Below are 57,671 nucleotides of genomic sequence, written 5' to 3'. Positions count from 1 at the left end.
GGAGTTGTTAAAAGATGACCGTTAAATCATTAAGCGTCTTTGATGAATACGACAACGATTTTTTATACTGTGAGGCCATCATAAAAAAGCATTCGAAAAATTTTCATACCGCCTTTTCTCAATTGCCAAAAGACAAAGCCCGCGCCGTCTATGCCGTCTACGCCTTTTGCCGACGTGCCGATGATGCCGTCGATGAAAAGCAAGACCCATTGTTGATCGAAGCCATGAAAAAACGCTTGGAAGAAATGCAAAAACAAGTATCAGACGATACGATCGACTTGCCGCAAGCCGTCAAGGAAGAAGATCCTGATGAAGCCATTTGGCGGGCATTGACCCTTTCTTTCCAACAGTTTGATCTGCAATTTCAACCCTTTTTCGACCTATTGGTGGGGCAAAAACAAGACCTTGACTTCCAGCAGCCCACCTCTGAAAAAGAGCTTTCTGACTATAGTTACTACGTAGCTGGCAGTGTAGGTCTGATGCTCTTGCCGATTCTCTCGCAAGCAGCCGCTGCGATTCAAGAGCCTGCCATCAAATTGGGTGAAGCGATGCAGCGCACCAATATTTTACGTGATATTGGCGAGGATCTGCGGATGGGCCGCATCTATTTGCCGCAAACGGTCTTGGCGCAATACAACCTTTCGCGAGAGGCTTTAGCAGCTGGCAATCAAAACCCGCAGTTTATCGAGATGTGGGAACACGAGGCGCAACTGGCAGAGACGCTTTATCAAGAATCTTTTGTCATGATGCCGCAAATCGATGAAGATTGCCGTGAAGCTCTATTAGCAGCTGCTTTGATCTATCGGGAAATCTTGACTGTGATTCGCAAAAACAACTATCAAGTATTTGCTGAAAAAACAGCGGTACCGAAACAACGGAAAATCCAACTTTTGTTTACCGCGAAAAAAATGCTTCGTCAGGAACGTTGGGAGGGCTGACTTTGAACTTGCGAGAAAAAATATTACGAGTGGCAGAGAACCTGTTTATGCAGCAGGGGTATCAAGCAACTTCTACTAGACAGATCGCAGAAGCCGTCGGCATCACCCAACCCAATCTTTATTATCACTTCAAAGGCAAAGAAGCCATCTATTATGAAGTGATGGTCTCTTTGGCACAAGAGGTTTCTGGAAAGCTAAATCAGACCGTTGAAGATACTTCCTTGACGATCTCTGAAAAAATCTTGAACATGTTTCTTTTTTTAAGAAGTCGGCATCGGATCAATTTTTATATGATGATGCACGACATTCAGCATACCGTTTCTGAGGACACTTCTAAAAAACTGTACTTGCTTTGGCGGAAAAATTACAAAGAACCGTTTCTTGACTTGTTTCGTCGCAGTGATTCCAATCTCCGTTCGGATGTCGACCCAGAATTTGTCACCAGTCAATTGTTAGTACTGATGGCGGCTCATTTGGACTCACCAGAAAAAGAAGACAAGATGCCAGAAGCGATCAATTTGTTTTTATTCGGTGCACTAGGCAATGGGCCAATTGCGAAATAGCTGGAACGTTGGCTTTTGTCCCGAGAATAATCATTCGACGAATTTCTGACAATCGCGTACACTGATCCAGTAAACAGAAACTTAAAAGGATGGATGTACATGTCAAAAAATCGAATCGAAGCCTTTACGGATGCGGTCATTGCGATCGTAATGACCTTATTAGTATTGGAATTGCACCAGCCCGAAGGCGATACCTTTGCTTCTTTTTTAGGAGTGGAACAGCAATTTATTATTTATTTGATCAGCTTTGTGATGTTAGCGATCTACTGGAACAATCACCATCATCTATTTCAAGTAGTGTCTAAAATCGACGGTTGGACCTTGTGGGCGAATCATTTGTTGATTCTGGCACTGACCCTCTTTCCTTTTGTAACGTCATGGGTCAGTCGTTATCCAGTCGCTCTTGCCCCACAGCTGCTATACGGGGCTGTCATTTTATTGACGGATTTCAGCTATTTCCTAGTTGGAAAATCCTTGGTTCGTGCCAATCCTGACAATCAAGCCATCGTGGAACTGTTTCGCGGATACAAGAAACTCTACTTTACGTTGTTTATCAACGTGCTGGCATTGCTCCTGGGCTGGCTGATCCATCCCCTATTTATCATCACACTGGATAGTCTTGTACTATTGTTGTGGGTGATCCCTGAGAAAAAAGTAGAAACCTTTTTAAAACAATAAAAACACTTGCGTCCTTCTCCTAAAAGCGGTGAATGATTGCGCACAAGCAGCCGATTGGTCTACTTTTGCACAGTCATCCATCAAGAGAAGGACGCAAGTGTTTTTTCTAGCGAATCAAGTCTTTCCCAGGTGCCTGCAAGACTTGTTCAACTTGTTCTTTGGTGGTTAAGGGGACATCTCCCAGCATTGTATGAGCCAAAACTGCATTCGTGATAGCAAAATCAGCGGTGCGTTGGAGCGACCATTTTTCGGCATAGCCTAATAATACGCCAGCAGCATAGGCATCCCCTGCCCCGATCCGATCCAACACTTGCAGCAGCTGCGGTGCCGTTTCATAGGTATCTTGTGCCGTAATGATCCTTCCGCTGATAAACTGCTTGTCTTCCACGGCTAGACGCCGTGTCCCGCAGAACCATTCTAGTTGATACTGGTCAATAAAGGATTGGATCAATGCAAGCTCGGCGCCTTCTGTTTCCTCTAAGGGATAAGCCAAGAGCTCCTCCAAGTCACGGACAGAGCCGAAAACTAGGTCACAATAGGGTAGGATCGTTTCATACCGTTGTTTCAGTACCTCCCGATTTAATTCTTCATTCAAGCTTGGACGAAAGTTGAAATCAAAGCAGACGCGAATCTGCTTGGCATGGGCCTGTTTGGCCAAAGCCAAAGCTGTTTGCCAGGTTTTCTCAGTCAAACTAAGAGAGATCCCGCAAATATGAATGAGATCGACCGTTTCTAAAAACCCATCGATAGCATATTCTTCTGGACCTGAAACGCCAAAGGAACTATGATGTCGATTTTGATACGTCACATAGGTCGGACGAGCGCCGTAGCCGATCTCGGCGAAATAACTGCCGATATGACTATATTTTTTGCCAACAAATGCCGTTTGAATCCCATAGGAACGCAAGCTGGCTTTTGCCGTATCTCCTAATCGGTTGGCTGGCACCTGCGTCAGCATCGACGTCGTCAAGCCGAAATGCGCCAAATTGCCTAACAGATTGACCCCTGTTCCCGTAAAATCCATTCGCAAAGAGTGGGTCTGTTCCAACGTTCGATATTCTGGTGGCGTCAACCGCATCATTACCTCACCGTAAGCACCGATCCGCATCATTGATCCCCCCTATTTGGCTGCTGCCAACACCTTTTTCGTCATTTCTGCTAATGTCTGTACATCTCCAGGGCGTGTGTCCCCTGTTTCTCCATCGATGATCGAGCTGTAAATATGTGGAATGATTTTTTTCACTCCTGCATCAACAGCGATCTGCAAGATTTCTTCAAAGTTTTCTAAATCGATACCGCCGGTCGGTTCCAAATAAAAATCATTCGCGGCACAAGCCTTGGCTACCGCTTGATATTCTGCTTTATGAGCCAACCCTTTCATTGGAAAATACTTGATAGAACTAGCGCCCATGTCTTTTAATAAAGCGATCGCTGTTTCAACTGGGACTTCTGCAGCTGGAGTTTGTGAACTCAATGGACCAGTCGCAATATTGACATAGCCGACTTTTCCCGTTGGTGAAACAAGGGCATTGACGATCGTTTCAGATTGTCCTAGCAAAGCTCGTGAGGTCCCCGCTCCCGTGAACACTTGGTTAACATGCTGTGGTTGAAGAACAGCGGAAATTCGGGAGACCATTTCACTTTGATTGGGGTCGCCAGCACCAAGCCCTACAGAAAGGGCATTATTTGTTGCCACTTGATAGTTCTTCATGTCAGCGATAGCCGCCTCGTCACTATCATAGTTTTTTGATAAAACACCTAGGACGATGTTGCCCTCTGCTGCTTCGTAACAAGCTTTCGCATTGTCGATGGAGTTTGCTAACACATTTAGACAGACACGGTCAGCGAAATAATTGGGTGAAGTTTTCATTTTTGGGTTGCTCCTAACATAATTTCTTGTAAGCGATCAGTGATCACTGCCATTTCTTGTTCATTGACTGCTCGGATATCAAATTCAATAATGCCGTTATTGGCTTGGTACTCACGGGTATAAATCGCTGGTTCTCCTGCTTTTAGCGCGTCGATCACTGCTTTGGCACTTGGTTCTTTCACTTTAACACTCGCCCGATAAATGTCTCTGCCAGCGCTGTCTTGAACGATTTTTGCTTCGAAACCAGTGATTTCATTGATTGCCGCAATAAATGGTTGCAGACGCTCTTGCATCGAAGCGCCAGATTCTGTTCCCTCCACTAGATAATCCGTCACGGCTTGGGTAAATCCGAGAATATTGTCTTTACCGATTTTCATTGCTCGACCTATCCCTTTGGATTGCAGGCGCACCCAAGAGACATAGGGCTGCTTGCCGATCACTAAGCCAGCACTCGGTCCTGAAAATGCTTTGGCACCTGAATAGATCACTAAATCAGCACCAGCTTGGGTATAGGCAAACAAATCTTCCTCAGCAGCCGCATCAACGATCAATGGAAGATCGTGTGCCTTGGCAACTTGGGCCGTTTCTGCTACCGTCAACATACTTTTTTGAACGGTGTGATGACTCTTTATGTAGAGGATCGCTGCCGTTTCGGGTGTGATCATCTGTTCAATGTGCTCGGGTGTACACATATTGGCATAGCCTGCTTCCACGACCTTCCCACCACCTTGTGTCACCATCACTTCCACTGGTGTGCCATAATCTACGTTGTGGCCTTTGGGCAAAATGATCTCCCGCTTACTGATTTTCTCACTATATGGATGATACAAATGATAGCTGTCGCCTTGACCGATGAGTGCCGCCACTGATTGGGCGATCCCCGCTGAAGCGGAAGAAACGATCTGTGCATCTTCCGTTTTCAACAATTCTGCTAAATAGGCTCCGGTTTTTTCTGCTAGATCTGCCATTTCAAAGAAATGCTCCCCGCCGTAGCGCTGGGCTGCAAGCACACTTTCGCTGACTTTCGAGACACCTAGAATCGTCATTTTGCCAGAAGCATTGATGACTTCTTTCAAGCCTAATTCTTCAATATTCAGTGTCAAAAAGTTCCCCTCCTATCACCGCTTTTTGCGGCACGATCTGTTGTGTCGTGATTCGGCGATTGCCGTTAGAATCCGTCAATTCCTTTTCGCCCGCTTCAAAGCGGAAAATCGTAAAATCAGCATCATATCCCAATGCGATCTCGCCTTTGTTCTGTAAATGAAATTGCTTCGCAGGGGCACTGGTCACCTTCTCGATGATCTCACGCCAATCATACCCTACGACCGCTAATTTTTCCATAGTCGTCGCTAAATCAAAGACTGGTCCATTGGTACGATTGCGAATGTAGATATCTGTACTAATGGAAGAAGCCTTCAGCTGATTGGCAAAGGCTGTCTCCGCCACGTCAAAATTGAAACTGTCTGTCCCATGACCAATATCGAAGACCAAGCCTTTTTTATAGGCAGCAAAGACGAAAGGCTTGATGGTTTGGTTTGTCTGATCCAAAATCCCATTGGCTTTGCCGTTAAAGCAATGGGTCACCACATCGCCTGTTTCCAATTCAGCGAGAATCTCTGCTAAATTCGGTGGTGCTGAACCAATATGGACCATCAAAGGCAGCGGTTGATTTTCAGCTTGGATCGTTTTCGCTAATTTCAACGGCGTGATGCCATTTTCGCCGATCACCGTTTTGCTCATTCGGGCTTTGATCCCGACGATAAAGTCAGGAAACTTCTGCAGTGCTTCTTTGACCAATTCTTTTTTGACTTTTGACAGATCCGCAAGTTCATCCTGCTCTACGATCCCCCATTTGGAAATGTTGACTAAAGCAAAGACATTGGTTTTGGCTTCTTTGGCTAAATCATAAAACCGATGGATATTTTCAGCGCCCGTCGTCCCCGCATCGATAACGGTCGTGACGCCTTGTTTGACACCGATCTCGTCTGGATAATCATAATAGAGCGTCATTTCCTCGAAACAATGGACATGGTCATCGATCCAACCCGCTGACAAGAACTCCCCTTCTGCTAAGGTCAGCTCTTGTTTCGCCTGCTCCTGCAACGTGGGTGCCAGAGCAGTGATTTTGCCGTCTTGAATCCCAATATCAAATACTTCTTCATCGATCGTGCGGGCTTGACGAATAATCAAATCAAACATTTCGTTACACCTTCCTCTCTGTGAAAGTGAATTTCGACCAAGGATGGATAAAGGGCAGCAGAACTAACTCTTGTTCGACGATCGAACCGATTTTATTTTTTCGTGGATCTGAGTGAGGCTCTAGCACGACTTGCAGCTCGTTTTTGTACTTGCCAAAACGATCGTTGCCGATCACAACGTCCCCTCGTTGAAAGACGCCTTCGTGGTCATGGACAGGATTGTCATGGTTCTTATACTTTTTACGAACTTCTGTGGAACGGATCATCCGATCGGTGATGTCGCCTCGACGGTAATGCTGCTCGTCCAGGGCGATTTGGCGTTCAACTTCATTGATTTCAGGCACAAATTCAATAGCAAATGCGGTCTGGTAGCGATCAATCGCTCCTAGCGCTGCCAATTCTGCTTCAGAAGCATAAGCATTTCCGATAATGACATCGTCGATCAGGCCTGTGGCAAACAAATGCTTTGCGGCAGTTTCTACAGGCATTCTTCGGTGCATTTCTAAGGTCGGTAAGCCATCATTGATATCCCAAGGTCCGATCGTTCCTGTTTGAGAAGAGATAAATGCGGCGGTTCGAATGCCTTTTTCCTTGAAACGACGACTGCATTTTTCAAAGAAATCATAGGGCAAGGCAGTCCCTTCTTGCGGATAGAAATTGTGGCAGCCATATAAGTAAGGAATGTTGGCTTGATAGGTCAAAATATTGTCTAAATACGCCACATCATTGCTCATATTCAATTCAACAGCTAAGCCAAAGGGATTGTAGGTCAACATCGCTTCTTTATTGCCGTCAAAGCCTAAATCTAAACGAATCCCATCGGCACCTAGTTCATGGAAAAAGGTCAAGTCATCATAGGAGATGCCTAGTTCCGAAAAGATGGCTGGTGCCACGTCTAAAATCGTTTCATAGCCTAATCCTTTGGCAAAATCAATCAACGCTTTAAATTTTTTCTGCACGTTTTCTTTGCCGTCACTCACTTCCAGCATACTCATAAAAATGCGGCTAAAGCCATAATCATGGGCTAATTGCAGATAGGCTTTGTCTGTTTCAAAATCACTGTGATCGGGATACACCGATACTCCTAGTTGTCTTTTCAACTTATCTCATCCTCATTTCTTCATAAAAAGCAGTAAAACGTGTCAGTAAAAGCGAACTGCAAACAATCGTCGCCGTTATCGTCAAAAATGGTCCCCACGGAAACTGACGGCTCAGTAGGATCGCTGCAGCAACGCCAAGAATCCCGAACAAAAGCATCCGCCAAAACGGCACTTCTTGAATTTTTTTCCCTTGTGCTGATTTTGTTAACCAAATTTGACAACCAAAAAATAAACAAATGGCATAAATCCCCATGTTTGCACCTCACTCTTTTTTGTCTTGCTTAAGCGGCTGTTTCTTCTTCTTGTTCGCGGGCAATCTGCTGTTTCTCAAAGACTTTAAAGAATGGGTAGTAGATTGCGAGTGTGATAAAGAAGTTGACGATTACTAAAATCGCGGCTGCGATACTCCAGTCCGTACTCATCCAGGCGGCGATTGGTGCTGGAATGGCAAACCCAAGTCTGGCAGCCATCATCGGTACGACACCCGTAATAGTCGCGAAGTAAGAAATCGTTGTCGTAATCAATGGTGCCACCAAGAACGGAATGCCTAAGATTGGGTTCATTACGATCGGTGCACCGAAAATCACTGGTTCATTGATATTGAATAAGCCTGGCAAGATGGATAAACGGCCCAATTGTTTCAAGTATTTTGATTTGGAGAAGAAGAACAAAACGACCAACGCTAAGGTCGTACCGGCTCCACCGATCCAGACGAACCATTGTAAAAATTGTTCCGTAAAAATATTAGGCAATTCATGCGCATTGCCAGATGCTTGGAACGCTTCCATATTTTCAGCGATGGAAATATCCCAGAATGGACGAATGACAGGACCCATGATGGCTGGTCCATGAATCCCCAGTACCCAGAAGAAACAGATCAAGAAGACAGTCAATAAGCCACCAAACAAGCTGTTACCAGCTAGCACGTCTTTTAACGGCATCAACAAGTTACTTAAAAAGCCATTGATATCAAAGCCTAACATATGACGGATCACCCAGAACAAAATCAGGATCGCTCCTCCAGGAATCAACGCCATAAATGAATTCGTTACTTCTGGTGGCACACCATCTGGCATTTTGATGGTAATGTTTTTTACGATAAAGAAACGATAGATTTCAACGGACAAGATCGCCGTGACGATCGCGCCAAACAAAGAGCCTGAGCCTAAGTTTGCCACATTGATATAGCGTCCCGCATCAATGATGCCTTCCACAGAATCGAAGACTCGCAACGGTGGTGCAGCGGTTACAAGAAAGGACATCGTTGCTAAGATACCCGCAGTCAATGAATCCAGCTTGTAGCTTTTGGCTAGCGATGAAGCAATCCCATATGTTGCATACAATGCCAATAATCCGACTGTATAACGAAAGGGAATATCCAAAACTTCCCGATACGGTTCGATCACCGCAGCGACTGATTCGATGGGAAAATTCAGTAAGATCGTGAAGAAAGACCCAACGATCGTTAACGGTAACGTAGCGATGATCCCCTTACGAATCGCTACCATGTGCCGTTGCATCCCCACTTTATTTGCAATCGGCATCAACTTCTGTTCAATAAATTCTACAAACCCTTTCATAATTGCCTCCTTAGTTTATAACATTATAATGTTTATACAAGGATAATAGCACAGAGGATCTGGGTTCGTAAATAGTTTTTTAAACAGTAGATAGAATAATCTTTTCGCAATAACATTTCCTACAGTAACCATCAAGCGTCCTATCGTTGTCCTTTCGGTCGATACTGATACATAAAACGATTTTGGATGACGGTGCAATTGATGATAAGTAACAAAATGAAAACTGGTGCCAAAGGAGTGCGGATCAACAAGAAAAACAAACTGAGTAAGAAAAGTAAGGAAACAAGTAACAGTTTCCAAAAAGCAAGCGTGATTTTGGCATTATTTTTTTCTAAAAGAAGATGGGTCAGAAAAATCAAGAGCAAACAACTCACTACTAGAACCATTCTACTCACCTTCTTTAGCTGTTTCTAGCTCTTGCGCCACTTGAAGTTTCTCAAATGCTTTAAAGAATGGATAGTAAATCGCTAATGAAACGAAGAAACAGACGAAGACCATCAAACAAGCAACCCAATTCCAATTTGAGGTAATCAATGCGCCAAGAGGTGCGGGAATCGAAAATGGTGGTTTGACCATCATCTTAGGCATCCAATCTAAAGCGGTAACGATATAGACTAAGATAGTATTAGCGATTGGCACAAGAATAAACGGAATTGCCAACAGTGGATTCATCACAATTGGCGTCCCAAAGATCATCGGTTCATTAATATTAAAAATCCCTGGTAAAATGGAAAGACGACCCAATTGTTTTAAATAGTTTGAACGAGAGAACATAAACAAAACAACCAATGCAAGCGTTGATCCAGTACCACCCATTTGCGCATACCATTGATAAAATTGTTCGGTAAAAAGATTTGGTAGATCAAAGGCAGACATACCGTTTTGGAATAATTCCGCATTTTCTAAAATTGCTTGATCCCAAAATGGACGAATGATGGGTCCTAAAACGGCATGGCCATGAATACCCAATACCCAGAAAACACAGATAACAAATTGTGTGATGATACCGCCAACCAAATTATTGCCTGTTAAGAAACCTTTTAAAGGAGAGATGGCGATCGTCAGTAATCCATTTAAATCGAAGCCGAAAAAGTGGCGCGGAATCCAAAAGACTAAGATAACCAGCAAGGTTGGTAGGAGTGCCGCAAAGGATTCGCCTACAACAGGCGGTACGCCTTCTGGCATCTTGATTACCAAGTTTTTTGCTTTTGTAAAATGATAAATCTCTACTGAAACTAGCGCCGCAATGATCGCACCGAATAATCCTTGTGATCCAAGTGAAGCGATGGGTAAATACCTTCCTGCAAGTACGGCATCTCCTGTCGTGCTGATGCCTTCCGCCAAATTGATCGGAACGACCATTAAAATCGTCGCTAACATGGATAAAAACCCACTTGTTATTCGATCGAGTTTGTAACTAGCACCTAAGTTGGAGCCAATCGTAAATGAGGCATAAAGAGACATTAACCCCACCGTAAATCGAAAAGGAATGTCAAGTGCCGGTAAATAAGGAGCGACCCATTCGGTATAACCAGGAATCGGCAAATTTAAAATAATGGTGAAAAAAGAGCCAACGATCGTGAGCGGCAAAATAGAAATCAACCCATTTCGAATTGCCTGCAAGTGCCGCTGCTGTCCAATAGCATTGGCAATCGGTAATAACTTCATTGCAACCGAGTCTAAAACTTTCATTATAAAACCCTCCTAAAATTCGTTTGAAAAACCATTTTTTTGAATCACTTCTTTAAACCATAGACCAGACTTTTTCATCGTTTTTTCTCCCGTTTCTAAATCCAGACGATAAAAGCCATAGCGATTTTTGAACGCATTCTGCCAACTCCAACAGTCCACAAATGTCCACATGTGATACCCCAGACAGTTACTCCCCTCCATCATTGCTTGATGAAGCTCAATTAAATGCTCTTTTAAAAAAGCAATTCGGTAGTTGTCTTGCACTTGCCCCCCTTCGATAAATGTTTCTTCTCCCTGGATTCCGATGCCATTTTCTGAAACAAACCAATCAATATTCCCATATTCTAACTGGATTTTTTTAGCGATATCATACAAGCCATGAGGATAAATCTCAATCCCCCTTGAAGTATTCATTCTTCTGCCAGGCATCTCGTAATCATCGTAAAACCATTCTGGTGAGAAAACTCCCTCGGGATTAGGCAAAGATTCTTTGGCTTTCACTCGCCGTGGACGGTAATAATTGATTCCTAACAGATCAATCGTTGTTTCAGCAATCAAGGCAAGATCTTGTTCTTCCACTTGTGGCATTTGGTTGTAGCGCGTTAAAATAGCCTTTAACTCCTGCGGGTAACGACCTTTTAAAATCGCTTCATTAAGCGAGCGAGTATAGAAGAGGTCTGCCATTTCCGCTGCTTTTAAGTCGGCAGGATGCTGGCTTCTTGGGTAAACTGGAATCACATCCATAATGATACCGATTTTTCCTTGATATGTTCCTTGTCGAAAGACCTTAACTGCCTCACAGTGAGCAAGGATGATATGGTGAAGTACTTGCGCCGCTCGTTTAAAATCAACTACATAAGGATAGTGTCGGTCATGCAAATAGCCGGCTTCTGCTGGAATCATCGGCTCATTAAAGGTAAACCAGTACGCAACTTTCTCATGAAATAGATCAAAACAAATTTTTGCATACGCCCGATACGCTTCGATGACCTCACGATTTTCAAATCCGCCGATTTCTTGTAATTTCATTGGCATGTCAAAGTGATAAAGATTGATAAACGGTTTGATGCCTCTTTGATTTAACCCATCAAGCATTCTGGTATAAAAGTCAACAGCTTCTGGATTAACCTCCCCTGTACCTTCGGGAATAAGACGTGACCAAGAGATCGAAGTCCGAAAAGAATTAAAAGAAAGTGCCGCCATTCGATCCAAATCCGCTTCCATTTCCTGATAAAACCTTGATGTATGTTCTGTTGTAACTCCTTCAAAAAACCGATGGTTATAGTTTTTTGATGCATAATCCCAAATGTTTTCTCCTTTATTGTCTCCAGCAATCGTTCCTTCTGATTGTGTCGCACTCGTTGCTGCACCCCAGAAAAAGTCCTTCGAAAAATTATACGCCATGTTGCCCTCCTACAATTCCTTTTTTACTAAGCGAAGCATCCGCTTACATTATTGAACAACGAAAGTATAGCATGAAGTAAAATCAATATAATGTTATAATCCAAAATAGAAAACGTATTCATCCCTTGTCATTTGTTCCACAAAAAAAACACTTTGTTACGGAGGTGCATCATGCTTTTTCTTGACTACAATCCTGAACTTACTGCACTAGAATACGAGGTTTACCGATTTGTATCAAAAAACTTGGCTTCAGTGTCTAAAATGAAGATGAAAGAACTTGCCAAAGAGACCCATACCAGTACTGCTAGTATTAGCCGCTTTTGCAAGAAATTTGAATGTAATACGTTTACTGAATTTAAGATCAATTTGCGCTTTTACTTAGATTCTCTCGTAAAATCTAAAATATCCGATAGTGATGAATCCCAAACAATTGATTTCTTGAAGCGAGTAAACCAGCCCTTTTTATCTGAAAGAATCGATCGAGCAACAGAGATTCTTAAGAACAAAAGCTTCGTGCTATTTATTGGATCAGGCTTATCTGAAACGATTGCGGAATACGGCGCACTCTATTTTACTGACTTGGGAAAAACGGCATTAAAAGTTGACGATCCCTCAAATTATCCTATCGACTGGTTTCCAGAAGACATATTGTGCAAAACCGGTATCATTGTTTTGTCTATTTCTGGGGAAACACAAGAAATGATTCGATACTTACAAAAGTTAAATCAAAAAGATTGTCAGATTATTGCAATCACGAATACTGAAGATTCAACCATTAGCCAGTTATCCGACTTAACGGTGCCCTATTACATCGAAAGAGAGACTATTTTTAAAGCCAGCCAGAAAAAAGAGAAAACCATTGAACTGACTTCTCAACTACCAGCAATCTATTTAATTGAAAAAATTGCCAAAAGAATACGCCTATCAGAAGAACTTCTCTGATAGGCGCAGGTAGTTTCATTTATTCAACGATCTTCACAATCTGTAACTAAATCAAATAAAAGTTCCACCAAATAAATGGCTGGAATTTGTGAGGACAATGAATCAGCTGCTTGATTATCGGAAAAATAATAAGCAAAGTTTCGCTCAGAAAGTTTGGCAATTGACGTTGTTGAACGATTTGTCAGTGAAATGGTCGAAATTCCAGCGGTGGTACATTCAGTAATCAAGGATTCAAGGAATGGATCGGCGCCTTTATTAGAAAAAACCAGCAACGTGGCTTCGCTACTTAAGGTTCGCCAAACAGATTTAATCGGTGCTGCTTCTTCCTCTACGCTCACGATCTTATCTAAACGTGCAAACTTTTGTTGGGCATAGGTCAAAGCAAGTGTTGATTCCCTGTCACTGGCTAAGATCAAAAGTTTTGTTTTGCTTATTCGTTTAGCAATCGTTAATAATGTTTCTCGATAGAAGGATTCATCCATACGTTCAAAAAAATAGTGCAGGGCTTTTTTATCTTGTTTGAATAATCGGTCAGTCTTTCCTTGTTTCTGTAACGTCTTTTTCAGCTTGATTTTAAATTCTGAAAAACCTTCGCAATCAAATTTTCGACAAAACCGTAGAACAGTCGTTGAGCTAGTTTTTGTTGCATCCGCCAACTCACGAATAGACATCGAACAGACTTCTGCTTGCTGATTTAATACGTACTGAAATAGTTGCCATTCTTTCTTACTAAATGACTTATTCTCGGCAGTGAGTTCCATCAGTTTTCTCCTTGCTGCGCACCTTCGCCTTCAAACCATCTTCTTCTCATAAATAAAATCATCCATCACAAATCCTGAACCAATCGTAACGGTGCGTTCAGAAACACGCGTAAAGCCGCGATGCTCATAAACAGCGATCACTTGCTGGTTTTGTTTGTTGACGTTTAAATGCAGTGTTTTTCCTGAGGCGATCTCCTCATACCAATCAAAGACTTGGCTGGCATAGCCTTTGCCTCTAGTGGATTGATGGAGATACAATTTACTTAAATAAATCTGCTGCTGCGTTTCTTCATACGCTGTATATCCTACTGCTCGGTCTCCTTCTAATAACAAAAGATAGACTGCTCCTTGCTGGACTTCGTTTTGAATCGCTGCTGGTGATTGGTAATGAGCCAGCATATACGCGACTTGATCGGACCCAATGATAGGTGTAAACACTTCTGGCCAGATTTCTTTGATCAAACGATCCAACGTTTGGAAATCTTCAGGTGATTGAACGATTTTTTTTGTGATTGCCATAAGAACCCCTTCTTTCTGCTGCACGAAACAAAAACTCGTTTATAAATATCTCTATTATAAGGGATAAGGAAAAAAAAGAAAGGGCACGTGGAACAAAGACCCCAAAATGTCTCAAAAGATGGTAAACTAGAAGTGAAAAAATGGTGACGAAAAGGAGGTAGCAACACGATGCAGCTCTTGCAACTACTTTTACTGGCAATCATTTTTGTTTCGTTCTTCATGGCGTTAATTGGCTGGGTTTTATCGATGACCAACGGCTTGATCTTCTCTCGTTCTCCTCAGCAATTTAAAGCGCATGCCCATGATCCTAACTATGAAAAAGAACGACAAGCAGGCAAGCGCTTGAAAGAGATTATATTCCGACGCATTGTTCCTCTAGGAATAGCCTCTTTGATCATCTATGGGTTAATCGCACTATTAAACGTCCTTTAAAAGTTTTTAAAAAGACTCAAACAAATTAAAAAACAACCGGCATCTTTTCCTGTTGATCAATGCGCCTTTCGCTTTCGCTGAGGGGAACATCAATGCATAAGATGCCGGTTTGTTTTTTATTTACTTACTGCTGCTTTAGAGGCTTGAACTTTTTTCAGTAAAGCGAAGAGGACTTGGCTATCATCAATAGCCGCAATATATTGTTGGCAAAGTGCCATCATTTCTGTTTCATCCATTTTATCTAAAGAAATAACTAACTCATTTTCTACTACCTGCTTATTATTCATAGGGCTCCCTACTTTCTTCCTTTGTTACCTCTAGTGTGCCATGAATGAGCAGGTTCCGTAAGAACTTTTCAGTTTACAAACAGGAAACGGGTGGTTTACATCCTTGTCCTATCAAGGTTTTGCCAGAAAATTTATTCGGTAGCTGGCTCGATGTGGATGTCAGTATCAAACACCTGAAAACGATCAGCTAAGAGATCTTCAATAGCATCTGCAACGTTATGACTCTTTTCAACCGTCAAAGATTTGTCCATCGTCACAACGACATCGAGAAAAACATTGGCGCCATACATTCTTCCTCGAATCGATTTGACAGATTTCACTTCAGAAAAACCAGCGATTGCCGCTTCATACTCCACGACTAACGATTCATCAAACCCATCAGAAAGTGAAAAGGCACTCTCACGAAAAATATCGACGGCGGTTTTGATAATCAAAAGAGCTACCACGATCGCAGTCAAACTGTCCAACCAACCGATACCAAATGAGGCGGCAAAAATAGCGATCGCAGTTCCAATACTCGTCCACGCATCGCTGCGGTTGTCTTTAGCAGCTGCTAGCAGAGCGGAGCTTTTTACGCGAGCGGATAATCGCTTATTATAGTAATACATGCCATACATCAAAATAGCTGAAATGATACCGACGACTGCCGCGATCATATCGGGACTTTGCGTTTCTCCGAGTAGAATCGTTTGAATGGAGGACCATAAGACCTGCAGACCGACTGCCAGCATAATCAAGGATGTTACGAGACTTGCCACATTTTCTGCTTTCCAATGACCATATTTATGGTCTTCATCTGCTGGCTTTTGAGCCAAACGCAAACCAATCAAGACAGCGATCGACGCTACGATATCCGTCGCATTGTTCAACCCATCTGCCCATAGTCCTTCAGAGTTTGCCAAACGACCGATGGCAAGTTTGGCGATGGAAACCAAAATGTAAGCAACGATACTTAAGATGGCGCCTCTTTCTGCTTGTTTTAATTCTGCGTATCTTGTTTGATTCATGTCATCCCCTCCAAATAGTCAACTTGAAAATAATAGCTGAAATTTTCACAGTTTGCATCATTTATTTGAGAGATTTTATTTTTTAGGAGCGGCAAACATTCACTTCTAGTGAAACGAATTTCTGTTCTGAGGACACCAAAAAAGCAGGACCCATAAGGGACTCCTGCTTTTTCTACTTTTTCTTTCACAAAGAAGCATGGCTACTCATTGACCAACAACTGGCGATTTCTTTCACTGAATTTCTCATTGTGGGAGGAAACCATCGCCTGTGGGACACTGGTCGGCTCTAAATAGTGTTTGATTTGGTTGACTGCTTGCGCAGCATCTTGAAAGGCTCCCGCCAAAAGATTCACTTTGCCTTTGAAATAATGAATGTCGCCAGCTGCAAAAACACCGGGATGGCTAGTTTTTGTAGGAATCTCGCAATTGAGGTAAAAGTCTTCATGGCGTGCCAGATCAAAGGAGACTTTATCTAACAAGCCACTGTCACGGTCATACCCGTGTTGGATCAGTAGATGATCGCATAAAAAATCGATCGTTTCATGGTTGGCACTGTTTTTTAGTCGTAGAACCATATTGAATGTTTCGGCTTGATTCACCCCATCGATGGTGTGATTCATCAGCACTTGAATCCCTTCTGCTTTCATCTTCTTTACTTGTGCTTCATGAGCTTTCAATTTTTCTCCTCGGTAACACAGGGTGACTTTGGCACCATAAGACACTGCTTCGATCGCATAATCCACTGCCGCATCACCGCCGCCAGAGATCACTAGATGCTTGCCTTGGATCGCTTGCTGGTCAGGAAACTGATAGTGGATATAGTTGTCGACATTATTATGGATGAAACATGGCAATTTTTGCGGAGAAACGACACCGCCGCCGATACAGACTAAAACGGTGCGTCCAACATGGGTCCTCCCTTGGTCATCCACTGCATAAAAAAGGTCGTCTTCCTTGGTCAATGAAATGATTTTCGTTTTCAGATAGATCGTTGGATCAAACAACTTGGCCTGTTCAATCAAGTGTTCTTTGACTTTCTTTCCCTTGGTGGGCGGCAATGCACCCACATCCCAGACCATTTTTTCAGGATAGAAATTGATCTTCCCGCCTAATTCGGCTTGTGCTTCAAACAATACGACCGATAGATCACGTAATCCAGCATAAAAACTCGCGTAGAGTCCAGTGGGTCCTCCGCCGATAATCAGAACATCTGCTATAGTGGTCATTGGCTAGCCTCTCTTTCGTAAATGAAAATCATTCTCAATTAGTTAGTTCGATTATAGACAACGATCGTCCATTTGTAAAGAATTTTCTGAAAACAAATTAATTATGTTTACTAATTATTTTTCTTTACATTGTAAAGAAAAAAGCCTTTTCCTGAACTTCTGGTAAAAAAAAGATGAGCAGATTGTTATTTTTTCTCATTTTATCTAGTGATATATTTGTGATCGTCCCTGACTTCAAGGTATACTCTTAGAAAGTAGGTGAAAAAATGGAAGTTGAAAAATGTTACGCGCCCTTACCGGACGGGTCTGTCCTCTATTACGAGAAAACCGGTTCAGGACGCCCTCTTTTTTTATTGCACGGAAATGGCGGCAGCAGTGCCTATTTCTCAAAGCAGGTCGACGCCTTGCGTCAAAAACATCAACTGTATTTAATCGATAGTCGAGGGCATGGCAAATCCACTAATACGCAGAAGAAAATCGATTTTTTTAAAATGGCAACAGATCTTTTAGCAATTATTCAGCAAGAAAAGCTAACGAAAATCGCCTTACTAGGATTTAGCGATGGTGCCAATCTGGCGATGGTCTTTTGCCATCTCTACCCAGAGCATGTCAGCTGCATGATTTTAAACTCTGGCAACACGGAACCGCGAGGTGTGAGGCTCTTTTCTCGAATCGGCAGTGTCTTGCAATATCTGATCGTTTGGCTTTGTTCCCCATTCTCCAAAGGCATGCGGGGCTTTCTGCCTATTTTGGGATTGTTGTTTCGTCCAATCGGTTTATCTACAGCCGATTTGAATCACCTCAGTGTGCCGACATTGATTTTGGTCGGCAAACGTGATTCGATCAAGCTTTCCCATTCTTTTTATATTGCAAACAGTATTCCTCAGTCCAATTTTATCGTCGTCAAAGGACAAGGACATAGTTTTGCACGAAAAAATCCAGAAGTATTTAATACGAAAGTTTTATCTTTTTTAGAAAAGGTCGGTGAATAACTATGAGAATCTTTACTTGGCTCCGCGACCACCGCTCACTGTTTAAAACCCTCTTCTTAATTGCAGTCGCCGTGATCGTGTTCGGCGAGCTGCTTTCGTTAAGCAAGACGATCTCGATTGATCAACTAAAACAATTGTTAGCGCAGCTATCCCTTTGGCGAGTGGCTTTAATGGCTGTCATTGGCTTACTGTGTGTCTTTCCCATGGTCTTATATGATATCGTCTTGAATCGCTTGCTAGGGGACAAACCTGATCGCCGTTATTTACTAGAAACCAGCTGGATCATCAATACCATGAACAATTTGATCGGCTTTGGCGGTTTCATCAGTATCGGGTTACGGTCGGAATTTTATGGCAAAGGAAAAAAAGGCAAAGACGTTGCCCAAGCAATATCGAAGATTTTTATCTATTTGATGTCTGGTCTTTCGATTTTATCGCTTGCTGCGCTGGCATTCGTCCTCTTCGGTCCCACGACCGATTATCTCCAACAGTATTGGATCTGGCTTTTAGGCGGCAGTCTTTATTTTCCAATCGTCTATGCGCTTAGTTTTTCCAAAAAAAATGCCTACTTAGGTGGGCTGCAACGACGCGATCGTCTGCAGCTGATCGCCGCTTCCTTATTGGAATGGCTAGGTGTTTTTGCCGCCTTCTTTACGACGGGTCTGTTGATGGGTCTCTCGGTCGATGTGTTTCAACTGTTGCCGCTTTTCATCGCTGCTTCCGTGATTGGGATCGTCTCGATGATTCCCGGGGAACTGGGAACCTTTGATGTCATGATGATCATGGGAATGGGTTCACTACAGATTCCCCGTGAAAGTGTCATTGCCTGGCTCTTGCTGTTCCGTCTGTTTTATTACATCATTCCCTTTTTGATCGGTTTGCTTTTTTTCTCAAAAAATGTCGGTGTCTCTCTCAACCAGCGCTTTTCTGGTATTCCAAAAAGCTTGTTGTTGGAAGTGTTCCACAAGATCGAAGTGTTGCTGCTTTATTTGACTGGAACGATGTTGGTGCTTTCCGCCACGATCCCAGAAGCATTTGATCAAATCAAATGGTTAGCCCACCTCAATCCGATTCGCTTGAATTTTGTAATGCAGTACCCGAGTATCTTTCTCGGCTATCTCTTTTTGATTGCCGGTCGCGGCATCTCTGCCCGTGTCAGTCGCGCGTATGTGCCGACGCTTTTGTTGATTGCAGCAACGATCGGCTATGCTATTTTTGCGGGTTTCCGCTTTTCGACCATGCTGTTTCTTCTATTATTACTGGCGATCATGATTTTTTCAAAAAGCGAGTTATTCCGAAAGCAACTGGTTTTCGCTTGGGAATGGCTCACGATCGATGGTTTGCTGATTGGTTCATTGACGATCCTCTATGTCATTATCGGGGTCTACAATATGCCCCATATCAATCGGCATCCGACGCATCACCATTCGATGGATTTTTTGCTTTTCCCTTCTGAAAAATTATGGCTCCAAGGCTTCGTTGCGATTTTATTCGTCGCCGTTGCGATGCTGCTGTTTGCACGCTACTTGATGGGACCAAAGCACCAACTCGGTGTCAGTGCCGCCACCGATAAAGTGAAGCATATTTTGAACACTTATGGCGGCAATAGCGATAGCCATCTTGTCTATTTAAAAGACAAGCAAGTGTACGTTTATCCAGAAATCGGCGAGCCGACGGTCTTTTTTCAATTTACGACCTTTAATAATAAATGCTTAGTCATGGGGGATCCTTCTGGGAAGCAAGCAGACTTTCCCCAGGCACTGGAAACCTTTCTAACAGAGATGGATCAGTGGAATTACTTGCCAGTCTTTTATGAAAGTAGTGAAGAAATGGTGATGCTGCTGCATGAATTCGGGTATGACTTTATCAAATTCGGTGAGAAAGCCTATGTGGATCTGCCTAGCTTCACCCTCTCAGGAAAGAAAATGAAGGGACAGCGGGCATTGAACAACAAGATCACCAAAGAAGGCTTTACCTTTGATGTGCTCACCCCACCCTTTTCAGCCGAAACCTTTGCCACCCTTAAGGAAATTTCTGACAACTGGCTAGATGGACGGAAAGAAAAAGGGTTCTCCCTTGGATTCTTTTCAGAATCCTATCTGAGTACCGCACCAATTGCAGTCGTCCGTAATCAGCAACAAGAAATCGTCGCGTTTGCCTCCTTTATGCCAACCTATCAGACAGGCTTAGCTTCCATTGATCTGATGCGTCACGATCCTGAAAAAGCCCCGAACGGAACGATGGATTTCTTGTTTATTCAGCTGTTTGACTATTTTAAAGAACAAGGCTACCAACAATTCGATTTAGGTATGGCACCATTAGCCAATGTTGGTACTTTCCGCAGTAGTTTCTTACAAGAGCGGATCGCCTATCTCGTTTACACCTTCGGGTCTCGCTTCTATTCTTTTGAAGGATTGCGGGAGTACAAACAGAAATATGCCGCTTCTTGGTCCCCTCGCTACATTTTGTATTCTCGAGACAGTTGGATCGGTTATGTCATGATTGCTCTGTTGATCGTCGATAATCAAGCGGCGGACAAAACGAAGTAAAAAAGCTCAAATGCGCCGGTTTGTTCTCGGTGCATTTGAGCTTTTTTCATTTGTTGCGCTTCGAAGTTATTCTGCTGATTTAGATGGTGCGTTTTCCCAAAGTTGTTTGACGACTGGAATATTTCCTAGTTCCGTCATATTGGATGGCAGAATGACCGTGTTGGTATTGCTGTTGACCACGTCTTTAAAGGCTTCGATCCCTAGATAAGATAAGGAGCGTTCGTCTAGCTGGCTTTCTTTGATTGCTTCATTGATAGCTAAAATCCGTTTGCGTTCAGCTTCAGTGATTTTCGCGATTCGTTCCGCTTCTGCCTCAGCATCGATCCGTACACGTTTTGCCCGCGCCTCTGCATCGATTTGGGTTTGTTCTGCCCGAGCTTGCGCGTCGATCGTCATTTGAGAAGCTTTGGCTTCGGCACTTAAGACTGAAGAAGATTTCTCCCCTTGGGCTCTTGTGATCATGGATTCTTTGTCTCTTGAAGCTGTGATCAATTTATTCATTGATTCAATGATTTCTTGGGAAACTTTGATTTCCCCGATATTGATCCGGTCGATCGCTAACCCATAGCCAGCAGTGATGTCTTTGATTGAAGTAAATAGAGCCACGTTGATTTCTTCAGTTCCATTTAGAACCTCGTTCAGATCCATTTTCCCGATGATCCCCCGTAAGTTTGATTGGGCATCTTGAATCATTGAGATAACGGAGTTTTCATTTTCGTAAACAAAGGCACGAACATCTGTGACGTGGTATTTGATTGCTTCATCGATCTGCACGATTACGTTGTCTTTTGTAATTGCACTTTGCGGTTCGATCTCCAGAGGAATCTGTTTCAAGGACACTCTTTCTCTTACGGTATATAAAATCGGAACAAGAAAATGAAGACCTGGTTCCAACGTTCGAACATATTTCCCAAAACTTTCCACAACTTTGACTTCCCCTTGACGAACGATCACAGCAGTGCTTGCGATCAGCCAAATCAGAATCACTAATACGAAGATAACTAAAATAATTTGGATAATGATCATTGTAAAAACCCTCTTCCATTTTCAAATAATGTATTGTTAACACGGGTCAATAAGACACCGTTTTCAACCCCGATAATCTCTAACATGACATTTTCAGCAGGAATCCCTGCAATCACCCGATATTCCGTGTAGGTGCCATAAAGACGGATATAGCCTGAATAATGATCCGTCAGCGATCGAAAATAACGTCCAACCGCGCGTTGTTCCATGTAGTCTACGATGATTTTCCACCCTCTTTGCCTTCGTGCAGGTTATTTTTCGTTTCAATTGATTCGTTCATTCCATGACAAGTGTTACTAACTATAATAGCACGTTTCATCCAAGAGGACAGTATACATTTCATAATTCCCTCCTTTTTAGAAAAAAAGACGAGCTGAAAACAAATCCCTTGCATTTACCAATTAAATTGCATACAATCTAATTGTACAAAATATAAAAATCAGGAGTGAAGAAATGATGAAAAAAATGTATTCAACAAAAATGATCAACACTGGTGGCCGTTCAGGAGAAGTTCATAGTCCCGATCATTCATTTGAACTAAATATTACTGCCCCTGGCAAACGTGTTGAAAATGCCACCAATCCAGAACAACTTTTTGCGGCTGGGTTTAGTGCTTGTTTCAATAGTGCCCTTGAATTAGTAAAAAGCAACAAAGGAATCGACGGTGCTTCGACTGTCAGTGCACAAGTGACGTTATACGCAGAAAGTGAATCAAGCTTTGTTTTAGGCGTTGAGATCGAAGGTCAAATCGAAGGTTTATCAACAGAGGAAACACAAGAATTGCTTGAAATCGCTCATACCGTATGTCCTTACTCAAAAGCTACAGCTGGCAACATTGAAGTGTCTGTCAAAGCCGTTAGCGAGTAGACTTTCGTTGAAAAAACAGCTATGATAAGAGGCGGATGTTAGAAAAAGGGGTGAAAACATGAATGTCTTAGCGTTAGAAAACCAATTGTGTTTTCCTCTATACGCCGCTTCAAAAGAAATTATCAAACAGTACAAAGACTTACTGGACCCGTTGAATTTGACCTATACCCAATATTTAGTGATGTTGGTGTTATGGGAAGATGAAGCGATCAGTGTCAAAGAATTGGGGAAGCAATTATGTCTAGATTCTGGCACACTGACACCGGTTTTAAAAAAGCTTGAAGCAAAAGGATACCTAGTAAGAAATCGAAATCAAGACGATGAACGTTCCTTGCGGGTCACATTGACTGATTCAGGCAAAAGACTCCATGAACAAGCACTAGAGATCCCCTACAAAGTAACTGAATTCTTGCCTCTTGAACCGGAAGAACTGTCAGTCCTCCACGAATTGACGACCAAAATGGTCCAAAAATTTCAAGAACAAGAAAAATGATCCGCTGTTTTCACAGTGGATCATTTTTTTATCTTTTAAACCTTCACTAACAAACAGCGAAGAAAACGGGATGACCTACGAAGCTTTGGTTTTCAATTCGCCAATAACATTTCGCAACTGAGTTAATTGTTCTGGGTCTTCAATTTTTTTGATCGCAATTTTTACCAGTTCAAAAATTTGTTCCTCCGTCAAACCACTTTGCAAAATCTCCAATTCGGTGACGGCTGGTTGGAAACGACGAGCCAAAACTGACCCACTCATCTTGATACTTGCGATCTCAAGTATCCCTTTATTGACTAACTTACGAATCACTGACAATGACGTGTTGCGATTCAAGCCGAAGCGTTCACTAAATTCGGTACAGCATAGCGGCTCATCCACAGCCCAAAAACAAACTAAGACTTCCCACTCTTTTTTTGAAAAACTCAAGTAATCCATAACTGCTCCTTTCCATGCCAATCAGGCTGGTTCTTATTTTCTAATCAAAACAATCGCAGCTATTGACATAAGCTATCTATCCTCTTCATTTTACGATTGTTTTTTCTTTCACTAAAAGGATTATATACCAATAATAATCTATTTTATTCATAATTTCAAAATAATTTTTATTTTAATGATAAATAACACGTTTAATTCTCCTTCTTCTCCATAAAAAAAAAGCGACTAGATGCGCTAGTCGCTTTCTTTTCTATCAAGTGATCCTAAGAAGAACCGCTTATTGGATGTTGAAGATCAGGCTTTCGTGCTCTTTTTCTTTTAAGGAATAGCCACAAAACTCTTTATTCAAATTCGGATAATCGCGTTCGATCATCTGAATAACCTCGATTTCCGTCAAAAATTTGTCTTCTGACAATTGCAGCGAGTTCAACAAGACAAAGCGTGAATCATAGCCTAAAATCTCTGGCATCAATTGCCAAAAATTTGAGTGATCAATTTGTTGGATCGTTTCTTCAAAGTTAGCAATCAATTGTTGTACATGATCATAGACTTTGGGATAATCAGATTTTAACAAATCCAACAGTGCTTGATCGACCACCTTATCCAAATAAGCCTTTGTATCCGTATAGATTATTGAAGAAATCACTTATTTCATCAATCCTTTCATTCAAATGCCATATTCGACATCGTCAAGGATGGCTCCCTGTTCCTATATATAGCATACTATCGGTGATTTTCGTTCTCAGATTAAGGACAGAATCAAGAAAAAAAGGAGAAGTCGTTTTTTTGATTCCTCAATCTTACTCCACAATAGCAAAATTTTGCTGAACTGATAAGCAAAGCGAATCAGCAAAATCTGAAAATGAGAAATTTGTCAGATTTCCCTCCTTTTTTAGATAGATTGCCTCTCTTCTATACGAAAAATCAGCCGCCAAAGATCGCATCCTTTAGCACGATCGATTTGAAACAAACAACCAGCAGACCAGATTGCCCTTCACAAAAAACGGAGACAGCATAATCTCAGACAGAACCTTCAGCAACATGTATAATTAAAGAAGAGAAAGTCATCAAAATAAACGAGACGAGGAGTGGAGCAAAGATGAAGAACCATTGTAAATGCGGCAAGAAGTTAACTGGCAATGAAAAAAGCTGTCCGGACTGCAAACGCAAAAAACAGCAAACTTTAGATTCCTTGGAAAAATTCGTTAAATACGGCAGTTTTGCTTTAGCAGGCCTATCATTAGTTTTAAAAATTGCGAAAAGTCGACAAAGTTAGCAGTGATCGACTGAGAACTTTAATAAAAAAAACGCCGTAATGGCGTTTTTTTTATTCGTCTACAATCGTACTCTCCAACTGCCAATTGACCGTACCAGTATACGTCCCCGGTTGAATCAAATCAAAATCAGGAACAAAACGTAAATAGCAGTTGTATTCATTTAAAGCAAGGGTCAAATCAGCCTCGCCGTCGGGAAGCTGCTGAAAAAGGATCGTTTCTTCTTTCGTAACTGTTGCCACCAAGTGATCGTCGAGCGGATCATAGATCACGAATTGGACTTCTTCTGCCAACTGCTGCTGGTCTTGCAAGAAATCAGTCATTTGCCCACTAAGCTGCCAAGTCCCTTCACTGCTGTTGCTGATAGACAGTAGCGCCGAGTTTTGATCAAAAGAAACAGGAAGATAGGCAAAGCCATCACTTCGGATCGATCGTGCGAGCTCATTTACATTGATTGTCGGTCCGTTGATCGACTCCGGCGCACTGAGAAATTGTACACTGCCTCGAAAATCAATGCCATAATAATGGGTTTCTGATTGATTTCCTTCTGCATCGATCACAAAAGCAGCAAGATAATAAGTGGTTCCCGGCTCCAGATTCGCGGTATCTCGTTCCAACGTATATGTAAAGGGATCTGCCAATGTGGCACGCTCTATCTGAGCTGTTTCTGAGAAATCTGCCTCCGTCACCGTCTCTGCTTCCGTAAAAAAATCCGTAACATACAAGCGTGCTTGCGTTGAATTGCGGTCATCGATGGTAATCGGGGTAAAGCACAAACGGTTTTCCCGCACGATCTGCTGGGTTTCTTTCGCTTCTGCTAAGGTAGGCACACCCGTTGTCAGCGTCGGCGGAAACACACCGGTCATTGTGTAGGAATGCGTCTCAGGGCTGCCAGATACGAGACTCGAGACAAAGGCATTCCCTTGGAAGGTCGTTTGCACAGGCACCGTTTGATTCAAGTTCTCATTGAGCGGCGCCCCCGTATAGGTAATCGAATAGTGGATCAGATAGTCATTCCCTTTGGCTAATGCAGGTAGGGTCGCAACCAACTCACCAGCTTCAACACTAAAATCAATCGGCGTGCCGCCTTCTGGCATACCATTTACCATCAAATCAGGACCACCGAAATATACTGTCTCATCGAATAAAGAAAAGCCTTCTGGGAGAAACGAACGCAGCTTGATGCCTGCTTCCAACTCCGTTAAATCACTGGTGTCCTTATAAGAAAGATACGTGGCATAAGTAATTGTTTTTTGCGCATCAACGACTGGTGGTTGACTCAGAGCTGTCTCAGTATCTAGCAACAGCTTGTTGGGGTCACGTTCAAATACGCCTGTACGCAATTCCATATCGACCAAGCCTTCGACATCAATGAATGCCACTGCTTTTTCTTGGACATTTCCACCATTAGCACCAGTAAAACCAAAATAAACCGGCGCATTGTTGGTCAAGTTCACGTTCGTTTTGAACGTATCATCCACGGGTACCGTGACATCGACCCCAAAATCTGGGACAGAATAATGCAAGGTTTGATTGGGCTGATCGAAAGTAACGGTAAACGTATGCCACTGGCTATCAGAAATCTTGGTGACAGCGACAGGATCAAGATGATTGACGACCTTGTATGTCGGCAACCAACCTTCTGTCGTATAGGCTTCGTTAGAACCTGGAAAATTCCATGCGATATGGTGGCTATTGGGGGCATCGCGATCCATAGCACCATGGACCCCAAAACTGCCAGAATTATAGAAGGTATCAAATTCAATGGCAAAGCTTTGCGGAATCGCACCTGTATTCAGAGGATCCGTCCCCCCCGTATTGGACCAGACACCAATCGTTGAGCTTGCTTGTTGCGCGAGTGCATTTAAGCCACTGCTTTGCATAACAAAAGCTAAGCCATCGCTATCAGCATCTGCATTTTCGATGCAAAAAGCCATTTCTAAACGAAATGATCGGGTAAAAGAAACCGCTTTGTTGAACCAAACGCCCCCACTGACATTTGATGTCACGCCATCATTGATTTGAACATAGTTATAGCCATCCGATCCTTGCGGAGAACCAGCTTGCCCCACCGTAGTGATCAAGGTCTCATCGATCGGTAACGTCGCAAAATCTGGCTCCACGACGGTCGCTGCAACTGATGCGTTTCCTGTATGAAATAAGGCGATACCTAACAAGAAGAAAAGTAAAAAACGTGTCGTAAGAAATTTTTTCATCGTCATCCTCCGCTTTGTTTGATCAAGTACTTAAATGAAGTCTTCTCATTCCTGCTCTGTTGTTTCCTTTGATTTTTTTCGTCGCAAATACATCAGGAGCAATAGACTGGAAATAAGCAGAAGAATGACCACTGCAACAATATATACCCAACGGTTGTTGTGAAGAGAGCCTGATCCCACGATCGTTTTTCGATTGATCGTTTCAGCTTCTGGGCGAGAAACAGTGACGCTATCCTCAAAAACCCACGTTCCACGTGGGGCACTCAGCTCGATTTGAATGTGATAGGTTCCTGGCTCTACAATTTCTTCATCAAACGCGCTATAAAGATCCAGTGTAGAGTTTGGGCCAAATTGAAAACTTTCCGCAGTAAATCCCCCCACAACCCTGTCACTGTCTTGCTCACGAATCACAGTCTTAACAGCAATCTTCCCAAAAGCCACTGGCTGATCATTTTCAATGCGGCTTTTTAGGGATGCGATGCCATCTTTTTCTACCGCCTCACTTTCGATCAAGGAAAGTTCAGGATCAGGTAGCGCATCTAACTGCTGGCGAAGGCGGACACCTTGGACGATTTTATAGGTTGACGTAAGACTGGTTTCCTCCGCCTCTTGCCCCTCCTGTTGTTCTTCTTCAAAAGAAAAGGCACCTATGATTTCACCTGTAAAACGCTTGTCATTCATTGAAAGAGGAAATACCACTTGGCATGTTTCCCCTGGTTCAAGCTGAATCATTTGATTTGGTTTCTTTATCAAGGTCGTGAAAGACACACCGCCAAAATCCTCTGCTGTTTCGGCTGCCTGATAAGCGATGATCCCAGTAGCAGCTGTGTAACTATTCAGTGCGGATGCTTGTATCGTAAGGGTTTCCGAACTCGTGTTATGAAGGGCAACGGTCAAATTCTGTTCGGTCTCATGATTTACCAGTAAGTCGAAATAAGTGACGTCACTGACTTGATTTTGGGGAAGTTCAGGGGTTACAGTGAACCGTGTGGTCTGTGCATGACCGGTGACTTTCGTAACGCAACACAAACTGATAAAGAAACTAATGAGTACGAAGCACTTGATTTGTTTTTTCATTGTCGCCCTTTCTTTCCTACTCTGCTTGATACGTGTTCGCTAATGTCCAAGTGATCGTGCCGCTATAAGTGCCGCTATTCACATTTTGCTTCGGTACGGTTAATGAAGCATTGGAAAAGTTAAAGTCATTGGTTGCTAAGCCAGTTGTGCCATCAGCAGAAGCAATCAGCGTTGGGTCTGTTGCCCCTACCATCAATTCGGTGCCCGCGACTAGCGCTGCATCGCCAGAAGCCGTTGTACCATTTAAAGTGACTTTGGCATTTGCCAGCTCGTTATCGCTAGCATTCGTCATTTTCGATAATTGCGCCGTCAACTGCCAGCCAGCTTGATTCGGCCCACGGTAATCCGTGATCGATGTCACTTCATTCGACGTTGTTTGAATCACTTGTTCATCGGTAGCGATCTCTTGGATACTGCTTGTACCGAAGTTAAAATTAGTCACCTGATCCAGTGACAAGATTCCTTGTTCGATCGTTAGCGTTGCTTGACTCGTCATTGAAGCCGTTGGATTCGCTTCTGCTGCAGCTGCCGCAGTCGGCGCCATTCCTAAACCCATTCCGACTAAACCTAACATTACTGCCTTTTTGTTCATTTTCATCTCTTCCTTCACTTTTTTTAATGAGAAACCGAGGTTAATCGAAAAAACAGCCTTAAAAAATAATAATTTAATTGGTGTTTTTTCATTCTATTCTCATCTATCATAAGTATAATCCATCATGGTTATCATACGGTTCACAGATTTAGCGTAAAAAAAACGCCAAAAAGGAGAATCCCTTATGTATCGAGAATTCATTTCTCCCGCAGAAGAAAAGAAATTAGAGATTTTCAAAGTTGTCTGTAATTCCAATGGTGTGACATTGGTCCAACTGTCAGAAGTTTTGAACATCCCACAAAAAAGTCTGCAAAAATATATTTATTTTTTAAATGAAGATTTGCAGCTGCTCTCCCCTCACCTGCTTCTATCAAAAAATCATTACAATCAGTATTTTGTTGAGCGAGCAGAGGATGATGAACCTTTCTATGCAAAATTGATGTACCATTATTTGCTCAACTCCACACAATACACCTTGATTCACTACTTGATTGGGCGCCCGCAAATGACCTTGACGCAATTATGTTTGGATTTGCATGTCAGCCAATCGCATATGTATCGGTTGATCAAGAAAATCAACCAACTATTGGACAAATTTCAAATCCAAATTCGAACAGACCTGAATAACCGCATCGTTCTTGCTGGAAAAGAGCTAGATATCCGTATTTTCACCTACAGTTTCTTGACTCAAAGCGCGCCAGCTGATTTGTGGCTATTGCCGAGCGTTTCCCATAAAAATGTCGAAGAGTTTACAGCGTTCTTTGCTGTTTCTCACTTTGATCCGTTGACGAAAAATAAACTCGCTGCATTTTGGCAAGCAGTGGTCAGCCGAACGATCCAGAAAAAATATTTGCCAGCGATCCCTGAAAAATACATGGGATTGATGAATTTTTATTGTTTTTTACCAGAGGAAATCCTCGAATCGCTTTTTTTGAGTGCCGATTATGCCTCAGAAAAGACGCTTCAGTCAGAATATCTTTACTTAAATTTCTTTTTGCATGTCTTTTTGCCAGGGGTAATTCCCCAAGAGAAGAATCAAGCGATCATCCAAGAGATCAAACATTCTGATACCGATCTTGTGCGCTTTTTCACTGCAATGATCAAAGACTGGCACGATACCTTTGCTCCAAGTCAGGAAGTCGCCGAATTTGAAAAATTATTAAGCAGCTGTCTGCTGGTCTTCAACCTATCGATCATTATCGGTATCGATCTTCTGGAAGTGTGGCAGCTCGAACACCAACTGTTGACCGAAAACACTCCTTCGAAAGACAAAACCTATGAAGCAATCTGCAAGCTTTTACTGACCCATGTTGAAAGGTATCCATTTGCTGACTTGGACAAAGAGTATTTTGAACAGACACAGTTGCCTTATCTTGCGCATCTCTTGTTTTTAGAAACACAGATGAATACGCCCCCGACCGTGTCGGTCTATATTCAAACGACGATCCAATACCGCACGAAGCAAATGATCGAGACAAGGATCCATTCGATTTATTCCAAAGCATCAGTGACTTTTATTAACCAGATGGAAGCAGCCGATCTATTGATCACCGATAGTTATGAAGAAGTGATTTTTTCCGAAAAATTAGTCTTACTGTCTAACCTGCAAGCCGAACAAGAGTGGGCAGCCGTTTTTGCAAAGATCAATCAACTGATGATGTCCAAGATGTTTGCCAAACAAGGAAAGTAAGCTGCCGATTCCATTTTCATCCCAAAAAAAAGCCCGAGCATCTTTGCTCGAGCTTTTTTCCTACAAATTTATCCAGGGATTGTTAAGCGAAGAAGCTACCACCCGTTACACTGTACACTTGACCAGTTACATAGCTTGCTTCATCAGAGGCTAGGAAAACGTAGACTGGTGCTAATTCGACTGGTTGTCCAGCACGTTTCATCAATTCTTTTTGACCAAATTCTGGGATCGCAGATTGTGGTTGTCCACCAGAAATTTGAAGTGGCGTCCAGATTGGACCAGGCGCAACGGTATTGACCCGAATGCCTTTTTCACTTAATTGCGCAGCTAGCCCTTTACTAAAGGAAGTAATGGCACCTTTCGTGGCTGCATAGTCTAAAAGATGGGCGCTTGGTTCCGCACTTTGGATCGAAGTGGTCGTGATGATGCTTCCACCAGCTGGTAAGTAATCCAATGCTTCTTGGACTGTCCAATACATCGAGATGATATTCGTTGTAAAGGTGTCTTGAATTTGTTGCGTAGTCAACTCTTTGATGTCCTTCACTGCTTGTTGCATCCCAGCATTTAGAACCAACGTATCTAACCCGCCTAATTCTTTGGCTGCTTCATGAACCAATTGACGAGCGAAGGTTTCATCTTTCAAGTCTCCTGGGATCAAGACGGCTTTGCGTCCAGCTTTTTCAATGACTGCTTTGACTTCTTGCGCGTCTTCTTCTTCAAAAGGAAGATAGTTGATTGCAACATCGGCGCCTTCTTTGGCAAAAGCGATCGCTGCTGCTCGACCAATACCAGAATCACCACCGGTCACTAATGCTTTGCGTCCAGCTAATTTGTCTGAACCTGAGTAGCTTTCTTCCCCGCAATCAGGTACTGGCTGCATCTTTCCTTGAATCGCCGGTGCTTCTTGCACCTGTTTTTCAAATGTGCCATCATAATACTTCGTTAACGGATTGTTGATTTTTTCTGACATGCTCGTTTCCTCCTTGATTATTTCTACTTCTTATTTGTCATCGTTTGTTATGACCTTACTTAAAAGTGTAAAGGAAGATGGAGGGAATGAGAAACGAAACGCTCACCAGAAAAAAAGCATCCGTAAGAAAACAGATGCTTAGTAAAACGAAAATGCTGCATGACTCAGTAGTGAGAACGCCCCCAGGCATCTCATCATTCTGCTGGGAAATCGTAGTGAAGTTTCTGTGTGCAATGGTTGATTTTGCTACTTTTCTAGCAGTTCGAGCAGTGCCCGACAAAAGGCCTCCATCTCCTTTGCGGTCTGTAGAAAAACATCGGGATGACTGTGGTGGCTGTCGATCATCCAGTGTTTGGTGTCTGTAACTTTAAGAAAATCTGCTACTAAGGCGTCCGTTTGCTTCGGTTGAGCAGCGTGGGCTGTCTTCAAAAGATAAAAATCTTCAATTCCCCGTTGGAGTTGCTTATATCTTAGAGACAACAATATATGTCCGTGATTCCCAGGATAGACGAAACAAAGATCACCAATCGGTAGTGAGCTCGTGTTGTATCGAATATCGGTCCGAGCCTGTTCTGGCCAGCAATTGTATGCCCAACGCAGAAAGCCGTCTGTTTTGAACTGATACGATAAGATTCCTTGCATTCGCGTTTCTAACAAGGGACTATGCAAAAAGGTATTAGGTTTGTCGGGATAATTGCAGACATAGTACTGCATCTTCCCTGGATGGCTTTTTATCAGTGATTCGTAATGGTTGCAAGTACAGTAATAGGAAGTCACAGGATGATCGATCACTGGCAGCAGCTCAAACAATACGTCTTCTTTATCAAAAGCAGCTTTGATCTGGATCGACGGATCAATTTCTTTTAAGACCGCTAACGAGGCTCGGAAACTGTCGATTTGCTGTTTCTTCGGTTCGTCAGAAACGATGCGAACCTTCTCCCATAGATTCTTCCCTTTAAAATAATCAAATACTTGGCGTAGATACTCCTGCAAATCAGCTTTTTGATTGAGAAAGCCAAAGGTGCCTTTTCCCTCATCGTAAAAACGAATCACCAACTTTTCTGGATGGTCCAAGTTGACCAGCGGGAAAAATGGCGGCTCCCAGACCCCTAATAAACCAAACACGTCAATTTCTTCTTTGATACCCGCAGCAAAAAAACAATCCAAGTAACGCGTCAGCACAGAAAAATCACAGGACAGTTCTCCGTCTGGCGTCTTTTTGACCTTGACCATCGAATACTCATATAAATTAGCAGGATAATCTTTGACGATGTAATTGAACCAGCCCTTCCATGGGATCTCTCCGGCGATCACTGTGATCGCTTTTTGTCCGATCGCAGCGAGACTCTCAGCCATTTCCTTGATCAAGTCAAAGTGGGCATCGCTCCATAACGGAACGTCAAAGGTGCGAGCCAAATTGCTGGGCTGCTGCCACATATTTAAGTGGAACGTCTCTAAATAGTCTTTTGGAAAAGTAAAGCCATCCACTTCAATCGTTAGGTTCTTTTCTAATAAGCACTCCTCATGGCTAGTCAAGTGTGCCCGATAGACCTTGATTTTCACGGGATATGCTTGCGGTTTGATCGTCTCATCGACCTGCCACTCCAAATAAAGAGGCGCAAAGCGATCGCCAGGATAGGTTTTGGCAGTTCGTTCAAGCAATTTATCGGCGTACGCCAATTCCTGCTGACCGACATAATAATCGACGAATTGCGCTTTGACCGGCAATTCGCTAAAAATCTCAACACGTATCATGGGAATTTCGATTTCATCGGGGATCGAAAACTCGTCGCCAATAATATAATGATTGCGATTGCCATCGTGCAGCAGCAGCTGACAAGCAGCAGTACTGTTACGAACAGCTGATAACTGTTCAATCGCTTGTGGTTCTTGGGTGATCAATTCTGTTGAAGCCTTATAGCTTTCATGGACCAGGATTGCTTTCATTTTTACTCTTCCTTTCTAGGATCAATCAGCTGCGATACAAGCTTTTGATAAGAAACATTTTCAAACGCTTCTGGCATGATCGTTAGTAGTTGCTGCAAGCTGATGTTTTTTACGATTTTTAAGCGGCTTTTGTCTGCCCATGATGGAAAAGCCTGCAACAGCAAGCGTTTGTTTTCCCCTGATTCAAGCAACGCTCGAATTGGCCACTGCCCTAAATCAGGAAACAAAGCTGGCTGGGCAACTTTATCTGCCCAGTTCAACTCTAGCCATTCGACGCATTCATCAAACCAACGGGCAAAGCGTGGATCGACCATCTCTTTCCGATTACCGAAGCGTTCGGTCGCCAAAGAAAGACCGTGACGTCCTTTTTGGAAAATATGACTTTCAAAGGGAACCTCGTGCTCTTCTAGGGCTTGCAGATACGCCAATGAATTTTCGATAGGAACGACATTGTCTTCAAAGGTTGAAAACAAAAAGGTGGGTGGCGTATCTTTTGTGACACATTTCTCTAATGAAGGGGCATCGATCTTCATCACAGCAGCAAATGAAGACACTATCGCTGGGTAGCCTAACATACATAAGCTCGGTTTCATTGGGGAGAGTGTCGATAACGCCGCTGCCAAATGACCGCCAGCAGAAAAGCCGATCACAGCGATTTTTTCGCTATCGATTCCCCATTCACTGGTTAGTTCTTGGATTTTGGCAATCGCTTTTTCGGCATCTTCTAAAGAATGGCTGAAACTGCGATGTGTCCCCACATGATAGCGCAAGACTCCTGAGTGAAAGCCTTGGGCAGCAAAATTTAAAGCGATCGGCTCGGCTTCCCGCTCACTGCAAAAGGAGTAGCCGCCGCCAGGAATCACCAAGACAAACGGACGATCACCCACCCGTTCATACTCGGCTTTTTCCTCATGCAGATACACTGTCAGACCGGCTTGCGCTTCTGGATCAAATAGATATTCCTGAATAAACACCGCTTACTCTCCTAACCCATTTTTATCGATGACGTTTTGATACCAATAAAAACTATCTTTCTTGTATCGTGCCAAGTCCAACAGCTGCTCGTCCGTACGATTGACATAGATAAACCCGTAACGTTTAGCGATGCCTTCGTGAGTACTGACTAGATCAATGGCACTCCACGGGCAATAGCCGATCACATCGACACCATCTTCGATCGCCAATGCCAGCTGCTTTATGTGCTGCTGCAAATAGTCGATGCGATAATCATCATGGATTTTTCCATCAGTTGTCAAAACATCCTTGGCACCGATCCCGTTTTCCGTGATCAAGAGCGGTAGACGATAACGGGAATAGATTTCGTTCAACGTAAAGCGAAAGCCCTCTGGATCAATCGGCCAGCCGAATTCAGTCATTGGCAAATGGGTGTTTTCTACTGCTTGGAAAAAGCCTGGAATCCCGAAACCAGATTGTTGATCGAGTTTCGTTTCTTTTTGAAAATAGCTGCTGACGGTCATCGTATTATAATAATTCAATGCGATGTAATCACAGGTACCCGCTGCCAAAATTTTTCGATCTGCTTCAGTGACTGTCGGTGCTGCGCCAATCTTCTCTAATAAATGCCATGCGTTGTGATTGTACGTTCCGAAAACAGCCGCATCTAGGAATAACCAATTTCTCAGCGCACTCATATATAGAGCTGCCAGCTGATCTGCTGGTTTTTCAGAAGCTGGATAGACACTGGCGATATTCGGTGCTGGGCCAATCTTGCCGCTAAAATTGCCTGCATGAAACTGCTGGGTGACCAATGCTTGTGCCACCAGCATATGATGATTTTCTTGAAATTTTTCTTTCATGGATTTTTGACTCGTACCAATGACCGAACCAGCAAGTGCCATCACATTTTGCTCGTTGATGGTTTGCCATAACGGAACTTGTTGCCCAAAGTTTTCGAACAGTACTTGGCAGTAATCAGCAAATGCTTGGATCGTCTCTCGGTTTTCCCATCCGCCTTGCTTTGCGATCGCGACAGGAAGGTCAAAATGGAAAACGGTGACGATCGGTTGAATCTCGTTTTCTAGTAGCAGATCGATCAGTTTTTGATAAAACGCTAATCCTGCTGGGTTGACCTGACCATCGGGCATGACGCGGCTCCATGATATGGAAAAACGATAGGCTTTTAACCCTAATTCTTTAAACAGTTTCACATCTTCTTCATATCGGTGATAGTGATCTGATGCTACTTTAAAATCAGTGGTCCCTTGCGGAATCTCTTTGATATCTTGCACTGAGGGACCTTTGCCGTCTTCCGCCCATGCGCCCTCTACTTGATAAGCACTAGTGGATGCTCCCCACAAAAATGCTTCTGGAAATTTACTCATCCCACGGTTCCTCCTTAGCTGCGCCGATCAAATTGGCGTCCGCTTGAAAATAAGCGGCTTGGATCGCAACTGGCTGCAGCGTTTTCTCAATGATTGGTGCGGTTTTAAAAATAGCTTGATAGCTGCTAGCTATGGCTTCGATCAAGCGTGGTTGACGGCTGATCCCGCCACCGATAACGATTTTCTCCAGAGCTAAAAGACATTGAAGATCGAAGCACAAGACAGCGATTTCTTTGGTATAGGCTAAAAATAAAGCTTCCGCCTCCGGATCAGCAGTTTTCGTAAGGGTATCAAAGACCAAAGGACCCTCAGGCGCAACAGCCATACTAGTAGCCAAACGCTCAATCAATCCGACAGCCGAAAGACCGATCCCCACAAAAGAGTCCGCGCCTCTCATTTGTCGGTCACGAATCATAAAACTGACTTCACCAGCTTGTCCATGATGCCCGCGATAGAGTGTTCCATTCAGACAAAGGCCGACCCCCACACCGGTTCCTAAAATGATTGCCGCACCATTTTGGATACCTTGAAGATTGCCAGCTTTCATTTCCCCTAGTGCGGCGGCTTTTGCGTCGTTTTCGACAGTAACCTCTGTCACCATGCCATCGCTTAACTGGCAGATCAATTCTGGCAAATTTACCCCATCAAGGTATGGCAAGGCACCACCAAAGAAGACCGTCCCTGTTTCATTAACTGAACCAGGGACTGCGATCGCGACTTTGGTGAAAGAAACTTGACGGGCATAGCTTTGCAAGAGCCCTTTGATAGCTTCTTTAAAAGGTTCCAAAGCTGCAGGGGTTAAAATGGTGCGCCGTTTGCTGACCTCGTTGTGTTCGACCCATCCCGTTTTGATGTGCGACCCACCGATATCAATTCCTAAATAAACCAAATGTGCCACTTCCTTTGTTTACGCTTGAATTTCTTCCACGACTTTTTCTGTCATTTTTGCTGCTTCACTTGCTTGCTTTTTTTCAGCAGCCAGTTCTAATTCGTACTCTTTTTTATCCGCAATTTTTAGGAACGGATACCACATCACAATACCGATCAGCATACAGATGATCATTAAGATCGTGTAGTTAAGCCCTCCTGAAAATGGCATTTTGATAAAAGTCGGTGTCGTCCATGGCAATAGACTCATGGTTGGATTCAAGCTGATTGGGAGGATCGTAGTCGCCAATCCCCAGGTCACAAAGCCAGCGATCAATTGTGTAAAGACTTGCGGAATAAAGAACAACGGATTCAAAATAATCGGCATCCCAAACATGATTGGCTCTGTGATATTAAAGATCGACGGGATAAACGACAATTTTCCTAATTGTTTCATTTTTGCCGATTTGCTGCGGATCATAAAGAAGGTCACAAAGCCCATGAAGCCAGCAGCATACATACCCATATAAATCACTGAAGGAATCAGATAAGGCAGTTCTTGTCCTTGTTGGTAAGCGGCAATATTCGAAACGACCATGGTCATACTAATCGCGCCGAGCGGTCCTTGTAAAACTGCATTATGAATTCCGAAGAACCATAAAACGGCTAATAATTCCATAATGATGATGATCGATAGCGGGCTGGCAACTAAGGAGTTCAACGGCGCATTGATCACATCGATAAAGAATTGGAAAATCGAACCAGATGAAGTAAACCCAAATAAGACCCGTAAGACAAAGACGACTGCAAAAATGATCGTGACAACAAAAACTGGTGCTAAGGACTGGGTCACCATTGGAGGAACACTATCTGGCAGTTTGATCATAATATTTTTTCTCGACAAGAAAGCATAAAAGCGAGTGACCAACAAAGCGGTCAGCATGCCGATAAACAGTCCTTGGCCGCCTAAGAAATCAAGCTTCAAGGCACCAATCGTTTGTTCCACTGCTTGGCCATCTTGCATGACGGTCGTTGCGACGGTTTGGGGCATCAACATAATGAAACTAGCTAAAGAAATAATCGCCGAGTTGCGTTCGTTGCTTCCTAACTGTTTTGCGTAAGAATACGCCAAACTGTATACGACATATAGGGCAAAAACGCCAGTTGCTCCGTTGGTGATCGCTTCAACATGTTGGAAGATGCCAATTTTCGTCAAATAGTCCGTCCAACCGGGAATCGGAAAATTTCCAATGATCGTGATAAACGCAATTCCTAAAGTGATGGGACTTGTTCGAATAAAGCCTTCCATCAAAGCGGCCAAGACTTTGTTTTGTTGTAATTTTTGTGACATTGGTAATAGTTTGCTACTTAAAAATGTTTCTAATTTTTCCATTCTTTCTCACTCCTTTAGTTTAGATCGTTACACTAAGCATCGTTTCTTTTTGATCGATCCGTATTAGGAATCGATAAGTCCCTTTGGTAAAATGTTTGGTCCCTTGATTGTCATAGAAAACAAGTTCTGACAACGGCAGTGATAATTTTCGCTTTTTTTCTTCCTGGGGTGCGAATGAGATGAGGTCACTTGCGATTAATTGGCGACTTGGACGAACCATTGCCGCTGGGCGCTGCATGAGATAAAGTTGAATGACGGTTTCTGCAGCTGTTGCTGATTGGTTTTTCACTCGATAAGCCAATTGGATCGTCTCGCTAGATACTTCACTACCAAGCCATTCACCAGTAAACGTACTGTAACTAAGACCTGTTCCGAATGCGAATAAGGGTTCATTTGATTCATCGCGGTATTTTGACAAAAAGCGATCAGAATGCTCACTATCTGTCAAAGGTCTGCCCGTTGGCATCTGGGCACTGTATAGTGGAATCTGTCCTTCACTACGAGGAAAGGTCATCGCCAGTTTTGCCGTCGGAGAAGCCTGCCCACTCAACAGATTGGCGATCCCGATCCCGCCCATCGTTCCTGGATACCAAACGAGCAACAGACTATCAAATAATGCTTCCACTTGTGTTAAGACTAACGGTCTGCCAGTGTAAAGCACGCCAATCAAAGGCTTGCCAGTTTTTTTCAACGCTTGGATCAAACGCATTTGTTTCATTGGCAGCTGCAAATGAGCTTTTGATGCCCCTTCGCCGCTCTCCAAAAATTGTTCCCCAAAAGTCAAGACGATGACCTCTGCAGCCTCAGCCGCTTTGACGGCTTCTAAAAGCAGCTGGTCTTCTGGTTCGATCGGTCCATTCAGCTGTTCGATTCCGACTTTTAAAGGACCAAATTGCTCATACGAATCGAATAAATTGTATCCACGAGCAAAGATCAGGTTTTCGGGTGCGAAGTGCTTCAGCAAACCAGTTTTTAAAGGAATCGTATCTTGTGGCTTGCCGCTAACTGACGCCCAAAAGCCTAATGTCAACCGGCTTTCTCCATAAGGACCGATCACAGCGACGGTTTGGTCTTTTTTCAAAGGTAAGCTGCCCTCATTTTTTAAAAGCACGCAACTTTTTTCCACTAACTTAACGGCTAGTTCTTTGGCTTCCTCCGACAAAACCTCTCCAGTCTGTTGCGTTTTCAACCCTCGATAGGGTTCCTCAAACAAACCTAATTGATTTTTTAATACGAGAATTCGCCAGACTGCTTCATCCAACAAAGCTGCTAATTCGGGTTGTTTGATCAGTTCTGGCAAGTGCGTCGCATAGACCGATGTCATCATATCAAAATCAACGCCCGCTTCCAAACCTTTCTGAGCGGCCTCCCGTTCATCTTTAGCAAAGCCATGAGGGACCAATTCTTTGATGGCCGCATGATCGGAGACCAATACCCCATCAAAACCGAATCGTTCGCGCAAAATCTCTCGGTTCAGCCAGCGGCTACCCGTTGCAGGTTCACCATTCAAAAGGTTGAAGGCCGTCATCACTAGCAGTGCTTGGGCTTCGATCGCCGCTTGATAGGGTTGCAAATATTCATTGAATAAGCGCTGATTCGACATATCGACCGTATTGTATTCTCTGCCTGCTTCGGGTGCACCGTAACCGGCAAAATGTTTGATGCAAGCAGCAACGTGATTGTCTGCCACTCCTTGATCAAGATTGCCTTGGTAACCGGTCACGACGCTTTTAGCAAAACGTTTGGCAGTATAAACATCTTCTCCTGGCGACTCCATCACCCGCCCCCAGCGAGGATCGCGAACAAGATCCAGCATGGGTGAAAAGATCACATGAAGGCCATTTTGGTAACATTCTTTGGCGGTCATCTCAGCGGCTTCCTCGATCAGGTCAAAATCATAAGAACCTGCTTGCGCAAGGGGGATCGGAAAAATCGTCCGAAACCCGTAGATGACATCAGACATAAACAGCATGGGAATCTTAAGTCGGCTGTGTGCCAACGTTTCCCTTTGCAACTGAATCAATTTTTGATGATCATTGACATTATAGATTGAGCCAATCTCATGAATCTTCAACGATTTGGGAAGTCCTAGATCTTGCATCGGTCCCGTAGACATCACCTCATTTTCAATGACTAAACTGCCATTCAATTGAATCGTCTGAGCGATTTTTTCTTCTGGCGTCAATTGCTGAAACAATTCTTTCAATTTTTTACTATCCATGTTTGCTCCTTCCTGTAACCGTTTTATTTATCTGAATTATAGAAAGAATCCTTCCTTAGATATACTAAGAAACTAGTGTTTATAATAAAATATTTATTGAATGCGAAAAAATTTACGTTATACTAAAAGAAAAAACAATGTTTGGATTTGAGGTGTCTCATGAACAAAACAACACTTACGACCGCCATGGATCTGCTGTATCGCAAATATTTGATTCCAATGATCATCTTGGATCAAGAAGGAACTCCTTTGTATCCCCCACTCACCCTAACAGCCCAGAATCCTCTGAAACACTATTTGGAAGAAACGAACGGCCCAATTGCGAATCTCTATCATTACGGCAAATATATGCTTGGTTGTTTTGCATTTCAGTTAGCTGGAAAAACCTGTTATATGGTCATCGGACCCTGTGGTGTGATTGGTACACCAGATACGTCTTACCTGTTTCTTGAACACGAATACCACTACAATGTGCACTACTCAAAAGAAGACAAATACTCCTTTGAAGAGTACATCCAGCTGCTTTATACGCTGTTTGCGGAGCAACCTCTTGCAAAAGATCAAATTCATTGGCATTACCAAAACGAGCCTCATGACCGATCCATGCAAACAGATCTTAGTTTGGAAACCAATCTTTACGAACGTCGGGTGCATGAAGCCACCTTTGATTCCTACCATTTTGAATTGCGTTATCTCGACTACATCAAACGTAATGAGCCTGAAAAAGTGGTTTGGGTGTTCAACAAAATGAAAGAGACCTACAGCGTGTCGCTCTCTCCTTATGAGCTTGAAGGGTTGAAACTAAAATTTTCGGCATTTGTCGCTGTCGTGACCCGCATGAGCATTGACGAAGGAGTACCAGTCAACCAAGCATTCGGCTTATCTGATTCCTTGATCCAAGGTCTGGTTTATATTCATTCTGCTGAGGAATGCCTTCGCTATATCAAAGAAGCGACCTACCGCTTCATGGAGCTTTTACACAGCTACCCGCTGGCGAAAAAATCGCTGCTGGTCAAAACGATCGTGAATCATGTTGATAGCCATCTCTACGAAAAAGTGACCATTGATGACCTCGCTGCCATTACTCAAAAACACAAGACCCATCTGTGCAATCAATTCAAAAAAGAAATGAACAAAACGATCCACAGTTACATTCAGGAACGAAAAATCAGTGAAGCCAAGCATTTATTGTTGTTCACAGACTATTCCTACGAAAAAATCAGCACCCAATTAGCCTTTGCCAATCAGAGCCATTTTATCCGCAATTTCAAAGCAGTGACGGGGCAAACACCAAAAGAATTTAAAGAGCAGCATTACGCCCATGCTTTAAGTTGAAAACACAATTTACGAAAAAATACTCAGAAGCAATGGCTATCATTTTTAATAACAAGCGTTTTAAGCTATCCTTTTACTCAAATCAATTTGAATGAGGAGAGATAAAATGATCCAACTTGCTCGCTTGATCTTTTGGGTACCAGTCATCTTTTTTTCGTTAGGTTTGGTCTTCCTAACGAAACGACTGCCGCGTTTCACATGGGTTTCTCTAACGATCACTGTTTCTTTGATCATCTTTGTTTGTAAAATCTTAGAATACTCCTATGTCATGCCAGATATGAAACTAACCGTTTATTTTATGGGTTTCTTGATTTCTGCTAGTCTGCTTGGGTATATTTTTTATTTGCGTAGTAGAAAACGTTGACTGCAGCTGCGCCTGACTCGTGCCAAAACGCCCTCTTAATGCCTTTTGACTACAAAAAAGACGATCTATACCTATGAAGCAGCTCCTTTCATCCCCTTCGTAAGGATTACGGCTCATGATCCCCTTTCGAGGGGATTTTTTTATTGTCATCCTCACTCATTCTTATTCAGTTTACTTTGATGAAAAAATCACTTTTCGCCGATCACGGCATGCCAAGCCTTTCTCTCTGATTCCTTTCGTTGTGACACTTGCGATCCCCTAGAACATATTGCCTTCCTAAATAATTAAATATATAATGAAATTGTAAATTACCACATCATAACAAAGAATCATCAAACCTCTTGAAAGGAGCGTTTCCTATGAACTGGCTGACCTTTGTCGTCCAACCACTGCCCCTGCTATTTTTTCTCACGGTTTTTTCCCTTGTGTATTTGATGCCTGAATCCGTTGTGCCTAAGCCAAAAATGAAGAAGTGGGCGCTGACTGTATCTTTGATTTTTCTGGCATGGCAGCTGCTGATTCCCTTTTTCTTCTTTGTTCTCTAAACCCAGCAAAAAAAAAGCGGCTCTCACAAAAGAGAGCCGCTTTGGTTTAGTTTTTAATCCTATAACAAACTACCGCCATTGGTGGCAATCACTTCTTTGTACCAGTAGAAACTATCTTTGCGGGAACGGTCAAAGCTGCCGTTTCCTTCATCATCCGCGTCTACATAGACAAAGCCGTAGCGTTTCGACATTTCTGACGTGGAAGCCGATACTAAGTCGGTACAACCCCAAGGCGTATAGCCCATCAATTCCACACCATCTTCGATCGCTTCATACATCTGTTCGATATGCGCCTTCAAATAATCGATGCGATAGCTGTCATGGATTGAACCATCTTCTTCCACTGTATCCAAGGCACCTAAGCCGTTTTCAACGATAAACAACGGTACTTGGTAGCGGTCGTACAAGTTATTCAAAGTCACACGCAAGCCGATTGGATCGATTTGCCACCCCCAGTCAGAGGCTTCCAAGTAAGGGTTTGATTCGCCTAAAGAAAAGTTGCCAGCAGTTGCTTCGCCGCCTTCTTCAGGATTGTGGCGGGCAATAGAACTCATGTAGTAAGAAAAGGACATGAAGTCGACAGGGTATTGCGCAAGAATGTCCAAATCGCCGTCTTCGAAGGTCACTTCGATGCCGTTTTCTTTAAAGAAGCGCTTCGTATATGCGGGATACTTCCCACGAACTTGGACATCAGAGAAGAAGAGATTCTCGTGGTCACGCTTGATTTCTTCCATCACATCTGCTGGATTTGGTGTAGCTGGGTAAGCTTGCATTCGTGCCAACATCATCCCTACTTTAATGTCAGGATTGATTTCGTGGGCAAATTTTGTTGCTAAACTAGAAGCCACAAATTGATGATGCACGGCTTGATACATGTCAGAAAGGTTTTGTGTCCCGTCTTCGGATAACAAGGCACCACCAACATAGCCAGAGATCCCCATGATATTGATTTCATTGAAGGTCAACCAGTATTTGACTTTGTCTTTGTAGCGGGTCAACACGGTTTCTGCGTATTTGACGAACAAATCGATCACTTGGCGATTTTTCCAGCCGCCATAGTTCAACGCGATCCCAATAGGTGTTTCGTAGTGAGAGAGGGTCACTAAGGGTTCGATCCCGTATTTCGCACACTCATCAAACACATTGTCATAAAATTGCAAGCCCTCTTCATTTGGCTGAGCATCGTCACCATTTGGAAAAATTCTTGACCAAGCGATGGACAGACGGAAGGTTTTGAAGCCCATCTCTGCATACAAAGCGATATCTTCTTTGTAGCGATGGTAGAAGTCTGACCCCCAACGTTTTGGATACAAGCCTTCTTTGTCATTTAAGGCAAACAAAACTTTTTCCCGTGTCATTGGTGCAGCAAATTCTGCCATGTTTTTGCGGTCTTCTGGTTTGACAGCGATCGCTGTATCGGATGTCGCTGGACCACGTCCGCCTTCGTTCCATGCTCCTTCAAATTGGTTGGCTGCAGTGGCGCCGCCCCATAAAAAGCCTTTTGGAAATTGTTTTTCTGTCATGATTAGCCTACTTTCTTTTTCTTTAATAATCGACACAGCAGATCAGCAAGAAAGCATTCTTACTGATCCTGCGACGTGCCGTTAAACGCATTTATTTTACGACTTCAATCAAATCGTCCTGCGCTGTTACTTCTTTTGACTGTGTCGTTTGGATGTCACTGTAGTCGTTAGAGTTCGTGACGATGACTGGTGTCAGCAAGGAATAGCCTTCCGCACGAATCGCCTCTGTATCAAAAGAAATCAATTTTTGACCAGCTTTGACTTTGTCTCCTTGGTTGATGTAGGCAGTAAAGTGATTGCCTTCAAGTTCTACCGTATTCATGCCGATGTGGATCAATAGTTCTGTTCCATCTTCTGTCACTAAACCGATGGCATGTTTTGTTGGAAACAAGATTTTGACTTCTGCATCTGCTGGCGCAGTGATTTCACCGATCGCTGGTTCAACTGCGATCCCTTTTCCCATAGCACCTGAAGAAAAGACTTTATCTTCCACATCTGCTAAAGCAACCACTTGACCAGTTACTGGGCTTTTGACAGTTTCATCTTTGACGCTGGCAGAAACAGTTTTTGCTTCTGGCGCTGGCGCTGCTGGTGTTGCTTGACCGTCGACTGGTGAATCAACAGTTGTATACAATGTTGGCACTTTCAACAACATCATGATGATAAATGACGCCACGATCGCAATCACTGTACCGATCGCCAAGTGGATCACACTATGGAAGCTGCCTGTTGCTGGATCAATATATGCAGGATACAAGAAGATCCCCATACCACCCATTGCATAACCAGTGACGTTAAAGATTGACAAGTAGATACCGACGAAACCTGAAACTAAACAAGAAACGATAAATGGTGTTTTCATTGGCAACGTGTACCCATAGATCGCAGGTTCAGTCACACCGAAGATCGATGAGATCAATGCTGGCATGGCGCCTTGTTTGACTTTTGGTTCTTTCGTTTTCAACCAAATCGCTGCTAACACACCCGTTTGCGTGAAACATGGTAGCACTGCTGCGGTCAAAATAATCGAAGAGCCGTTTTGCGCCATATCCATGATCGCCAATGGCACAAGACCCCAGTGAAGACCAAACATAACTAATACTTGCCATAATGCCCCTAAAGCAAAGCCGTAGATGATTGGGCTAAAATCATACACTGCTTGGAAAGCAACACCGATCCAGCTAGAGGCTGTATTTGCGACTGGACCTACCACAAAGAAGGTCAACGGCACAGTGATCAAAATCGTTACAAACGGAACCACAAACATTTTGACTACGTCAGGTGTGACTTTGCGCATAAACTGCTCAATTTTTGAAGCGACAAAAATCGCTAAAATAATTGGCAATACGCTGTTGAAGTAACCGCCTGCTGGCAAGGTCAAGGTTAAACCGAAGACTTTGCTCGCTTCAGCCACACTTTCTGCTAAGCCAGGATAGACCATCGCCCCTGCGATCGCTAATGCTGTATAGGTGTTCATCTTGAATTTCTTCGCTGCAGTTACGGCTAAGATCATTGGTAAGTATTGGAACAAACCATCGCCTAAAGTATTCATTACTACATAGATACCATTGGTCGCTTCCATCCCAGTTGCTGCCAGCAACGCCGTGATCCCTTTTAAGATACCGGCTGCCGCTAATGGGCCTAAGAACGGTTGGAACAGGCTTGAGATAACATCGATAAAGCGGTCAAACAAGCTGCCTTTTTGCCCGTCGCCTTCATCGATATCAAGACTGCCACCATCGGCTAATCCGCCGACTTTCAACACTTCATCATAAACATCTGGCACATGATTGCCGATAACGACTTGGTATTGTCCGCCTGCTTTGACGACGGTCACGACACCGTCACGTTTTTGCAAATAATCAGTGTCCGCTTTGCTTTCGTCTTTTAAGTGGAACCGTAAGCGAGTCACACAGTGTTTTACAGATGAGACATTTTCTTTGCCACCAACGTGGGCCAAAATGTCTTGCGCTAATTCAGTATATTTTGCCATTTTGATTGCTCCTTTTTTATTGGTCATTTAATAAAAATAAAAAGACCAGCCATTTCTACAATAAACAAGCATGAGAGACCCCCTAAAAAAAGAGCGACGGGTTTCCTCATCGAGTATTGTAAGAAAGTGCAGGTCTTGCCAGCCGAACTGTAACGAATCCATTTCCATTCTTAGGTTAATTTTGAGTGAGCGGCTAAGTTACCGATATGCAGAATCAAATACATCAATTCCATATCGTTGACATGCCAGCCCTTTTGTTCAAATAAGTATTCTTTGATCGAATCTGCGGTTTCTTTTTCTTTTGGATAGCTGCTGAAGGCCAAGGCAATCATTGGATTTGCCAATACTGGCTCTTCTTTTTCTTGACTTTGTCGAATTAAATAATAGCGAATGTGGGTCACGAACCGTTGGAAGTAGGAAGAATTCTCATCAAACTCGATGTTCATGCTGTACTTAACGATCCGTAAAATATTATTCGTCAACTCGGTGTGCTCATAAGCACTTTGATTGGCGCTTTTTTCAATTTGCGCATTGACGAAATGCAAAGTGATAAACGCAGCTTCTTCTTGTGAAAAATCGGGATACAGCTCTTTGCGGATCAATTCGACCGCTTGGACACTGACCGCATATTCCTTGGCATAGATTTTCTTGATTTCCCAATGCATGGGATTGGTCAAAACAATTTCTTGCTTTTGACGACTGATGGCAAACAAAATATGATCCATCAGTGTGAAATAAACATTTGGATTGAAATCGGTTCCAACACTATCCCGAAAAAGACGCACGATTTCATAAATGACGGCCATTTGTTTTTCGTCAGCCTTCGTCATGACTTTCGACATATGTTCCACTGTCAAATCATCTTCTGGATAGTATTTTTTTTCGATTCGCTCAGCTGGAATCGGGTCACCCGGTTTCGTTTGAAAGCCGATCCCTTTTCCCATTAGGATCACTTCAACTTCATCTTCTTTTGAAAGTACAACATTGTTGTTGATCCTCTTGATAATCTTCACGAACGATCCTCCTTGATCAGCATAGCCCGTAAAAACGTTGCATCCTTTGACGTCTATGCAGAAGGTCTTGTATTTTTTTCTTTCTCTGACGTGCCGTTAAGTGACGGGTGATTGACTGCTCTAGAAAGTGTTGCAGGCTATCGTCAAACCTAGCTGGCAGTTCATTGCGTTTTACTTCTCCCCTCCTTTGCTGATCAATGACTGGATCTTACCTTGGAACCGGTTCTTTTTTTAGCTATTAGAAATAATGGAGCAAAAAAAGAAGACCAAAGCAAAAAAGTGTACAACCCAAGAAACTTTGGGTAATCAACGCACTTTTTTCCTCTGGTCTTGCCTGCCGAACAGTAACGAATCCAGTAATGAGAACACTCTCATGTTCCGTTGAGATAATAGTACTCATTCTGAGAAAAAATGTCAACACTTTTTTTGCAAACGTTTTTCTTTTTTCCTTTTCGGCTTTGATTCACTCTTATTTGCTCGTAGTTTTCTTACTGATAGTGAGGGGCTTTTCTGTATAAATCCTCTGTAACAGCTTGGCATTTTTTATCCAACAGCACACAACACAAAAAAACCGTAATCTTCGTACATTACGGTCATAGCTAGAAGGATGATGCTTTACAAAAAACGATCAATCACAAAGAATTGGGGAAGGTCTGGTGCATGACAGACATTCAATGTGACTGACCGCTTTTAGCGATTCATGCGCTTCATGACTTCCACAAACGAAAAGGTGTCTTTGAGAGGGGGAAGCAATCAAATAACCTTTCGATTCTTCAAGATGTTGCTCGATCCTGCGATAAAAACCGCAGAGAGCGAGGAAAATGCTGTTCCTATCATAAAGGAAACAGTCACAAGACTTATCATTGAAAGGTCAACGATAAGGTTTCGCAGAAAAGGCAGTACTAGTTTTTAAATGGGTTGATTTCCCAAGGGCCGAATGGTTCAAATTCCATGAAAAACTACCTCCTTTATTATTTGCTATACCTTATTATATTTGATAACATGTTATTAAAATCACATTGTTCAGAAATGCGTCACAATTAAGGAGGTCCCCCATGAAACAGCAAGGCTCTTTAATCAAAAAACTGCGCACAGATCGCAAAATCTCGCAAGCCAAGCTTGCCGAAGGTATTTCCTCACGTACTACCCTTTCTTCATTCGAAAATCGTAAAACAAACCTCTCTTCACAAACCCTGTTTGACTACTTAGACAAAATGAATATCACGGTTCATGAGTTCAGTCTGTTGATCGACAGCGAAGCCACGGATCAGAAACGTCAGCTGGTGCAAGATTTCTATACCCGTTACTATGAGCGAACACTGACTCTCGACTACTTGACTAGCCTGGAAAAACGCTACTTTGAGACGCAAAATTTTTTCTATTATTCTTTGTATGTCCAAGGATTGCTGCTGCTCAACCGTGAATCATTTCTGATGAATCAAGGAGCTTACACCCAAGAAGTCGAACTGGTAAAGCAATACTTGTTTGATATCGAAACCTGGGGGCGTTTTGAGTTAAATTTATTCTCAAATTTGTTATTTATTTTTGACCAAGAAACGATCAGTTATTACTTAGATCATGGGATCAAAAAAATCCTTCACTACGCCAATGATCCATTTTATGCAAATCTGTTAAGTGTCGTGATCTTAAACGGCTGTGCCTTTGCCAGCGAAAATAAAGATGCCTATCTACTAAACAAGTTTCTGCTTTTGTCTGAACCGCTACCCAATACTCCTCTCTATTTTTATTTAAAAATCCATCAAGTGCTGTATCAGGAAATATACTCGTATTTGCAATCCGCTCAGTTGAACAAAGAGATTCTAAAAAACACCTTAGTCGTTATTGAACAAGCCGGTTACCAGAACCATAAAAACGATCTCCAACAGTTGCTTGCTGCTGTTACCAATCGTGCGATTTAGCCGCTTATTAAATGGACATTTATGTAATGTTATCTAACAAAAAAAGCTGTTATTCCAACGGAGCTCAGCTTTTTCGTCAATGTCACTCCAACCCGCCACGAAACAGCCGCTCAAAATGAAGGGGTCAACATTCGACTTGCTTCTTCCGTTCGCATGGACCAAGAAAAAAACCAGTTAGGTTTTAGACCTAACTGGTTTTGTTTGGCAAAAGCAACGAGCATGCTGCTGCCGATTCATTTGTGTAATTTACTAACCGATTAACGAGATTCTGAAGTCACACCGATGGTTGCCCATGGGTTATGATCGGCGTCAAATGCCCAGGTAAAGTTTGCGACACGATCAGAGATCGGTAAGATTTGATTCCGATACAATGTTGGGATCGCAAAAGCTTCTTCAATCGCATATTCTTGCCATGCATCAAAAGCAGCCTTCCGTGTTGCTTCATCAAAGGAATCGATTGAATCGATCGCAGCTAACAATTCAGTATTTTCATCTGACTCAAAACGAGTGTAGTTAAATGCTGAATTTGGTCCCCATAAGCTGGTTGGTGATGGATCTGAACCAGTAGACCAAGCAGCTTGGAAGACATCGATATCTGGATCATCGTTTTTCAGCTTGTCGTAGAAGGCTTGGAAATCGATCAAACGACCTGTTGAATATTGAACATCTAAACCGATTTCCTGCCATTGTTGAACATAGTAATCCGCCAATGGTTGGGCAACTTCCCCACCAGACATTGACGCAAAGTTGATGGTCAATTTGTTGCCATCTGGATCTTCTCGGAAGCCATCGCCATCCACATCGATAAAGCCAGCGTCATCTAGAAGTTGGTTTGCTTTCTCCATATCTAAGTGGTATCCTTCGGCATCGCTATTGTGCAACGTACCATAAACAGGTGGGATCAATGTTGAAGCATTTGAACGCAAGCCGTGGTAGAAACGCTCACCGATCGCATCATTGTCGATGGCATAGCCCATTGCTTGACGCAATGCTTTGTTCGCCATTTTTGCATTTGGATCAAAATCAACACTGTTTGTTTCATCATTCCATGAACCTAAATTAAAGCCAAGATACGTGTAAGATTGTTCTGGACGACCTAACATTTGGTAGCCATCCATGTTTTGATACGTATCAAAGGTATCTGTTGGCATTTTTAAGACTAAATCGTATTGCTTCGCGTTTAACGCTTCATTGATTGAAGCCGAAGGGACGTTACGCATCACGATTTTTTCTAAGTTTGGTGTATCGCCATAGTAATGTTCATTCGGTACATATTCCACCGTTTCACCTGGTACGATATTACTCATTTTGTATGGACCAAAACCGATTGGATTGGTTCGAACGGGATCACTTGAAGGCATATCTGCCACTTCAATGCCTTCAAAGGCATGTTTCGCTAATGCAGAATGCCAGATCGCTCCACCGGATTGCTGCATACCTGGATGCATTTCTTTAAACTCGATTTCAACGACTTTGTCGCTGACTGCTGTGATCCCTGAGATCGTATCAGCTTCGCCGCTGTGGTATTCTTCCATACCAACGATATTCGTAAAATCATTGTTGTAACGAACGCCATCATAGTCTTGATGTCCGATGACTTCATAAGAGAAGATCACGTCTTCAGCCGTTACATCGACCCCGTCAGACCATTTCAAATCTTCACGCAAAGTGATCGTTGCTTTGTTGTTATCGACATCTAATTCTAAATCAGCTGGTCCACCATTCACAATTCGGAAATCTTCATCTTGTAGGAACAAATATTCATGGCTTGGTAACATGAAGTCACGGTCATAAGCATCTTGATAAAACTCCCATTGAAACAACCCTTGGAATTGCGTATCTGTTACTACCGCAACATCTAAGACGCCCCCATCGATCACTTCATCGTTATTTTCAACTGCAAGCTGCAAATCATTGATATCAAATCCAGCTGCCTCAGTTGATGATTCTTGTGTATCTGTCGAACCTGTTCCACCTCCGTTACTTTGTCCGCAAGCCCCTAAAACAAGCGCTGCCAATAAAGTAATCATGCCAAACTTCGTTTTCTTCATACTCTTCCTCCTTATTTAAATCCCTTCCTCGTGATTCAGTGATCACTCGATCTTCGAATAAAAAAACCAAGCAAACAGTTTTTTTTATCTTAAAATGGCTTTTTTATTAGAAAATATGAACGAGATTAACTAAATTATAACAATTTTCGTAAAATTCTTTCTGTCAATAATTTCACCGATTGATGAAATTATTGAAAAAACGGCGATTCTCCTTGATACATCGCCGTTATTATTATTCGCATTTTCTTAAATTTTTCTTTTTCTCCCTTTTTTGGTTCTCATTTCCCTTGTTCTCCCGCTGTTTAAAACTGTCAAAAAATACTTTTTTGTCGCTAAAAGGTGTGATACTATGAAAAAAAGGAGCGTTCAATGAAACTATGGCAGATAAACGAGTTTTCTTACAAACAAAATCCAAACCCTTTGCACCTATCTCACAGCTCTTAACCCAGCGCTTGCTTTTGGCGTATAGCATCGTCTTGATCCTCATTGGCTTGGTAGCTTCCCCTCCTCAAGCTTTGTGGCAAGGCTCGCTGGCAATCTTAAATGCCCCCAGCAATTTGATTTCTGATTATTTTGCGATCGGCAATCTTGGAAGCGCCTTTTTAAACAGTGGCTTATTGACATTGATCAGTATCCTCCTCGCGAAAAAGCAAGGAACGATTATTAGTGGACCAATGATCGCTGCTTTTTTTACCATATCTGGCTTTTCTTTTTTTGGAAAAAACATCTTTAACTCGATTCCCATTCCACTTGGTGTCTATTTATACTCTTACATACAGCAACGCCCCGCTACACAATATTCACTGGTTGCCTTATTTGGCAGTGCCGCCTCGCCGGTTATCAGTTACTTAGCATTCGGTTTAGGGTTGCCTTTACCCGTCGGGATCGCTTTTGGTTATGGCATCGGTCTATTGATCGGTTTGGCGCTTCCTCCTCTAGCAGCTCAATTTTTACAATTCCACCAAGGTTTTTCTTTGTATAATATCGGATTTGCTGCTGGCATCATCACTATGTTTTTCACGAGTTTTTTACGCCTGTTCGACTTAGAAGTCTATTCAAACAAACAGTTGACGACGGAGTATCACTATTATCTGACTGGGTTCTTGCTCATTCTTTGTCTTGCTATGTTTCTTATCGGGTATCTTCTAAATCAGCGATCCCTCAAAGGCTTGCCTGAGCTTTTTCAAACGTCAGGGAAATTAATGACGGACTATGTCACGATTTTTTCCCTTGGGGTCACGATGATGAACATGGCGATGATGGGGATGTTGATGCTGTTCTTTATCTTCTTCTTACAAGGCGAACTATCTGGTCCCCTTTTAGGCGCAATATTGACCGTGATAGGCTTCAGTGCATTCGGGAATCACTGGAGAAATAGTTTGCCTGTCATGGTTGGGGTGGTTTTAGCAACCAAGGTCGGTTTGACCTCTGATGTCTCGACCTTCAGTTTATTGCTGACAGCGATCTTCGGTACCAGTCTAGCCCCCATCAGTGGGTATTATGGTCCAGTTGCTGGTGTAATCGCTGGGGTGGTCCATGCAGCCTTGGTCACAAATATCACCTATTTACATGGAGGATTGAACTTATACAATAATGGCTTTTCCAGTGGATTTGTCGCGGCAGCAATGGTACCATTGTTAGATGAATACCAGCAAATCAGAAGGCGGAGAAGAAAATGATTGAAAAAGAACGGGCACGGCGAATCGTCGATGAAGTGGTCACCTACTTTTTGTCCCATGACTGTCAAAAGATAATAAGTGAGATGGCCTTTGAAGCAGAGGGGTTTAAAGCAGTTGTGCAAGGTCAATTTCCAGAGCAGCCCTCTGATTTAGAACATTTTATCGACATGCTCAACACACCAAGAGATAGCACGTTAGAAAATTATTATGTGGAGCTGTTAGGCGGTCATCAAACGATCCATGAAGAAAAAGATTACTATCTATTAGGATTAATGATCGACGAAGCATCCATCATGTACGAGGATGAGCAATTGATCGTTGAATTGTATCGCAAAAAATACAACTGAAAAGCCCTACGCAAAAAACGTTTCTAAGCGGTGACCTTCACCCTTTAGAAACGTTTTTTGTTCGTTTGTCGTGACAAAAATGAAAGTTTATTGATAGATTTTTCACACTACTTTTCAGAAAACCAGCGTTATACTTTCATCATAATAAAAAACGAGGTGACCGATAGATGAAAAAACTTCTGATTGGACTTGCAGCGCTCCTCCTCATAGGGTTCGGCGCATTGCAAGTCGCACAAACCGTCATCATGGGCGGCGACAGCTACTATGTCCAAATCACCACAGATGGTGAAAAGACGACTTCTAAGGATGACAATGGAAATGTCTATACGCAATACCATTACGAATTGCCAGGGTATGACGAGAACGGCAAAAGCAAAACCCTTGATTTCAACGGTTTCCAAGAACGACCATTGCGCAAAGAAGCCTATTTGAAGCTTACTTGGAACGAAAAAAAAGGGGTAACTGGCTATGAAGAGGTCAAAGAAAAAGACATCCCAGCCAAAGCATTAACCCAATTAAAAGGAGCGTAACACAACGATGGAAAAAATTATTCAAGCAAATGAACTGACCAAAGTATACGGAAAAGCCAACGAAAAACAAACCGAAGCCTTAAAAGGCATCAGCTTTGATATTGAAAAAGGCGAATTCATTGGGATCATGGGGGCTTCAGGCTCAGGGAAATCCACCCTACTAAACATTCTTTCAACTTTGGATCATCCAACAAAAGGTGCCATTCGCATCAACAATAGCGATATCACCAAACTAAAAGGCGATGCCTTGGCAGATTTCCGCAGCCGTGAAATCGGCTTTATTTTCCAAGACTTCAATCTATTAGAAAACTTAACGGCTTCAGAAAACATCGCTGTCCCGTTGTCTTTACAAGGAGTCAAACCAAAGATCATCCAACAACGGATCAAACGAGTCGCAGAACGCTTGTCCATCACACATATTCTCGACAAATATCCAGCAGCGATCTCTGGTGGACAAAAGCAACGGGTGGCAGCCGCTCGAGCCTTAATCACGGAACCAACGATCCTTTTTGCGGATGAACCGACAGGTGCCTTGGATTCAAAAAGTGCGAAAGATTTATTGAATATGATGGACGACTTGAATACCAATGACCAAGTATCGATTTTATTGGTCACTCATGATCCCCTTTCTGCCAGCTATTGCCAACGTATTTTATTTATCAAAGACGGAAAGATCCATCAAGAAGTCAAACGTGAGGATCAAAGCCGCGAAGCGTTTTACCGCCAGATCCTCGTCATTCTAGGAAACTTGGAACAATAAGGAGGAAGAACACATGCTTTGGAAACTATCACTTACCGGGATCAAAGCTCGGTTGAAGGATTATATCGTCCTCTTTTCTGGTTTAGTCATGGCTTCAGCCATCTTTTATATGTTCGAATCAATGGCGAGCAATGAAGCCTTTTTAAAAAGCAACTCGATCATCAGTATGGTGGTCTTCGTCTTTCGTTTTGGCTCGGTCCTCTTAGGGATCATTACCTTTGCCTACATCTTATACGCCAATTCTTTCTTGATGGCGATGCGCCAAAAGGACTATGCCATGTTTATGATGTTAGGAGCCAAAGGACGAAAGATCGCCCAAATGATTTTTATCGAAACCTTTATGGTAGGTATCGTTGCCACCGCTGTCGGCTCTATCTTAGGGATCGGCTTAGCAAGTGGTGTCAATACTTTGCTAGTCAATCAATTAAACTTGCAGATCACCCATTATGCAGCATTTAGTCCAGAAGCATTGATCGTAACCGTCGTCTTCTTCTCGGTTCTCTTTTTGATTGCTGCCATCTTCAATGCACGGGCAATTGCCAAAAAATCGATTTTAGCATTATTACGAGAAACAAGCACGCCGGCACAAGTCAAACAACGGCCATTCTTGCTCTTCTTGCAAACCATTTTAGGTCTTTGTTCCTTAGCCATCGGCTATTATATGATGAGCGATTTGATGACCTTCCAATTGATCGGGATCGGCATCGCCCTTGTCACGATCGTTCTTGGCACATACCTAGTCTTTCGTTCGGTGATCATCGCTCTTTTATCCCTATTAAAGAAGAACGATACGATCGCATTGAAAAAGTTAAACAATTTCACCTTGTCGCAATTAAGCTTTCGGATTCGTGAGTATACCCAGATGCTTTCGATGGTGGCGATGCTTTTTGCTCTAGCATTAGGTGCCTTGACGGTTGGTCTTGGCTTTAAAAACGAGATCCCTATCTTGGCAAAAACTGTTGCCCCTTATGACTTGTATTTGAACAATGCCCAAAACGCCTCTGACGAAAAAGTCAATGCGTTAAACCCGACCCTTGATGTGACCTACAGCATGAAAGAAACGGATGACACCATTTATTACGTGAAGGAACAATTCAACGAAAACAACTTGCTCAGCTCCAGTATGGATCAGTTGAGTGTCGATGTTACTTACAACAAGCTGACTGGCGATCAATTAGCTTCTGATGTGACCGCCCAAGACCAATTGCGTAGCTACCTCTTACCAGAACAACGAGGTAAGGAGATCCAAGTCGTCGATCAAACCGCTTTTGGTGCGGTCAATGCATCGGAAACCAGCTTGCGAATGGTACAAGTCAAAGACTTCCAAGCAAGCTACGATGGGCTGCGTGATTTGGCGCAAGCAAATCAAGACGCAAATTCTTCAGAAACCGCCGATATGAATTTCTCACAACGGGTCTTCGCCTACGACAGCTATAATGGGATTTTCTCTGGTTTTGAATTTATGGGCTTCTTCCTGGGTATCGCCTTCTTGACGATGTTAGCTAGCTGCCTGATGTTCAAAATTCTTTCAGGGGCAAACAGCGACATTCAACGTTACACGATGTTGAAAAAAATCGGTACCCGCACGCGTTTACTGAAAAGCTCGATCCGCAAAGAGATCGGCGTGCTCTTCCTAGTTCCCGGTATCTTAGGAATGATCCATGTCTTGTTCGGTCTAAAAATGTTCACCACCTTGATGATCGATCCGTACCATGACCTATGGCTACCTTTTGGTATCTTTATCGCCCTCTACGCCATTTATTACGTGGTGACCATTGGGTTATACACCAACATTGTTTTAAATCCAAAGAAAAAATAACAATCACTCTCTGAATTGCTCAACGCAAAGAGACCATCAAGCCATAAAGGGCATGATGGTCTCTTTCATTTTCTCGTTTTTTCTCGGACAATGGAAGGTAATCTTAGGGTTTGACCCCTAGATGCATCGCCGCCGCACCTCCTGCATAGCTTTTGACTTGCAACACATCAAAGCCAGCTGCCTGAAATTCTCGTTTCAATGCCTCCTTGTCAGGAAAATCCCGTGCGGACTCCTGCAGCCAGGAATATTCTTGATAGCTTTTGGCGAACAGTTTGCCAAATAACGGCATGACATGGTGAAAATAAAAAGTAAACAGTTGCCGCCAGCCGATCAGTGTGGGCTGTGATGTTTCGAGACAAACGATTTTCCCGCCTGGGCGCAGCACCCGATGGATCTCTGCCAAGACTTGTTGGCGATCCGCGACATTTCTCAACCCGAACCCGATCGTCACATAATCAAAGTGCTCGTCTGGAAAGCTTAATGCCATCGCATTGCCAGTCTGCCACTGGATCTGCATTTGTTGCTTTTTCTGGGCCTTTTCTTTGGCAACCGTTAACATCTCTTCGCTAAAATCAACGCCAGTCACTTGCCCCGTCGGACCGACCGCTTCATTCAACGCAAACGCCCAATCCCCGGTACCGCAGCATAAATCTAATATCTCCGCACCCATTGGTACTGCCATTCGTTTCATGGTATCTTTGCGCCACCGTTTGTGCAGCTGAAAGGAGATAATACCGTTCATTCGATCATAACGGGAAGCGATCGATTCAAATACATCATGTACTTTGGTTTCTTTGGCTGTTGTTGCCATTGCGGCACGTCCTTTCTTTGTTCCCTTCGTTTTGCTGTTGCTTCACGTGCTTCTTCTTTTTAGTCTAGCACGAAAAAACCTGCGGAACAAAAACCCTGCTTTCTCCTTTCCCTTCAGTCATCTCCCCACCAAAAAACAGCCTTTCCTACATAGATCCCCACGTTGTTGACCAAGGCAATTCGGTCAGCAATAAGCGGATCCAGCAGTGAAAGACTGTTCTTCTAGCTTTTAAAACAGGTTATTCAGGTTTAATCGATGAAGTCCCAGATATTGTTCCAATAAGAAACACGGTCTGCGCCATTTTCATCTTTGTAGCGCACAGAAATCAAATTACGGATGTCATGGACAGGAATATCAAGGGTGACAGAATCCGTGACAGGTCTTTGCTGCACGTTGTATGTTCGATAAAAGGTTCCATCCATATAGACGTCAAAGGTACTAAGATTGGAATAAAAAATCTGCAGCTGATTGTTATGAACAGCAAGGTTGATCAACTCACCAGTGACCGCGCGTGTACCTGTCTGCAGCGTGAGACTGTCTTCCCCTACTAGGATGTTTTCCGTCTCTGGCTGATTCCCTGAAACTCTACCGTTGATTGTTACTGGGGTCAGACCGTTCCCAGCAGCTGCCTGTTCATCCACCCGAGCAGTCAAGTTCCATTCTATGCGGTCTCCAGGTGCGATCGGGCGTTCTAAGTGGATCGTGATACGATCGCCAGAAAGACTAGCCGAGGCGATATTGTCTTGATACACGAGCGCATCGACATTTAAGAACGTCAATAAATTCGGCGAGATATCTAGCGTCACGACAGCATTTTCAATATCGTCTTTC

Annotated in this window: 55 protein-coding genes (2 of these 55 cut by a window edge); 20 read left to right on the top strand and 35 right to left on the bottom strand. The window is 43.0% G+C overall.

Going from position 1 to position 57,671, the window contains the following annotated elements; all coding sequences use genetic code 11:
- From IGI72_RS06925 to IGI72_RS06910, 4 genes are all read left to right on the top strand, one after another.
- Positions 1-25, top strand: the 3' portion of a protein-coding gene (locus IGI72_RS06925) for a phytoene desaturase family protein (protein ID WP_005235239.1). The gene continues 1,463 nt to the left of window position 1, outside the view; only the last 25 of its 1,488 coding nucleotides appear in the window; its start codon lies beyond the left edge, outside the window; its stop codon occupies positions 23-25.
- Complete coding sequence (locus IGI72_RS06920; RefSeq protein WP_010747951.1) at positions 15-938, top strand: phytoene/squalene synthase family protein; 924 nt, start codon at positions 15-17, stop codon at positions 936-938. The genes IGI72_RS06925 and IGI72_RS06920 overlap by 11 nt, the downstream gene beginning before the upstream one ends.
- A 2-nt stretch (positions 939-940) precedes the next feature.
- On the top strand, positions 941-1,501 hold the full coding sequence (locus IGI72_RS06915) for a TetR/AcrR family transcriptional regulator (RefSeq protein ID WP_086295015.1): 561 nt from the start codon (positions 941-943) through the stop codon (positions 1,499-1,501).
- A gap of 99 nt (positions 1,502-1,600) precedes the next feature.
- Complete coding sequence (locus IGI72_RS06910) at positions 1,601-2,179, top strand: TMEM175 family protein (RefSeq protein WP_010747949.1); 579 nt, start codon at positions 1,601-1,603, stop codon at positions 2,177-2,179.
- 106 nt (positions 2,180-2,285) lie between these two features.
- On the opposite strand, the gene IGI72_RS06905 is transcribed toward IGI72_RS06910, so the two are convergent.
- The 10 genes from IGI72_RS06905 to IGI72_RS06860 all read right to left on the bottom strand — a co-directional run bounded on the left by IGI72_RS06905 (position 2,286) and on the right by IGI72_RS06860 (position 12,023).
- Positions 2,286-3,290, bottom strand: a complete 1,005-nt coding sequence (locus IGI72_RS06905; protein ID WP_015509465.1) for a sugar kinase — start codon at positions 3,288-3,290, stop codon at positions 2,286-2,288.
- A 9-nt stretch (positions 3,291-3,299) separates the two neighbouring features.
- Positions 3,300-4,049 (bottom strand): 2-dehydro-3-deoxy-phosphogluconate aldolase, encoded by a 750-nt coding sequence (dagF, locus tag IGI72_RS06900; RefSeq protein WP_284591208.1) that lies wholly within the window; start codon positions 4,047-4,049, stop codon positions 3,300-3,302.
- Positions 4,046-5,152 (bottom strand): DgaE family pyridoxal phosphate-dependent ammonia lyase, encoded by a 1,107-nt coding sequence (locus tag IGI72_RS06895; protein WP_375836723.1) that lies wholly within the window; start codon positions 5,150-5,152, stop codon positions 4,046-4,048. Before IGI72_RS06895 ends, dagF begins: the two co-directional genes overlap by 4 nt.
- On the bottom strand, positions 5,136-6,248 hold the full coding sequence (locus tag IGI72_RS06890; protein WP_375836724.1) for an amidohydrolase/deacetylase family metallohydrolase: 1,113 nt from the start codon (positions 6,246-6,248) through the stop codon (positions 5,136-5,138). The genes IGI72_RS06895 and IGI72_RS06890 overlap by 17 nt, the downstream gene beginning before the upstream one ends.
- 4 nt (positions 6,249-6,252) lie before the next feature.
- Positions 6,253-7,347, bottom strand: coding sequence for a DUF871 domain-containing protein (locus IGI72_RS06885; protein ID WP_074535646.1), 1,095 nt, complete (start codon positions 7,345-7,347; stop codon positions 6,253-6,255).
- Position 7,348: 1 nt separating this feature from the next.
- Positions 7,349-7,600, bottom strand: a complete 252-nt coding sequence (locus IGI72_RS06880) for a hypothetical protein (protein WP_005225703.1) — start codon at positions 7,598-7,600, stop codon at positions 7,349-7,351.
- A 28-nt stretch (positions 7,601-7,628) separates the two neighbouring features.
- Entirely contained in the window at positions 7,629-8,927 is a 1,299-nt protein-coding gene (locus tag IGI72_RS06875) for a PTS sugar transporter subunit IIC (RefSeq protein ID WP_005225702.1), read from the bottom strand.
- 140 nt (positions 8,928-9,067) lie between these two features.
- Positions 9,068-9,313, bottom strand: a complete 246-nt coding sequence (locus IGI72_RS06870) for a hypothetical protein (RefSeq protein ID WP_010747943.1) — start codon at positions 9,311-9,313, stop codon at positions 9,068-9,070.
- A gap of 1 nt (position 9,314) precedes the next feature.
- Positions 9,315-10,619 carry a PTS sugar transporter subunit IIC gene (locus IGI72_RS06865; RefSeq protein WP_438753604.1) on the bottom strand — a complete coding sequence of 435 codons (1,305 nt, stop codon included), beginning with the start codon at positions 10,617-10,619 and terminating at the stop codon, positions 9,315-9,317.
- A gap of 12 nt (positions 10,620-10,631) precedes the next feature.
- Positions 10,632-12,023 carry a glycoside hydrolase family 1 protein gene (locus tag IGI72_RS06860; protein WP_438753602.1) on the bottom strand — a complete coding sequence of 464 codons (1,392 nt, stop codon included), beginning with the start codon at positions 12,021-12,023 and terminating at the stop codon, positions 10,632-10,634.
- A 171-nt stretch (positions 12,024-12,194) separates the two neighbouring features.
- Here IGI72_RS06860 and IGI72_RS06855 point away from each other — a divergent pair, with 171 nt between their 5' ends.
- Complete coding sequence (locus tag IGI72_RS06855; RefSeq protein ID WP_016620488.1) at positions 12,195-12,965, top strand: MurR/RpiR family transcriptional regulator; 771 nt, start codon at positions 12,195-12,197, stop codon at positions 12,963-12,965.
- Positions 12,966-12,988: 23 nt separating this feature from the next.
- Here IGI72_RS06855 and IGI72_RS06850 read toward each other — a convergent pair whose 3' ends face one another.
- The gene (locus IGI72_RS06850) at positions 12,989-13,726 is read right to left on the bottom strand and encodes a MurR/RpiR family transcriptional regulator (RefSeq protein ID WP_015509457.1); all 738 of its coding nucleotides are present in this window, start codon (positions 13,724-13,726) and stop codon (positions 12,989-12,991) included.
- Between the two features lie 30 nt (positions 13,727-13,756).
- Positions 13,757-14,245, bottom strand: coding sequence for a GNAT family N-acetyltransferase (locus IGI72_RS06845; RefSeq protein WP_438753600.1), 489 nt, complete (start codon positions 14,243-14,245; stop codon positions 13,757-13,759).
- A 168-nt stretch (positions 14,246-14,413) separates the two neighbouring features.
- Between IGI72_RS06845 and IGI72_RS06840 the strand changes: the two genes are divergently transcribed.
- The gene (locus tag IGI72_RS06840) at positions 14,414-14,677 is read left to right on the top strand and encodes a hypothetical protein (RefSeq protein ID WP_015509456.1); all 264 of its coding nucleotides are present in this window, start codon (positions 14,414-14,416) and stop codon (positions 14,675-14,677) included.
- A gap of 116 nt (positions 14,678-14,793) precedes the next feature.
- Here the strand turns inward: IGI72_RS06840 and IGI72_RS06835 are convergent, their stop codons facing one another.
- The 3 genes from IGI72_RS06835 to IGI72_RS06825 all read right to left on the bottom strand — a co-directional run bounded on the left by IGI72_RS06835 (position 14,794) and on the right by IGI72_RS06825 (position 17,197).
- Complete coding sequence (locus IGI72_RS06835) at positions 14,794-14,964, bottom strand: hypothetical protein (protein ID WP_005225698.1); 171 nt, start codon at positions 14,962-14,964, stop codon at positions 14,794-14,796.
- A gap of 131 nt (positions 14,965-15,095) precedes the next feature.
- Positions 15,096-15,971: a cation diffusion facilitator family transporter gene (locus IGI72_RS06830; protein ID WP_005225697.1), complete on the bottom strand. Its 876-nt coding sequence runs from the start codon at positions 15,969-15,971 to the stop codon at positions 15,096-15,098.
- Positions 15,972-16,171: 200 nt separating this feature from the next.
- Positions 16,172-17,197: an NAD(P)/FAD-dependent oxidoreductase gene (locus IGI72_RS06825; protein WP_005225695.1), complete on the bottom strand. Its 1,026-nt coding sequence runs from the start codon at positions 17,195-17,197 to the stop codon at positions 16,172-16,174.
- Positions 17,198-17,463: 266 nt separating this feature from the next.
- On the opposite strand from IGI72_RS06825, the gene IGI72_RS06820 reads away from it, so the two are divergent.
- A complete protein-coding gene (locus IGI72_RS06820; RefSeq protein WP_005225694.1) occupies positions 17,464-18,189 on the top strand; it encodes an alpha/beta fold hydrolase in 726 nt (241 codons plus the stop codon).
- Between the two features lie 2 nt (positions 18,190-18,191).
- Entirely contained in the window at positions 18,192-20,738 is a 2,547-nt protein-coding gene (gene mprF, locus IGI72_RS06815) for a bifunctional lysylphosphatidylglycerol flippase/synthetase MprF (RefSeq protein ID WP_438753598.1), read from the top strand.
- Positions 20,739-20,804: 66 nt separating this feature from the next.
- Here the strand turns inward: mprF and IGI72_RS06810 are convergent, their stop codons facing one another.
- Entirely contained in the window at positions 20,805-21,764 is a 960-nt protein-coding gene (locus tag IGI72_RS06810) for an SPFH domain-containing protein (protein WP_010747934.1), read from the bottom strand.
- Positions 21,761-21,973, bottom strand: a complete 213-nt coding sequence (locus IGI72_RS06805; protein WP_005225691.1) for a hypothetical protein — start codon at positions 21,971-21,973, stop codon at positions 21,761-21,763. Before IGI72_RS06805 ends, IGI72_RS06810 begins: the two co-directional genes overlap by 4 nt.
- 247 nt (positions 21,974-22,220) lie before the next feature.
- Here IGI72_RS06805 and IGI72_RS06800 point away from each other — a divergent pair, with 247 nt between their 5' ends.
- The gene (locus IGI72_RS06800) at positions 22,221-22,631 is read left to right on the top strand and encodes an Ohr family peroxiredoxin (RefSeq protein ID WP_060792506.1); all 411 of its coding nucleotides are present in this window, start codon (positions 22,221-22,223) and stop codon (positions 22,629-22,631) included.
- A gap of 58 nt (positions 22,632-22,689) precedes the next feature.
- Positions 22,690-23,124: a MarR family winged helix-turn-helix transcriptional regulator gene (locus IGI72_RS06795; protein ID WP_015509453.1), complete on the top strand. Its 435-nt coding sequence runs from the start codon at positions 22,690-22,692 to the stop codon at positions 23,122-23,124.
- 75 nt (positions 23,125-23,199) lie between these two features.
- Here IGI72_RS06795 and IGI72_RS06790 read toward each other — a convergent pair whose 3' ends face one another.
- The 5 genes from IGI72_RS06790 to IGI72_RS06770 form a co-directional block, all read right to left on the bottom strand.
- A complete protein-coding gene (locus IGI72_RS06790) occupies positions 23,200-23,562 on the bottom strand; it encodes a hypothetical protein (protein ID WP_005225688.1) in 363 nt (120 codons plus the stop codon).
- 277 nt (positions 23,563-23,839) lie between these two features.
- The gene (locus tag IGI72_RS06785) at positions 23,840-24,208 is read right to left on the bottom strand and encodes a DUF7006 family protein (protein WP_015509452.1); all 369 of its coding nucleotides are present in this window, start codon (positions 24,206-24,208) and stop codon (positions 23,840-23,842) included.
- A gap of 681 nt (positions 24,209-24,889) precedes the next feature.
- Positions 24,890-27,052 carry an L-type lectin-domain containing protein gene (locus IGI72_RS06780; protein ID WP_438753596.1) on the bottom strand — a complete coding sequence of 721 codons (2,163 nt, stop codon included), beginning with the start codon at positions 27,050-27,052 and terminating at the stop codon, positions 24,890-24,892.
- Between the two features lie 45 nt (positions 27,053-27,097).
- A complete protein-coding gene (locus IGI72_RS06775; RefSeq protein WP_438753594.1) occupies positions 27,098-28,129 on the bottom strand; it encodes a DUF916 and DUF3324 domain-containing protein in 1,032 nt (343 codons plus the stop codon).
- 16 nt (positions 28,130-28,145) lie between these two features.
- Positions 28,146-28,721: a WxL domain-containing protein gene (locus tag IGI72_RS06770; protein WP_438755067.1), complete on the bottom strand. Its 576-nt coding sequence runs from the start codon at positions 28,719-28,721 to the stop codon at positions 28,146-28,148.
- Between the two features lie 184 nt (positions 28,722-28,905).
- On the opposite strand from IGI72_RS06770, the gene IGI72_RS06765 reads away from it, so the two are divergent.
- The gene (locus IGI72_RS06765; RefSeq protein ID WP_438753591.1) at positions 28,906-30,411 is read left to right on the top strand and encodes a helix-turn-helix domain-containing protein; all 1,506 of its coding nucleotides are present in this window, start codon (positions 28,906-28,908) and stop codon (positions 30,409-30,411) included.
- An 82-nt stretch (positions 30,412-30,493) separates the two neighbouring features.
- Here the strand turns inward: IGI72_RS06765 and IGI72_RS06760 are convergent, their stop codons facing one another.
- From IGI72_RS06760 to IGI72_RS06730, 7 genes are all read right to left on the bottom strand, one after another.
- Positions 30,494-31,381, bottom strand: coding sequence for an SDR family oxidoreductase (locus IGI72_RS06760; RefSeq protein WP_086338394.1), 888 nt, complete (start codon positions 31,379-31,381; stop codon positions 30,494-30,496).
- Positions 31,382-31,627: 246 nt separating this feature from the next.
- A complete protein-coding gene (locus IGI72_RS06755) occupies positions 31,628-33,328 on the bottom strand; it encodes a DUF4091 domain-containing protein (protein WP_438753589.1) in 1,701 nt (566 codons plus the stop codon).
- A gap of 2 nt (positions 33,329-33,330) precedes the next feature.
- Entirely contained in the window at positions 33,331-34,302 is a 972-nt protein-coding gene (locus tag IGI72_RS06750; RefSeq protein ID WP_438753587.1) for an alpha/beta hydrolase, read from the bottom strand.
- 3 nt (positions 34,303-34,305) lie between these two features.
- On the bottom strand, positions 34,306-35,670 hold the full coding sequence (locus tag IGI72_RS06745; RefSeq protein WP_016610369.1) for a glycoside hydrolase family 1 protein: 1,365 nt from the start codon (positions 35,668-35,670) through the stop codon (positions 34,306-34,308).
- Positions 35,663-36,568: an ROK family protein gene (locus IGI72_RS06740; protein WP_438753585.1), complete on the bottom strand. Its 906-nt coding sequence runs from the start codon at positions 36,566-36,568 to the stop codon at positions 35,663-35,665. The genes IGI72_RS06745 and IGI72_RS06740 overlap by 8 nt, the downstream gene beginning before the upstream one ends.
- A 9-nt stretch (positions 36,569-36,577) precedes the next feature.
- Positions 36,578-37,930, bottom strand: coding sequence for a PTS sugar transporter subunit IIC (locus IGI72_RS06735; protein ID WP_194194708.1), 1,353 nt, complete (start codon positions 37,928-37,930; stop codon positions 36,578-36,580).
- A 19-nt stretch (positions 37,931-37,949) separates the two neighbouring features.
- Positions 37,950-40,151 (bottom strand): glycoside hydrolase family 3 N-terminal domain-containing protein, encoded by a 2,202-nt coding sequence (locus IGI72_RS06730; protein ID WP_438753582.1) that lies wholly within the window; start codon positions 40,149-40,151, stop codon positions 37,950-37,952.
- A 159-nt stretch (positions 40,152-40,310) separates the two neighbouring features.
- On the opposite strand from IGI72_RS06730, the gene IGI72_RS06725 reads away from it, so the two are divergent.
- The 3 genes from IGI72_RS06725 to IGI72_RS06715 all read left to right on the top strand — a co-directional run bounded on the left by IGI72_RS06725 (position 40,311) and on the right by IGI72_RS06715 (position 42,395).
- The gene (locus tag IGI72_RS06725; protein WP_438753580.1) at positions 40,311-41,486 is read left to right on the top strand and encodes a helix-turn-helix domain-containing protein; all 1,176 of its coding nucleotides are present in this window, start codon (positions 40,311-40,313) and stop codon (positions 41,484-41,486) included.
- 106 nt (positions 41,487-41,592) lie between these two features.
- A complete protein-coding gene (locus IGI72_RS06720) occupies positions 41,593-41,850 on the top strand; it encodes a hypothetical protein (RefSeq protein ID WP_005225681.1) in 258 nt (85 codons plus the stop codon).
- 359 nt (positions 41,851-42,209) lie between these two features.
- Entirely contained in the window at positions 42,210-42,395 is a 186-nt protein-coding gene (locus IGI72_RS06715; RefSeq protein WP_438753578.1) for a hypothetical protein, read from the top strand.
- 59 nt (positions 42,396-42,454) lie between these two features.
- On the opposite strand, the gene IGI72_RS06710 is transcribed toward IGI72_RS06715, so the two are convergent.
- From IGI72_RS06710 to IGI72_RS06700, 3 genes are all read right to left on the bottom strand, one after another.
- Complete coding sequence (locus IGI72_RS06710; RefSeq protein WP_438753576.1) at positions 42,455-43,918, bottom strand: glycoside hydrolase family 1 protein; 1,464 nt, start codon at positions 43,916-43,918, stop codon at positions 42,455-42,457.
- A 91-nt stretch (positions 43,919-44,009) separates the two neighbouring features.
- Entirely contained in the window at positions 44,010-45,911 is a 1,902-nt protein-coding gene (locus tag IGI72_RS06705) for a beta-glucoside-specific PTS transporter subunit IIABC (protein WP_010747921.1), read from the bottom strand.
- Positions 45,912-46,081: 170 nt separating this feature from the next.
- Positions 46,082-46,924: a PRD domain-containing protein gene (locus IGI72_RS06700; RefSeq protein WP_005225677.1), complete on the bottom strand. Its 843-nt coding sequence runs from the start codon at positions 46,922-46,924 to the stop codon at positions 46,082-46,084.
- Positions 46,925-47,979: 1,055 nt separating this feature from the next.
- On the opposite strand from IGI72_RS06700, the gene IGI72_RS06695 reads away from it, so the two are divergent.
- Positions 47,980-48,843: a helix-turn-helix domain-containing protein gene (locus IGI72_RS06695; protein ID WP_123833838.1), complete on the top strand. Its 864-nt coding sequence runs from the start codon at positions 47,980-47,982 to the stop codon at positions 48,841-48,843.
- 257 nt (positions 48,844-49,100) lie between these two features.
- On the opposite strand, the gene IGI72_RS06690 is transcribed toward IGI72_RS06695, so the two are convergent.
- Positions 49,101-50,894, bottom strand: coding sequence for an oligopeptide ABC transporter substrate-binding protein (locus tag IGI72_RS06690; RefSeq protein ID WP_142967747.1), 1,794 nt, complete (start codon positions 50,892-50,894; stop codon positions 49,101-49,103).
- Between the two features lie 377 nt (positions 50,895-51,271).
- Between IGI72_RS06690 and IGI72_RS06685 the strand changes: the two genes are divergently transcribed.
- From IGI72_RS06685 to IGI72_RS06665, 5 genes are all read left to right on the top strand, one after another.
- Positions 51,272-52,573 (top strand): DUF1576 domain-containing protein, encoded by a 1,302-nt coding sequence (locus IGI72_RS06685; protein WP_438753574.1) that lies wholly within the window; start codon positions 51,272-51,274, stop codon positions 52,571-52,573.
- Positions 52,570-52,920: a hypothetical protein gene (locus tag IGI72_RS06680; protein WP_010747917.1), complete on the top strand. Its 351-nt coding sequence runs from the start codon at positions 52,570-52,572 to the stop codon at positions 52,918-52,920. Before IGI72_RS06685 ends, IGI72_RS06680 begins: the two co-directional genes overlap by 4 nt.
- A 167-nt stretch (positions 52,921-53,087) precedes the next feature.
- A complete protein-coding gene (locus IGI72_RS06675) occupies positions 53,088-53,450 on the top strand; it encodes a YxeA family protein (protein WP_010747916.1) in 363 nt (120 codons plus the stop codon).
- A 7-nt stretch (positions 53,451-53,457) separates the two neighbouring features.
- A complete protein-coding gene (locus IGI72_RS06670; RefSeq protein ID WP_005225671.1) occupies positions 53,458-54,210 on the top strand; it encodes an ABC transporter ATP-binding protein in 753 nt (250 codons plus the stop codon).
- 13 nt (positions 54,211-54,223) lie between these two features.
- Entirely contained in the window at positions 54,224-56,029 is a 1,806-nt protein-coding gene (locus IGI72_RS06665; protein WP_270792359.1) for an ABC transporter permease, read from the top strand.
- 103 nt (positions 56,030-56,132) lie between these two features.
- On the opposite strand, the gene IGI72_RS06660 is transcribed toward IGI72_RS06665, so the two are convergent.
- Together IGI72_RS06660 and IGI72_RS06655 are read right to left on the bottom strand one after the other, a co-directional pair.
- Complete coding sequence (locus IGI72_RS06660) at positions 56,133-56,840, bottom strand: demethylmenaquinone methyltransferase (protein WP_438753571.1); 708 nt, start codon at positions 56,838-56,840, stop codon at positions 56,133-56,135.
- Positions 56,841-57,088: 248 nt separating this feature from the next.
- Positions 57,089-57,671: the 3' end of a pectate lyase-like adhesive domain-containing protein gene (locus IGI72_RS06655; RefSeq protein ID WP_438753568.1), read on the bottom strand. 3,461 nt of this gene lie beyond the right edge of the window; 583 of the gene's 4,044 nt are visible here — the last part of the coding sequence; the start codon falls outside the window, past its right edge; the stop codon is at positions 57,089-57,091.

The sequence above is a fragment of the Enterococcus sp. DIV1059_2 genome, assembly GCF_051713685.1.
GTDB lineage: Bacteria > Bacillota > Bacilli > Lactobacillales > Enterococcaceae > Enterococcus_D > Enterococcus_D casseliflavus.
This window is presented reverse-complemented; position numbering and strand designations above follow the sequence as displayed.

What these genes read in the sequence shown, in the direction of transcription:
- IGI72_RS06765 (WP_438753591.1), top strand. Translation starts at nt 28,906, where the DNA reads ATGTATCGAGAATTCATTTCTCCCGCAGAAGAAAAGAAATTAGAGATT.
- IGI72_RS06920 (WP_010747951.1), top strand. Translation starts at nt 15, where the DNA reads ATGACCGTTAAATCATTAAGCGTCTTTGATGAATACGACAACGATTTT.
- IGI72_RS06745 (WP_016610369.1), bottom strand. Translation starts at nt 35,670, where the DNA reads ATGAGTAAATTTCCAGAAGCATTTTTGTGGGGAGCATCCACTAGTGCT.
- IGI72_RS06905 (WP_015509465.1), bottom strand. Translation starts at nt 3,290, where the DNA reads ATGATGCGGATCGGTGCTTACGGTGAGGTAATGATGCGGTTGACGCCA.
- IGI72_RS06770 (WP_438755067.1), bottom strand. Translation starts at nt 28,721, where the DNA reads ATGAACAAAAAGGCAGTAATGTTAGGTTTAGTCGGAATGGGTTTAGGA.
- IGI72_RS06675 (WP_010747916.1), top strand. Translation starts at nt 53,088, where the DNA reads ATGAAAAAACTTCTGATTGGACTTGCAGCGCTCCTCCTCATAGGGTTC.
- IGI72_RS06840 (WP_015509456.1), top strand. Translation starts at nt 14,414, where the DNA reads ATGCAGCTCTTGCAACTACTTTTACTGGCAATCATTTTTGTTTCGTTC.
- IGI72_RS06670 (WP_005225671.1), top strand. Translation starts at nt 53,458, where the DNA reads ATGGAAAAAATTATTCAAGCAAATGAACTGACCAAAGTATACGGAAAA.
- IGI72_RS06845 (WP_438753600.1), bottom strand. Translation starts at nt 14,245, where the DNA reads ATGGCAATCACAAAAAAAATCGTTCAATCACCTGAAGATTTCCAAACG.
- IGI72_RS06860 (WP_438753602.1), bottom strand. Translation starts at nt 12,023, where the DNA reads ATGGCGTATAATTTTTCGAAGGACTTTTTCTGGGGTGCAGCAACGAGT.
- IGI72_RS06725 (WP_438753580.1), top strand. Translation starts at nt 40,311, where the DNA reads ATGAACAAAACAACACTTACGACCGCCATGGATCTGCTGTATCGCAAA.
- IGI72_RS06805 (WP_005225691.1), bottom strand. Translation starts at nt 21,973, where the DNA reads ATGGAACAACGCGCGGTTGGACGTTATTTTCGATCGCTGACGGATCAT.
- IGI72_RS06710 (WP_438753576.1), bottom strand. Translation starts at nt 43,918, where the DNA reads ATGACAGAAAAACAATTTCCAAAAGGCTTTTTATGGGGCGGCGCCACT.
- IGI72_RS06690 (WP_142967747.1), bottom strand. Translation starts at nt 50,894, where the DNA reads ATGAAGAAAACGAAGTTTGGCATGATTACTTTATTGGCAGCGCTTGTT.
- IGI72_RS06735 (WP_194194708.1), bottom strand. Translation starts at nt 37,930, where the DNA reads ATGGAAAAATTAGAAACATTTTTAAGTAGCAAACTATTACCAATGTCA.
- IGI72_RS06780 (WP_438753596.1), bottom strand. Translation starts at nt 27,052, where the DNA reads ATGAAAAAATTTCTTACGACACGTTTTTTACTTTTCTTCTTGTTAGGT.
- IGI72_RS06850 (WP_015509457.1), bottom strand. Translation starts at nt 13,726, where the DNA reads ATGGAACTCACTGCCGAGAATAAGTCATTTAGTAAGAAAGAATGGCAA.
- IGI72_RS06790 (WP_005225688.1), bottom strand. Translation starts at nt 23,562, where the DNA reads ATGGATTACTTGAGTTTTTCAAAAAAAGAGTGGGAAGTCTTAGTTTGT.
- IGI72_RS06720 (WP_005225681.1), top strand. Translation starts at nt 41,593, where the DNA reads ATGATCCAACTTGCTCGCTTGATCTTTTGGGTACCAGTCATCTTTTTT.
- IGI72_RS06825 (WP_005225695.1), bottom strand. Translation starts at nt 17,197, where the DNA reads ATGACCACTATAGCAGATGTTCTGATTATCGGCGGAGGACCCACTGGA.
- IGI72_RS06865 (WP_438753604.1), bottom strand. Translation starts at nt 10,619, where the DNA reads ATGAAAGTTTTAGACTCGGTTGCAATGAAGTTATTACCGATTGCCAAT.
- IGI72_RS06685 (WP_438753574.1), top strand. Translation starts at nt 51,272, where the DNA reads ATGGCAGATAAACGAGTTTTCTTACAAACAAAATCCAAACCCTTTGCA.
- IGI72_RS06660 (WP_438753571.1), bottom strand. Translation starts at nt 56,840, where the DNA reads ATGGCAACAACAGCCAAAGAAACCAAAGTACATGATGTATTTGAATCG.
- IGI72_RS06760 (WP_086338394.1), bottom strand. Translation starts at nt 31,381, where the DNA reads ATGTCAGAAAAAATCAACAATCCGTTAACGAAGTATTATGATGGCACA.
- IGI72_RS06830 (WP_005225697.1), bottom strand. Translation starts at nt 15,971, where the DNA reads ATGAATCAAACAAGATACGCAGAATTAAAACAAGCAGAAAGAGGCGCC.
- IGI72_RS06800 (WP_060792506.1), top strand. Translation starts at nt 22,221, where the DNA reads ATGAAAAAAATGTATTCAACAAAAATGATCAACACTGGTGGCCGTTCA.
- mprF (WP_438753598.1), top strand. Translation starts at nt 18,192, where the DNA reads ATGAGAATCTTTACTTGGCTCCGCGACCACCGCTCACTGTTTAAAACC.
- IGI72_RS06680 (WP_010747917.1), top strand. Translation starts at nt 52,570, where the DNA reads ATGATTGAAAAAGAACGGGCACGGCGAATCGTCGATGAAGTGGTCACC.
- IGI72_RS06880 (WP_005225703.1), bottom strand. Translation starts at nt 7,600, where the DNA reads ATGGGGATTTATGCCATTTGTTTATTTTTTGGTTGTCAAATTTGGTTA.
- IGI72_RS06810 (WP_010747934.1), bottom strand. Translation starts at nt 21,764, where the DNA reads ATGATCATTATCCAAATTATTTTAGTTATCTTCGTATTAGTGATTCTG.
- IGI72_RS06855 (WP_016620488.1), top strand. Translation starts at nt 12,195, where the DNA reads ATGCTTTTTCTTGACTACAATCCTGAACTTACTGCACTAGAATACGAG.
- IGI72_RS06705 (WP_010747921.1), bottom strand. Translation starts at nt 45,911, where the DNA reads ATGGCAAAATATACTGAATTAGCGCAAGACATTTTGGCCCACGTTGGT.
- IGI72_RS06795 (WP_015509453.1), top strand. Translation starts at nt 22,690, where the DNA reads ATGAATGTCTTAGCGTTAGAAAACCAATTGTGTTTTCCTCTATACGCC.
- IGI72_RS06730 (WP_438753582.1), bottom strand. Translation starts at nt 40,151, where the DNA reads ATGGATAGTAAAAAATTGAAAGAATTGTTTCAGCAATTGACGCCAGAA.
- IGI72_RS06755 (WP_438753589.1), bottom strand. Translation starts at nt 33,328, where the DNA reads ATGAAAGCAATCCTGGTCCATGAAAGCTATAAGGCTTCAACAGAATTG.
- IGI72_RS06910 (WP_010747949.1), top strand. Translation starts at nt 1,601, where the DNA reads ATGTCAAAAAATCGAATCGAAGCCTTTACGGATGCGGTCATTGCGATC.
- dagF (WP_284591208.1), bottom strand. Translation starts at nt 4,049, where the DNA reads ATGAAAACTTCACCCAATTATTTCGCTGACCGTGTCTGTCTAAATGTG.
- IGI72_RS06715 (WP_438753578.1), top strand. Translation starts at nt 42,210, where the DNA reads ATGAACTGGCTGACCTTTGTCGTCCAACCACTGCCCCTGCTATTTTTT.
- IGI72_RS06775 (WP_438753594.1), bottom strand. Translation starts at nt 28,129, where the DNA reads ATGAAAAAACAAATCAAGTGCTTCGTACTCATTAGTTTCTTTATCAGT.
- IGI72_RS06820 (WP_005225694.1), top strand. Translation starts at nt 17,464, where the DNA reads ATGGAAGTTGAAAAATGTTACGCGCCCTTACCGGACGGGTCTGTCCTC.
- IGI72_RS06890 (WP_375836724.1), bottom strand. Translation starts at nt 6,248, where the DNA reads ATGTTTGATTTGATTATTCGTCAAGCCCGCACGATCGATGAAGAAGTA.
- IGI72_RS06875 (WP_005225702.1), bottom strand. Translation starts at nt 8,927, where the DNA reads ATGAAAGGGTTTGTAGAATTTATTGAACAGAAGTTGATGCCGATTGCA.
- IGI72_RS06870 (WP_010747943.1), bottom strand. Translation starts at nt 9,313, where the DNA reads ATGGTTCTAGTAGTGAGTTGTTTGCTCTTGATTTTTCTGACCCATCTT.
- IGI72_RS06695 (WP_123833838.1), top strand. Translation starts at nt 47,980, where the DNA reads ATGAAACAGCAAGGCTCTTTAATCAAAAAACTGCGCACAGATCGCAAA.
- IGI72_RS06665 (WP_270792359.1), top strand. Translation starts at nt 54,224, where the DNA reads ATGCTTTGGAAACTATCACTTACCGGGATCAAAGCTCGGTTGAAGGAT.
- IGI72_RS06835 (WP_005225698.1), bottom strand. Translation starts at nt 14,964, where the DNA reads ATGAATAATAAGCAGGTAGTAGAAAATGAGTTAGTTATTTCTTTAGAT.